Source organism: Curtobacterium sp. YR515 (genome assembly GCF_900113095.1).
In the GTDB taxonomy this organism is placed as follows: domain Bacteria; phylum Actinomycetota; class Actinomycetes; order Actinomycetales; family Microbacteriaceae; genus Curtobacterium.
Window position 1 is genome coordinate 59370 of sequence record NZ_FOOD01000007.1, and the last position, 56104, is coordinate 115473.

The following is a 56104-nucleotide window of genomic DNA, read 5'->3' on the forward strand; positions in this document are numbered from 1 at the left end:
GTGCGATCTCCCTGCCGCGCCGCGCCTGGGTCGCGGACGGACGGCTCCTGACCGAGCCCCACCCGGCCCTCGATGCGCTGCGCGTCGGTTCGACGACGGACGGCCGCGCGGAGACGATCGGCGCCCAGGCCGAGATCGTGCTCCAGGACCCGGTCACCGGCCGCATCCGGGTCCGGTTCTCCGACGCCGAGTTCCTCGACATCGTCGTCGACACCGAGGCGGACACGCTCACCGTCGACCGGTCCTGCGCCAGCACCGACCAGCGCGCGGACCGGCGCCCCGCCGAGATCCGTCATCCGTTCGACGCCGCGGCGGACCGCCCTGCGGTGCGCGTGCTGCTCGACGGCTCCGTGGTCGAGGTCTTCACCAGCGCCGGACGCTCCGTCACGACGCGGGTCTACCCGGTGCAGGCACCGCCGTGGACCGTCGAGGCCCCGGAGGGTGCGTCGTGGTGGCCGCTCGAGTGCTCGGTCACCTCGGTGGCGTCCGCTCCGCGGGCGGTCGTCGCTGGCGCCGGGACTGCCTGATGTCGCTGCGGTACGGCCCCGTCGCCGGTCCGGGAAGGACACGGACGTGTCGATGATCACCGTCGCCGGCGAAGCGCTGGTCGACGTCGTCGGTCAGGGCCGCGAGGTCCCCGGCGGCGGGCCCGCGAACGTTGCGCTCGGCCTGGGGCGGCTCGGCGCCGAGGTCGAGTTCGCGACCTGGCTCGGTGCGGACGAGCGAGGACGGCACATCACGCGGCACCTCGAGGCCTCGGGCGTGCAGCTCGTCGCCGGCGGCTTCGGCGCTGCACGGACGTCGTCCGCGACGGTGCTGCTCGGTGCGGACGGGCAGCCCAGCTACGCGTTCGACATCGAGTGGGACCTCCCGCGCCTCCAGCGGACACCGGAGTGGTTGCACGTCGGATCCATCGCCGCGTTCCTCCAGCCGGGGGCAGAGAAGGTGCTCGCTGCGGCCGAACGGACCACGGCCGCCGGTGGGATCGTCTCGTTCGACCCGAACGTCCGCCCCGCCCTGCTCGGCACCCGGTCCGCAGCACGCGCCCGGTTCGAGGAGCTGGCGGCCCTGGCGACCGTGGTGAAGCTCTCCGACGAGGACGCGGCATGGCTCTGGCCCGGGCGTGACGCCGACGCGGTGCTCGACGCGGTCATCGGGCTCGGGGCGGAGCTCGCCGTCGTCACCGCCGGGGCATCGGGATCCGTCCTGTCCACGGCCTCGGAGCGGGTGACGGTGCCGGGGGAGCGCGCGGCCGTCATCGACACGGTGGGCGCGGGGGACACCTACACCGCGGCGCTCCTCTGGCAGTTGACCCGCTCGCGGCCGTGGCCGGCGGACTCGTCGTCGACGGGCAGCGGCTCGTCGATGGGACACCTCGACGGCACCACGTTGCGGGAGCTGGGTCGGACGTGCTCCATCGCCGCGGCGATCACGGTCGGACGGCGCGGGGCCGACCTGCCGACCATCGACGACGTCCGGCTGGCCTCCGGCCCGAAGGCCGTCCGGTGACCGCGTCGACCGTGCGGACCCACCGACCCCCGTCCACGACCCGAACCCTCGAAGGAGAACACCGTGCTCGGCAACCTCACCGGCATCCACCTGCTCGTCATCCTCGGCATCGTCATCCTGCTCTTCGGCGCCACCAAGCTCCCGGCCCTGGCGAAGGGTCTCGGGCAGTCGCTCACGATCTTCCGCCGCGAGGTCCGCGACACTGAGCCGCACGGCACCCCGACCGGCGACCCCGCTCCCGCCGCGACCGGCGACTCCGCTCCCGCCGCGACGTCGACCCCGACGACGCCCGGCGAGTGACGACACCGCCTCGAGCGGAGCGGAGCGCACCGTGGACGCCGAGAAGCTGATCGTCATCGGGATCGTCGCCGCGGTCTTCGTCGGACCGCACCGCCTCGTCGATCTCGCGCAGCAGCTGGCCGGGTTCGTCCGACAGCTCCGTCACTGGGCGGAATCCACGAAGGCCCAGGTCGAGGAGGAGATCGGCGTCGAGATCGACTGGTCCGAGCTCGACCCGCGTCGGTACGACCCGCGCCGGATCATCCGTGACGCGCTGACGCACCCGTCGTCAGCGAGCGAGTCGGGGGAGCGGGCGTCAGCGGCGACGGCTGTCTCCCATGAGACTCAGCAGTGATGCCCCGCGCCGCTCCGCGGAGCGCGTGAGTTCCCCGACCACGCGATCCGCGGTCGAAGCGTCTGATGCACGAACGCCTCAACGGACATCAGCGCTCGACCAGAGCCCGCGCGCGAGTCCCCACGCCCGGCGGAGGACCGGGTGCAGTTCCGTGGCTGCCGCGACGAGCAGCGTGCAGGCCTGCGCGATCAGGAACACGACGAGCGCAACCGACGCGAACGCGGTGACGATCCACGCGGTGGCCAGCACCAGGAGCAGCATCCCGAGCACGCGGACGGCACGGGGTTCCACGGGCTGCCGCGCGGAGAGGAGCCCGGCTGCGACGAAGGCGAGCGGGACCAGTGCTTGCAGGAGGAGCGCGACGGGGAACCACAGCTGACTGCTGGTCGCCGGGGACAGCGTCGCCACGAAGCCGACGACGCCGGCGGCGACGAGGATGCGCTCGGCATCGCGGGTGAACGCTCCACCAGCGGCAGCCATCGACCCTGCTGCCACGGACGTCGCGGCCAGGACGGGTACGGCGATCGCGCCGAGGACGTGGTGCCCGGTGAAGCCCAGCAGGTTGTCGATCGCGAGCAACGCCGCGCAGGAGGCGCCGACGGCGAGGACGACGGCTGTGCCTCGGGCGATGGATGGTCTCGTTCGCGACCCCCTCATCGCTCGCTGCCGTCGATCGGTTGCACGGCGTCGCCGACCGCACGGTACGCGGCGGCGCACCGCTTCTTCAGCCGGGGGCCGATCGGTGACAGTGCAGCGACCCAGCGTTCCTCGTCCGCGACCTCCAGGACGCGGCCCCGACCGAGCTCCTCGATGGCCGCATGCACCTCGTCCGTCACTCCGGGGAAGATCGCGCCGTACTGCTCCGCGGAAGTGCTCCTCTCCTCCGACCGCCGCACGTACCGCTGGCCTTCGCTCGAGACGAACAGCATGCAGGTCGTGGTGTAGTCCTGCTCGGGTGTGAGGGACACGGGCTCGCCGACGTCGTCCGCCACACGGGGCGCACCCGTCGGTGCTTCCACGGCTGACACGGTGGTGGGAGGGCCGATGACGTACCAGTTCGCTCCCCGGACGACCGCTCGATCGGAATCGAAGGTGCCGTCCCACTCGGCGAGGGTCTGCGGCACCGACGCAGCATGTGCGTAGACCCGGATGAACGTCGGAGCGTCCGGTTCGAGGCAGTCGAAGCCTCGCATGCTGTCCCAGAACGCGAGGTCGTCGTGCAGCGTGTCTGCCCGGCCGCACGGCACGGTCAGCCGGAGGTGGTCGGCGATCGTCTGCATCGACGCGGCGTCGAGAGCGGGTTCCGGGGCGGGCGCTGGCTGTCGCGTCGACGACTGCAGAGCGACCCGGTCGCTGTCGGAGCCGGATGCGCACCCGGGCAAGACGGCCGCGGCGACGCAGCTCAGGGCGAGCGCCCCGACGCTGCGCCGCCGCGTCCGCCGAGCGGTCACTGCCACTGCACGCCGGCCCAACCGGTGCCGGTGAGACCCTTCATCTTCTTGGTGCCGGCCACGTTGCCCCACGGCACGAACTTCGAGCGACCCGTCCCACAGTCCAGCGCGGTCCAGGTTGGAGCGTGCTTGGAGTTGAAGGACTTCCCCCAGATGCACGGGTTCGAGTTCCCCTGGTGCTTGTACCACTTGTACTGAACCTGGGTCGAGGCTGTCGAACCGATGACGCTGCAGCCGTTCAGTGACTGTGTCAGCTTCGCGACGACGGCGAACGCGCGGTCCTTGCAGTCACCCGATCGCGCGGAGCGACCATCGTCGGCGACGACCACCTCGCCAGCAGGATCGAAGCTCTCGTCGATCACGACGTTCGACGGAACCTCGGCGTGCGACTGCGCCTGCGCGGGCGCTGCCAGCAGGAGCCCCGAGCCAACTGCAACGGTTGCAACTGCCGATGCGATCGACATCTTCTTCTTCATGTTCATCCTCCCCGAATCATCGCCACGGGCGCGGCGACGAAGCCCAGAATGCTGCATATCAGCGAACGGTACAACCTCACGGGTGCGAGCAATACGAGGAAGACGACTCCGGCCAACGGCGGATCGTGAAGCTCGTGCTCGCCACCCTGGCTGCGCACGGGGACGACTGACGGACGGGAGGCGCGGTGCCAGGTGGCACCGCGCCTCCACTCCGTCAGTGCGGAGCCGTCAGTGTGCGACGGAACCGTCGACGACGGCGGCGCAGATGTTGCCGCGGGCTTGTTGCCGAATCACGCGGTGTCTCGTGCCCATCTCTGCTACGGTCCTTCCGTACGTGATGTTGTACACAATGGAGTGTGAAATGAAGTTTCGACGTCGAGGCCTCGCGGTCGCTGCAATCGTGAGCGCCGTCCTGGCCGGAATGACTCTCGCCGCCCCAGCCTCTGCGGAGACTGCACCTGCAGAGGACGGTTCGGCAGTCTCGATCACGTACTTCGACGCCGGTGGCCGAGAGCTGCCCGTCCCGCGATCTGGAGCGTTGCCCCGGGCTGCTTCGACCGTTCGGGTGTGCGCACCGAAGCGCTGCGTGACGGTCAACACGTCGCGCTACTGCCCCAACAGTCAGTCGAAGTGCGGGTCGAAGTACACCCGCTTCAGCGGTGCGTACTGCTCGCCGTCGGTGGGGTGCTTCACGCTCCGCGGCGTGAACTACTTCGCTGCTCGAGGGCCGCTGCCCACGCCCCGGCAGCAGCAGGCGATCGCGCAGTGCACGCTGAGCATCGGAGGATCGATCCTCTCGGCAAGTGCGGGCGGACCGATCGGCTTGACGATGTTCGGTGTCGGTATGACCGTGTGGGGGTGTGCATCCGTATGAGCAAGGCAGATACTTCAAGCCCGATCGCCTTCGTCATCCTCGGACTGGCGATGGCTTCGGTCGGGCTCTGGGCCATCGTGATCGAGCGGGTCGGCTTCGGGGTCGGCATGCTCGTCTTCGCCGTCGGGCTGGTGTTGACCGGCCTCATGCGTCTCCGGGTGCATCGTCGACGCAACTGATCGCTTGGGAGTCGGATGGGCCGGCGGCAATGCAGTCCACGGCCCGGATGCGGGACGGGAGGTGCGATGTGCTCTGCTGCCGCGCCTCCTGTCCTGAATGCTGTTCCCGCACCTGGCCCCGATCAACGGGGCGTTCCCCGCGCTGCGAACGGGACGAGGTGATCTCCTTGCCCCGCAACGATTCGCGGAAGCCAGTGCATGACGTCGTCGTGGCACCGTTCTCCGTCCGGATGCTCGGCGGTGCAGTGGGGCTCCTCGGAGTGGTCATCGTCGTGGGGAACATCGTCGTGGGCTTCGATGCGCTCGTGGTCGTCGTCGGTGCCGTGGGGATCGCAGCTGGCCTGTCGGTGCTCGCCGCGCGCGTGTCCACCCGTGTCGAGCGCGGCATCGTCACGGTGTGGTTCGTTCCGTGGCTCCGCGTGCGTGTGCCGGTGTCCGAAGTACGAGCGGTGTCGATCGAACGGGTCGACCCGCGGCGCTACGGCGGCGTCGGGATCGCTCGGCACGGCGGCGGACGGGTGCTCTGCGTGTCAGCGGGACGGGGTGTCCGGTTCTCCTGCCGGCTCGGGACGATCCTCGTCCAGTGCCAGACACCCGAGGAAGTCGCGGGTGCCTTGATGCACGATGAACCCTTGACTACGTAGACAACCCCGTGATTACCTGTCTCCCACACCCGATCCCCCTCGGGCCCGAGGCAGCAGCGAAGGAGCTGGCACATGAGCGACACCGCCCCCGTCCGCCGCCTGCGCCCCGCCTCGATGACCGACGTCGCCGCCCTCGCGGGTGTCTCCCAGAAGACCGTCTCCCGCGTGGTGAACGACGAGCCCCACGTCACCGAGGCCGTGCGCGCCAAGGTCGAGGCCGCGATCGCCGAGCTCGGGTTCCGCCCGAACGCCGCCGCCCGCTCCCTCAAGTCCCAGCGCTCCCGCCGCGTCGGCCTCATCACCATCGGCACGAACCTGTACGGCCCGACGGCGATGCTCACCGGCGTCGAGCAGGCCTGCCGCACGAACGGCTACAGCCTCGCCGTGGTCCGAACGGTGACCGCGACCGCCGAGGAGCTCCAGCCCGCGGTGGACTCCCTCATCGGCCAGGACGTCGAAGCGATCGTCTTCTCCGAGCCGGTCGACAACCAGATGGACCAGCTCCGTATGCCCTCGGGCGTGACCGTCCTGACGCTCGGGCCGCCCGACGTCGCCGACCGTGAGAACACCCTCGCGGTCGGCCTCGACGAGACCGGTGCCGCCTTCGCTGCGACCGACCACCTGCTGGCCCTCGGTCATGAGACCGTGTGGCACATCGCCGGCCCCGGGAACTGGACCTCGAGCCAGCGCCGGGAGACCGGTTGGCGCGCGGCCCTGCAGGATGCGGGCGTCGCCGAGCACGAACCGGTCGAGGGGGACTGGTCGCCGCAGAGCGGCCACGACGCGATGCGCGCGCTCCTCACCCGACCCGACGTGACCGCGGTGTTCGTGGCGAACGACCAGATGGCGATCGGCGCGATGTCCGCGATCCAGCAGGCGGGTCTGTCCGTCCCGGGCGACATCAGCATCGTCGGCTTCGACGACATGCCGATCGCGGCGTTCCTGCCGGTGCCCCTCACCACCATCCGCCAGGACTTCGACGAGGCCACCCGTCTCGCGATGCACCGCCTGTTCCGGACGCTCGACGGCCACCCGCCGGCCGAGCGGCACCGGATGCTCCCCGGCCAGCTCATCACGCGCGCCACCAGCGCGCCGCCGTCACCGGGACGGCGTCACCTCCGCCCCGCCGACTGAACACCGGACGGGAGGCGCGGCTTGCCGCCGTCCCGTGAGTGAGCGCTCACGCGCGCTCGCCTCCACACCCGCACCCACCTCGACGACGACGTCAGGAGACGACACGTGACCCCAGTACCACCGCGACCCGGCACGACCGCCGCAGCCGCGCCTCCCGACCGGAACGCGAGCCCGGGACCCAGCCGACGCGACCTGCTCCGATGGGGCGCCGCTGCTGGCGGAGCCTTCGCGCTCAGCGGCCTGCTGGCCGCCTGCTCACCGCAGTCGACCGCAGCCGTCCGCTCCGGACGCGCCGACCTGGCGTTCTGGACGCACGACCCCGGCTACGAGAAGTTCTTCACCCAGGCGCTGCCGGTCGCCGACCGGAAGTCCGACTTCCGGTTCGCGCTCGACATCACCACGATCGCGGCGGCCGACATCCCGACGAAGCTCATCGCCCAGGCGGTCGCGGGCACGGGCACACCGGACGTCGCGGGACTCGAGATCGGAGCGTTCTGCCGGATGCTCCGCGGCGACATCGCGAAGGAGTTGCTGAGCGACCTGTCGCCGTCGGTGGCCGCGCAGCAGGACGACCTGATCGCCGCACGACTGACGCCGTTCTCGAAGGACGGACACCTCTACGCGCTCGACTCGGACACCCCGCTCTGCGTGTACTACCACCGTGCCGACCGGTTCGAGGCCCTCGGCATCCCCGACGACCTGACGACGTGGGAGGAGTACATGGACCTCGGGGCGAAGCTCAGCAAGAGCAAGGGCGTCTCGCTGCACGCGGTCGCGGTCACCGACCCGGGCGGCACGCTGCAGAGCTACCAGATCCTGCTGCTCCAGCGCGGCGGCGACCTGTACGACGAGGACGGCGGCATCGCCATCCAGACCCCGGAGGCCGAGCGCACCCTGCAGTTCCTCGTCGACGGCGTGCAGTCCGGAGCGATCGCCACGGTCGCGGACATGTACGGGCCGAGCCTGCAGTCCGGGCTGAAGGGCGGCACGATCCTGGCGGTCGACATGCCCTCCTGGTACGCCAGCTACGGCATCAAACCGAACGTCCCCGAGCAGAAGGGGAAGTGGCGCGTCCGGAACCTGCCCCGGTTCGCCGGTGGCGGCAGCACGACGAGCGTCGGCGGCGGGACCGGGTTCGCGGTGCTCCGCGACAAGCCCCTCACGAAGGCGGGGATCGACCTCGTGCTCGCGGCGTACCTCGACCCGGACCAGCAGGTGAAGCGGTACCAGGACCTCGGGTACCTGCCGACGCTGCGCTCGGTCTACGACGACCCGCGCCTCGCCGCGATGAGCGACCCGTACTTCGGCGGGCAGCAGCTGTTCGGCGTCTACAAGTCCGTCGTCGACGACGTCCCGTCGCAGCACCAGAGCGCCGACGCAGCGATCCTGCAGACCGTCCTGAGCGGCTACATCATCAAGGCCTACAAGGGCCAGATCTCCCCGAAGCAGGCGCTCGACGCCGCTGCGGCCGACTTCCGCGGCCAGACCCGCGCCTGAGGAGGACGACGTTGTCCACATCCACCGCCACCGGCATCCCGGTGTCCGCCACCACGGCCGATCCGCCAGCCCGACGACGACGGCTCAACACGAACGGCGGCAGCGCGCCGTACCTGTTCATCGCGCCGTTCTACGTGCTGTACGGCCTCTTCATGATCGTGCCGGTGCTCGCCGCCGTGTACCTGTCGCTCACGGAGTGGGTCGGTCTCGGCACCCCGAACTGGATCGGGCTGTCGAACTACGCGAACCTGTTCCGCGACACCAGCTTCGGCACCGCCCTGGTGAACTCGCTGATCTACACGCTCATCGCCGTGTTCGTCATCGTGCCGGTCTCCCTGCTCGTCGCACAGGCGCTCAACGCCAAGGGGCTGCGCGCCCGTGACCTGTTCCGCGTGACGTTCTTCATCCCGATGGTGCTGTCGCCGATCGTCATCGCGCTCATCTACAGCCTGGTGTTCGACACGAACTACGGGCTGCTCAACGCCTCGCTCAAGGCGCTGTTCGGGCTGCCGAACACCGACTGGCTCGGGGACCCGACGCTCGCGAAGGTCGCGATCGGGTTCGTGCTCCTCTGGCGCACGGTCGGGTACCTGACGATCTTCTTCCTCGCGGCGCTCCAGAACGTGTCGCCGGAGCAGTACGAGGCCGCGTCGCTCGACGGTGCCGGCACGTTCCGGAAGTTCACGAACGTGACCCTGCCGGAGATCCGACCGGTCACGAGCTTCGTCGTCGTCACGTCGTTCATCAGCGCCGCGCAGCTCTTCGACGAGCCGTACCTGCTGACGAAGGGCGGCCCGGGCGAAGCGACCCTGTCCGTCGCCATGTTCATCTACCGCGCCGCGTTCGAGCGACAGCAGTTCGGGTACGCGGCCGCGGCCGGGGTCGTGCTGTTCGTCATCGTCTTCGGCGTCAGCCAGATCCTCAACCGCGCACTCGCCATCGGGAGGGACGCATGACCGCCACCACCGACCGCCCGACCACCCGGGCCGTCACCACCGCCGGAGGTCGGGCTCCCCGCTCCGGCCCACCCCGCACGCGCGGGTGGGTCGCCCGCCGTGGGCTGCTCTACGCGACCCTCATCGCCCTGCTGCTCGTGTTCGTCTTCCCGCTGCTCTGGGCCCTGTCCGGCTCGTTCAAGCGACGCGGCGACATCTTCGCGACACCGCCGTCGCTGATCCCGAACCCGGCGACCGGCGAGAACTACTCCAACCTGCTGTCGACCCAGCCGTTCTGGGCGTGGTTCGGCATCAGTGTCGGGACCGCGCTCATCGCCACCGTCGTGTCCGTCTTCGTCTGCGCGATGGCGGGCTACGGGTTCGCGAAGTTCCGGTTCCGGGGCAAGCGGGTGCTGTTCGCGGTGATGTTCTCGTCGCTGTCCGTGCCGTTCGCGGTGATCCTCGTGCCGCTCTTCATCCTGGTGGTGAAGTCGGGGCTCACGAACCCGTGGTTCTCGCTCGTCGTGCCGTGGGTGGCGCCGGCGTTCGGCATCTTCATGATGCAGCAGTTCATCGTCCAGGCGATCCCGGACGAGATCATCGAGGCCGCCCGCATCGACGGCAACTCGGAGTTCGGCACGTTCCGTCGTGTCGTGCTCCCGTTGCTCCGGCCGTCCCTCGGCGCTCTCGCCGTGTGGAGCTTCCTGCAGAGCTACAACTCGTTCCAGTGGCCGTTGGTCCTGTTGTCCGACTCGAACCAGTACACCCTGCCGCTCGGCCTCAACGCGATCTTCGCCTCGGAGAACCGCTCGTACGACCTCGTGCTCGCCGGCGCCGTGCTCGCGAGCGTGCCGACCATCCTCGTGTTCCTGCTCCTCCGCAAGCAGTTGCTCGACGGCCTGACGGCCGGCGCCGTGAAGGGCTGAGACATGACCCGCGACCAAGCACCCTCGAACGGAGTACCCCGCACCATGCAGCACGACCGCGTCCTCTTCGGCGCCGCTTACTACCACGAGTACCAGCCCACACCCCGGCTCGACGAGGACATGCGCCTCATGCAGGAGGCCGGCTTCTCGGTCATCCGCGTCGGCGAGTCCGTCTGGAGCACCTGGGAGCCGGAGAACGGCCGGTTCGACCTCGAATGGCTCGCCCCGGTGCTGGACGCCGCGCACGAGCACGGCATCCGGGTGGTCCTCGGCACGCCGACCTACGCGGTGCCGATGTGGCTCGCCCGCATCGTGCCGGAGATCAACGTCCGGCGACGGACCGGCGGCGAGGCGATGGGCTGGGGGGCTCGCCAGGAGATCGACTACGCCCACCCGGCGTTCCTGTTCCACGCCGAGCGGGTCATCCGGAAGATCGTCGCCCGGTACGCCGACCACCCGGCCGTGATCGGGTACCAGGTCGACAACGAGCCGGGCAACGAGCTCATCGCGAACCCCGAGGTGTTCCAGCGGTTCGTCGACCACCTGCGCCACACCTACGGGAGCGTCGAGCGGCTCAACGAGGAGTGGGGGCTGACCTACTGGTCGCACCGGCTGTCGACCTGGGCGGACCTGTGGACCCCGGACGGCAACGCGCAGCCGCAGTACGACCTCGCGTGGCGTCGGTTCCAGGCCTCGATCACGACCGACTTCATCGCCTGGCAGGCGTCGGTCGTGCGGGAGTACTCCCGTGCGGACCAGTTCGTCACGACGTGCATCGCCTACGAGCGGCCCACCGTCGAGGACGAGGTGCTCACCCGTTCCCTCGACGTCACGGCCGGCAACCCCTACTACCGGATGCAGGACGCGCTCGAGCTCCCGAGCACCGACGAGCCGGCCCAGTTCTGGACGTCGTCCGGCGCCTGGTCGATCGTCGCGTCGGGCGACCGGATGTACGGGTCGAAGCAGGCGCCGTTCCTCGTCACCGAGACGAACGCGCAGGCCATCGGCTTCTCGTGGATGAACGAGCCGGCGTACGAGGGGCAGTGGCGCCAGGCCGCGTGGGCGCTCGTGTCCCGTGGCGCCTCGATGATCGAGTACTGGCACTGGCACACGCTCCACTACGGGGTGGAGACGTACTGGGGCGGGGTGCTCCCGCACTCCCAGCAGCCCGGGCGGACGTACGAGGAGATCGCCCGGATCGGTGCCGAGTTCGCGCGCGCCGGGGACCGGGTCGCCGGACTCCGGCCGCGCGCCGACGTCGCGCTGCTCTTCTCGAACGAGTCGAAGTGGGCGTTGAACGAACACCCGGCGCTCGGCGACGGCATGGAGCCCGACCGCCGATCGTGGCAGACGGTCTACGACGCGTTCGCCCGCGGCGTGTTCGACGCCGGGCTCCAGGCGAACACGGTGCACCCGTCGCAGGTGTTCGACCGCGACCCGGAGTCCTTCGCCGCCGAGCGCCCGGTCCTCGTCGCCGCGGCGTTCACCATCGCCACCGACGCGCAGCTGCAGTGGCTCGCCGCCTACGCCGAGGCCGGCGGCCACCTCGTGGTCGGCATCCGCACCGGCTACGAGGACGAGGAGGCGCGTGCCCGGCTCGAGCGCAAGCCCGCCTTCCTCGACGTCGCGGCGGGCGTCCACTACGACGAGTTCAGCAACCTCGGTCGCCGCATCCCGGTGTCCGCCGGGGCCGCCGCGACGGACCACGGGTTCTCCGTGCCGGTCGGGGCCACGGCGACCCGGTGGGCGGACGGCCTGCTCGTCGACGACGCCGACGTGCTCGTCGGGTACGAGCACCCGCACCACGGCCGGTTCGCCGCGGTCACCACCCGTGCGCACGGTGCCGGGCGGGTGACCTACGTCGGGACCGTCCCGGACCCGGCGCTCGCCGCGGCGCTCGTCGACTGGGCGGCTCCAGGGGCGGACGGAGCACCCGGCTGGCGTCCCCAGACCGACACGCAGTCGGTGCAGAGTTCGGTCAACGGACGCGGGGAGACCGTGCACGTGGTCCATAACTGGTCGTGGACGCCGAGCGCCTTCCAGGTGCCGGTCGCGGCGGAGGACGTCCTCGACGGCACGGCGCTCGCCGCCGGGTCCGAGCTGTCGCTCGGGGCGTGGGACGTGCGGGTGCTGGCCGTCCGGTAGGCGACCACTGCGGGACGGGAGGCGCGGTGCCAGCTGGCACCGCGCCTCCCGTCCACCGTCAGGTCACCGCCACGCCGCCAGCTCACGCGAGAGCGTCGCCCGCGCCCGGACGAGCATCCCGCGCACCGTCGAGACCGGCAGGCCGAGCGCATCGGCGACCTCCCGGTAGGACAGCTGCTCGACGTGCCGCAGCTCCCAGCACCGGCGCTGCGTCGCGGGCATGGTCGTGAGCACCGCCGTCGCAGCCTGCGCGAGGGACGCACGCTCGGTGACACCGGTCGGGGCGTGGTCGTCCGCTGCGGGCGTGGACTCGTCGAGCCGTCCGGTGACCCGCGCGGCGGCCCCGCTGAACCGGTCGTAGCTCCGCCGCCGAGCGGTGGTCACGAGCCAGCCGCCGATCGCCGCCGCATCGACGATCGTCCCCAGGTGCGTCCACGCTGCGAGGAACGTCTCCTGCACGACGTCGTCGGCGTCCGCGTGGGAGTGCAGGACGCGCATGGCGGTGGCGTGCACGAGCGGCGTGTGCCGTCGCACGATCGATGCGAAGTCGGCGGTTTGCGGTGGTGCAGCGGTGGGGGCGCGCATGAGCACGGTGGGCTCCGATCCTCGGGTGGATGCGTCCAGGGGATCCGGAATCGGGTCACGTCGAGAGGGTCGGGGTGCTCACCCCAGATCGCGGGGGAGCGGGCCTGGTGCCGGGCCGCCCGACCAGCGCCGGATGGCGTCCTCGTCGAGCGCGGTGATCCCGTGGTGCACCGGGAGGGTGACGTGGAGTGCGATCTTCGCGTCGTCGGGTGCCAGCCGGTCCGCGAAGGGGAAGAGGTCGGTCTCGTGACCGTCGGACGCGGATCAGCAGGGACCGACAGCACGAGGCACGACCGCGTCGTGGGTCCCATCGTGTTTCCCGATGGACCTCGGCTGCCATTCGGGCTACCTCCCCGCCCCACCCGTGGCCAGGGTGGACCCATGCAGCTCTCCTCCCGCTTCACCACCCGCAACGCCGACCGCTTCCGCTTCGTCAAGGCGCCCGGCCTCGACACCCCGCCCGCGCAGCGCGACCCCGCGGTCATCGAGACGGTGAGCCGCATGCTCTCGGAGATCGAACGCGGTGGCATGGACGCGATCGCCCGGTACGCCCGGGAACTCGACCGGCAGGACGCACCCCTCGAACTGTCCGCTGCCGAGATCGCGGCGAGCGGTGACCGCCTCGCGCCGGACCTGCGTGAGGCGATCGAGCTCGGCTCGGCGCGGACCAAGCAGTTCGCAGCGATGCAGCGGGAGCACCTCACGGACTTCGAGGCGGAGCTCGCCGACGGCCTCGTCGTCGGCCAGCGCTACGTCCCGGTCGGCAGCGTCGGCGCGTACCTGCCCGCCGGGCGCTTCCCGCTGACCGCGAGCGCGTTCATGACTGTCGGGGTGGCCAAGGTCGCTGGTGTCCCGTCCGTCGTCGCGTGCACGCCGCCGCAGCCTGACGGCGGCGCGAACGACGCGGTCACGTACGCGGCGCACCTGTCCGGAGTCGACCGGCTGTTCGTCCTCGGTGGGGTACAGGCGCTCGCGGCGATGGCGTTCGGTCTGCTCGACACGGACCTCGACCCGGTCGACATGCTCGTCGGCGCAGGCAACGCGTACGTGGCCGAGGCGAAGCGCCAGCTCTTCGGGACGGTCGCGATCGACCTGCTCGCCGGTCCCAGCGAGGTGGCGGTCATCGCGGACGACTCGGCGGACGCGGAGATCGTCGCCGCGGACCTGCTCGGGCAGGCCGAACACGGGCCGAACTCCCCGGCGGCCCTCGTCACGACGTCCGAGCGGCTCGCGCACGAGGTCATGGCCGCCGTCGAGCGGCAGCTCCCTGCACTGTCCACGAACGCGATCTGCGGGCCCGCCTGGCGCGACCACGGTTCCGTCGTGCTCGTCCCGACGCGCGAGGACGCCGTGCTCGTGATGGACGAGCTGGCTCCGGAACACCTCGAGGTCCAGACCACCGACGACGAGTGGTACCACGACCACCTCACCAACTACGGCTCGCTGTTCCTCGGGCACTGGAGCACCGTCGCCTACTCGGACAAGGGCATGGCCGGCACGAACCACACCCTGCCGACCGCCGGGGGAGCGAAGCACAGCGCCGGACTCTCGGTGTCGCGCTACCTCAAGCCGCTCACCTACCAGCGCATCGCCCGCGAGGCCACCCCGTCGGTCGCGCACGCCGTCGACGTCATCTCGGCGAGCGAGGGCATGAGCGCGCACCGCGCCACCGCCACCATGCGCCTCGACACGTACGCACCCGTCGCAGCGAGCAACGACTGACCCCGGCACCACCCCCTCACCTCCACCCCACCCGACCCGAACACCGACCGCATCGGAGCCAGCGATGACCACCGAGCACCACTCCAGCCCAGTCCCCTCGAGCCCCGGCGCCGCCGGCCCCGGCCTGAAACGGGAGCTCAAGGTCGCCGACGCCGCGGCGTTCTCCGTCGGCCTCATCGGACCCGTCGGGGTCATGGCGCTCCTCGGGGCGGGTGCCGCGGGCATCCTCGGCCGCGGCGCCACCTGGGCCTTCGTGTTCGCGCTCGTCGCGGTGTCCCTCGTCGCGTACGGGTTCGTGAAGCTGTCGCGGCACATCGCACACACGGGCTCCGTCTACGCCACGGTGGGCCTCACGCTCGGCGCGCGAGCAGGGTTCGTCGCCGGCTGGGCGCTGTTCTTCGGCTACGTGACGATCGGCGCCGGGTCCGGCATCGAGATCAGCCTGTTCGTCACGCAGCTGCTGAACGACGTCGGGCTGGACGTCGCGCCGGACTGGATCTGGGTGACGATCGTGGCGCTCGGCGTCGTCGTGCTGCTCGGACGCCGCCCGGTCCACGTCATCACGCGGTCGTTGCTCTACGCCGAGCTGATCGGTGCCGTGCTCGTCACCGTCCTCAACGTCGTCGTGCTCGTCCGGCTCGGGGTCGGCGCGGCGCCCGCCGGTCGGCACCTCAGCTGGGACTTCCTCGCCCTGCCGAGCGGCACCGACGTCGGTCTGATCGCGGGCGCCGCGGTGTTCGGGTTCCTCGCGTTCGCCGGCTTCGAGGGCGCGGCGACCCTGGGCGAGGAGACGAGCAACCCGAAGCGGGACATCCCGAAGGCCCTGAAGATCGCGATCGTCGTCGTCGGAGCGTTCTACCTGCTGTCGATCGTCGCGCAGTCGCTCGGCTACGGCACCTCGGCAGCCGGGGTGAAGCAGTTCGCCGGCTCGGCGGCCCCCTACGGCGACCTGGCCCGCACGTACGTCGGCAGCTGGCTCGCGGACCTGCTCACCCTCGCCGCCGTGGTCAGCCTGTTCGCCATCTTCCTCGGCACCCTGTCCGGAGCGTCGCGGGTCCTCTTCGCCCTGTCCCGCGACACCGGCATCGCCCGGCCGGTCGCGAAGCTGTCGCCGCAGGGATCGCCGGTCAACGCCCTGAGCGTCGTCGCGGTCGTCGTCCTGCTCGTCGTGGTCGGGGAACGGCTCTCGGGCGCAGCGGTGCTCGACGCGACGTACTGGGCGCTCACCGTCGGGACCATCGCACTGCTCGTCGCCTACGTCCTCGCCACCGTCGGGGCCGTCCGGTTCCTCTTCTTCTCGCGCCGGACCGACACCCCGAGGTGGCAGATCGTCGTGCCGGTCCTGGCGCTCGCCCTGGTGCTCTACACGATCTACAAGAACGCCGTCGGGCTCGAGGCGCCGTACAGCTGGTTCCCGTACATCGTCGCGGCGTGGCTCCTCGTCGGGCTCGCGATCACGTTCCGGACGGGGCTGGTCGAACGGGTTCGGGTCGCCCTGGCAGCGTCGACCGGGGACGGCCGGGAGGCACCTCCCGCAGTCGACGACGGCACCGCACCGCCGCAGCGACCCGCGTCCCGTGACGACGAGGACGTGGTCGCGTGACCCGCGTCGCCGCGGTGCAGCTCGCGCCCGTCGTCGGTGACCTCGCGGCGAACGCCGCGACGGTCGGGGCGGCGCTCGCCGCCGTCCCGGACGACGTGGACGTCGTGGTCCTGCCGGAACTCGCGACGAGCGGCTACGTGTTCCGCGATGCCGCGGAGGCCCGCTCTGCAGCCGTCCCCGCGTCGGACGCGACCGTGACGGACTGGGCGACCACTGCCTCCCGGCTCTCCGGCGGCGCCGGTGGCGTCGTCGTGGGCGGCTTCGCCGAACTCGGCGACGACGGTGTCGTGTACAACTCCGCCGCGGTCGTCGACCCGTCCGGGGTGATCGGCGTCTACCGGAAGGTCCACCTGTGGGACGGCGAGAAGGAGTGCTTCACGCCGGGGTCCCGGCCACCGCTCGTCGTGGACACCCGGCACGGGCGCATCGGCGTGGCCATCTGCTTCGACATGGAGTTCCCGGAGTGGACCAGGCTCGCGGCGCTCGACGGTGCGGACGTGCTCGCGGTGCCGACGAACTGGCCGTACGTCGAGCGCCCCGCGGGGGAGCGTGCCCCCGAGGTGCAGATCGCCATGGCCGCCGCGCGGGTGAACCGGATGGCGATCGTGTGCGCCGACCGGTGCGGCACCGAGCGCGGGGTCGACTGGAACGAGGGGACCTCGATCGTCGATGCCGACGGATGGGTGCGCGCCGCGACCGGACCGGGCCCCGGCACGGTGGTCGTCGACCTCGACCTCGTCGCCACCCGGGACAAGACCCTCACACCGCGCGCGGACCTGTTCGGTGACCGACGGCCGGACCTCTACGGACCGCTCACCGGCCGGTGACGACGCCGGTCACCCCTCGGTGAGGAGCTCGCGGGCCAGCCGAGCGAGCTCCGCGGTGGCCGCCGACAGGATCGACCCGTCCCGTTCGACGAGCGCGACGGTGTCGTGGACCGGCTCGGCGAACGGCGTCCAGTGCAGCCCGAGGCCCGCGGCGGACACCTCGGCGACCGCCCGGGCGATGAACGTGTCGCCCACTCCCGACGCGACGAGGGCGAGCGCGGTCTCGACCTGCTCGACCTCGACGTGCGGCTCGAGGGACACCCCGGCGAGTCGGGCACGTTCGGCGAACTGCCGTCTGGTGGGGTCGCGCCAGCCGTAGTGCGCGTCGTACAGGACGAGGCGACGAGCGGCCATGGCCTCGATCGTCATCGGCTGCTCGGCGACCGACGGGTCCCGGCTGACGAAGACGACCTCGTCACGGCGGAGCGGCGTCACCCGGAGCCCGTCGGTGTCGATCGGCAGGACGACGAGCCCTGCTTCGAGACCGCCCGAGGCCACCTCGTTCGCGACCTCGACCGAGTTCAGCCCGATGACCCGGAGCCGCACGGCCGGGTGCGCGGCGTGGAACCGGGTGAGGAGCTCGTCGAGCGCGTAGTACTTCGCGTTGCGGAGCAGTCCGAACGACGCCGTCCCGCCGACCAGTGACGTCACCGCGCGGAGGGCCCGGTCCGCCGAGTCGGCCTCGGCGATGATCCGCTCCGCCATCGGCAGCAGCACCGCGCCGGCGTCCGTCAGGGTCAGGCGCCGCCGGCCTCGGACGAACAGTGCGGTGTCGTACGCGCCTTCGAGCCGGCGGACGAACTCGGAGACCGACGACTGCGAGCGGAGCAGGGCCGCCGCGGCCGCCGTGAACGAGCCGAGGTGGGCGACGGCGACGAAGACGCGCAGCTGCACCAGGGTCACGGCGGAAGCCTACTGGTGTCGTCGGCGGGCGGCGGTGGTCAGACGATCGTGCTGCCGCCGTCGACGAGGAGTTCGCTGCCCGTCATGCCGGCGCTCTGGTCGGACGCGAGGAAGAGGACGGTGGCGGCGACCTCCTCAGGGCGCAGGAGCCGTCCGAAGGGGAGTCCGCTGGCGACCTGGTCCAGCCACGCGTCCGAGTCGCCGGGGGCGAGTCCCACGAACCCCGGTGTCTCGGTCGGACCGGGGACGACGGTGTTGATCCGGACGCCGCGGGGAGCGAGTTCCCTGGCCCACGTACGGGTCAGCGCCGCGACCGCTGCCTTCGAGGCCCCGTACAGCCCGAGCATCGGTTCGGTGCCCGCGGCCGACGTCGATCCCGTGACGACGATCGTCGATCCGTCGTGCAGGAACGGCAGCGCACCCTGCACGGTGAGGAGCGTTCCCCGGACGTTCGTGCCGAAGGTCGTCTCGAAGTCGTCGGCGGTCACGGACTCGAGGGCCCCGAACTCGCCGACTCCGGCGTTCGCGTGCACGACGTCGAGTCCGGTCCCCCGCTCGGCGACCGCGCGGAAGACCGCCGCGATGCCGTCCGGACGCGTGGCGTCGGCGCGGACCGTGGTGACGGCGTCGCCGAGTTCCGCCTGGATCGCGTCGAGTGCTTCCTGGCGCCTGCCCGTGACGACGACGTGGGCGCCCTCGGCGACGAAACGGCGCACGACCGCGAGTCCGATCCCCGACGTCCCGCCCGAGACGAGTGCTGTCTTGTCCTGCAGTGTTCCGGTCATTGCATGCTCCGATGTGAGTTGTTGACTGATTGATCCAGAACGGTACGTCATAATGGACGGATCAGTCAACAACGAGACCCGGAGGTGGCCCGGTGCCACGACCACGCAAGTTCGACGAGGCGGACGTGATCGAGCGGGCGCGGCGCACGTTCGCCGAGACCGGGTTCGAGGGCACGTCGCTCGACGACCTGCTCGAGGCCACGGGGCTCGGGCGGCAGAGCCTCTACAACGCGTTCGGCGGCAAGAAGGAACTCTTCATGCGGGCCTTCCTCAGCGACACCGACGGTGCTGTCGACGCAGTGAAGACCGTGCTGCAGGGCGCCGAGCACCCCATCGCCCGCATCCGCACGCAACTCGTCTCGGCGGCGGTCGAACACGGCGCCGCGCAGGCAGCACCGTCGCTGCTCGTGCGCGCGTCGGTGGAGCTCGCCGCTCGCGATCCGGAGGTCGCCGCGACCGTCACGAAGGCCTTCGACGCGATCCGTGCCGACTACGCGACCTGCATCGTCGACGCCCAGGTGGCCGGTGAGATCGAGGCGGATGCGGACGCCGAGGCGCTCGCCACCTACTTCTGTGCGGTCATCGAGGGGATGGGTGCCATCGGGCGGGTGGGAGTGTCGCGTGCGGAGCTCCTGCGCGTCGGTCTCACCAGTCTCGCCGTGGTCCCGATCACGCCGCTCGGTGAACAGCACCTCAGTGCGGAGGGCGGCGCCTGGAGCTGACTGCTCGGTTGCTCAGTCGTCCTCGGTGCCGCCGAGCAGTGCCGCGAGCCAGGGTTCGACGACGTCCGCGACCTGATCGGGCGTGCGGGAGCCGGCCGCTCCAGGGTCGAGGCCCGGCAGCCCGATGAAGTGCCGGGCGATCGTCAGCCCGAGGATGCTCGACACGACGACGGTCGCCCGGAGTTCGGCGTCCTCGGTACCGCTGGCGTGCGCGAGTGCCTCGACCCGTTCCTGCAGGTAGCTGCGCATGAGCTGCGCTGCTTGCTCGGACGTGAACATCGAGCGGATCAGCGCGCGGGTGGCCGGGGGGAGTTCGAGAAGCCGGGCGTCGAGAACCGTCCGCAGGTGGTCGTCGACGTCGTCCGCGCTCACGGAGGCGACGGGCTGGACGGCGAGCGTGAACAGGTTGTCCTTCGACCCGTAGTGCTGCAGCACGAGCGAGGGGTCGACTCCGGCGCGCTGCGCGATGCCGCGGATCGTCGCACGGGTGCCGTGCACACCGAACTCGGTCTGCGCGGCCTCGAGGATCCGGGCAGCGGTGGCGGCTCGGCGGTCCTTGCGGGAGAGTGACTCGGGCACGAGTTCACTCTACAGACGGTGAGCGGAGGTGCTACGGTTCACTCAACAGTTGATGAGCGAAAGGGTGACGTCGTGGCGGGTCTGCTGATCGGGATCGAGGAGCACTGGGTGCACGAGGGGATCGACCGTGCGCAGCGCGCGCTGCCGGCTGACCGGCGCGACGACAGCCTCGTCCTCAACGACCACGGCGATGCCGCGCGGCGCCTCGGTGACATCGGGAGCGAGCGCCTCGCCGCGATGGACGCACAGGGCGTCGACATGCAGGTCCTGTCCCTCGCCCCGCCGGGCACGCAGGGGCTCGACGCCGCCGAGGCGGTCGCGCTGAGCCGCGACGCGAACGACGAGGTCGCTGCCGCGGTCGCCGCACACCCGGATCGCTTCCGGGCCTTCGCGACCCTGCCGCTCGCCGACCCGCACGCCGCCGCCGTCGAACTGGAGCGCGCCGCGGCACTCGGCCTCGTCGGCGTCATGCTGCACGGCCGGACCGGGGACGTCCTGATCGACGACCCGCGCTTCGAGGAGCTCTGGACCGTCGCGGAGCAGCTCCGGCAGCCGGTGTTCATCCACCCGCAGATCCCCCCGCGGGCCGTCCGGGACGCCTCCTACACCGGGCTCGGCGGCCTGCCCGACCTCGCGCTGGCGACCTTCTCGTGGGGTTGGCACCTCGAAGCGGGAACGGCCGCGCTCCGGCTGATGGCGCGCGGCGTGCTGGATCGCCACCCGTCGCTGCAGCTCGTGATCGGGCACTGGGGCGAGCTCCTGCTGTTCTGGCACGACCGCGCCGACGGACTCGCACGTGCGGCCGGTCTCGAACGGTCGATCACGGAGTACCTGCGCGAGAACGTCTGGATCACGGCCTCCGGCATGCTCGACCCGGCGATGCTGCGGCACGCCCTGAGCATCACGACGCCGGACCGGCTCCTGTTCTCGACCGACCACCCGTTCCAGCAGCCCACCCGTGAGGAGATCGCCGCCTTCCTCACGGCACTGCCCGATCAGCAGGCCCGCGATGCCTTCGCGTCGGGGAACGCCCGCCGGCTGTTCGGTCTCGCGGGCTGAGCACCCGCCGCCGGTACGCTGCGGACATGCCGGGGGACTTCACGATCCGAACCACGACCGAGCGCGACTGGGAGCAGGTGCGCGCCCTCCGCATCGAGAACGCCACGGACGACCCGATCTCCTACGGCGCGACGCTCGAGTACACGCTCGCGATGAGCGAGGACGACTGGCGGCTCCGCGCGAGGCGTGGCGAGGGGACCGAGACGATGAGCGTGGTGGCGGTCGACCCGACGGGCCGCTGGATCGGGATGATGAGCGGCCAGGTCGGTGACGCGTACGGCAACGATCCCGTGCTCACCGGCGTGTACGTCACGCCGTCGTCACGCGGCCGGGCGAACGGCGTCGCGGATGCGCTGCTCGACCACGTGGTCGGGTGGGCAGCGGGGCACGGGGAGCGGCTCCGTCTCGAGGTGTACGAGCAGGCGGTGCCGGCCGGTCGCTTCTACGAACGTCGCGGGTTCCGGGCGAGCGGTCGCTCCCGCGACTTCCGACTGCTGGGGCAGGGGCGGGACGCCCCGTCGCTGCGCCTGGCCGAGTTGGTGCGGACCGTCACGTGACCGGCTGACGGACGGGAGGCGCGGTGCGGCCCCGCCCCGCGCCTCCCGTCCGCTGTGCGGTCGTCAGACGGCGGCGAGCTCCCGCGTCAGCGCCGCCACGAACGCGTCGATGTCCTGCTCCGAGGTGTCGAACGAGCACATCCACCGCACCTCGTTCCGGCTGGCGTCCCAGTCGTAGAACCGGAAGTGCTCGCGCAGCCGATCGGCCACGCCGGCCGGCAGCGTCGCGAAGACCCCGTTCGCCTGGGTCTCCTGGCTGAACCCGACGCCGCGGATGCTGCCGTCGGCGATCCCCGCCTCGAGGGCGCCGCGGAGTCGCTGCGCCATGGCGTTGGCGTGCCCGGCCGACCGGAGGTAGAGGTCGTCGCTGAGCAGGGCGATGAGCTGTGCCGAGACGAAGCGCATCTTCGACGAGAGCTGCATGTTGAGCTTGCGGAGGTAGTGCAGGCCCTCCGATGCATCGGGGTTCAGGACGACGATCGCCTCGCCGTAGAGCATCCCGTTCTTCGTCCCGCCGAAGCTCAGCACGTCGACGCCGGCGTCGGTGGTGAAGTCGCGCAGGGGGACACCGAGGCTCGCGGCCGCGTTCGAGATGCGGGCGCCGTCCATGTGCAGCGTCATGCCGAGCGGGTGGATGTGGTCGGCGATCGCGCGGACCTCGTCCACCGAGTAGGCGGTGCCGAGCTCGGTGGTCTGGGTGATCGAGACGACGAGCGGCTGGGCGCGGTGCTCGTCGCCCCAGCCCCAGGCCTCCTTGTCGATGAGCTCGGGGGTGAGCTTGCCGTCCGGCGTCTCGACGGGCAGGAGCTTGATCCCGCCGACGCGCTCGGGGGCGCCGGCCTCGTCGGTGTGGATGTGCGCGGTCGAGGTGCACACGACGGCGCCCCAGCGGGGGAGCATCGACTGCAGTCCGACGACGTTCGCGCCGGTGCCGTTGAACACCGGGAACGCCTGCGCCTGCGACCCGAAGTGCTCCCCGACGACCTCGTTGAGCCGTGCGGTGTACACGTCTTCGCCGTAGGCGATCTGGTGGCCGTCGTTGGCCGCGGTGATCGCCGCGAGGATCTCGGGGTGGATGCCGGCGTAGTTGTCCGAGGCGAAGCCCCGCAGGTCCAGGTCGTGGAGTCGAAGGGTCACGCGTTCATCCTAGGTTCGGGGCGTCGCCCGCCGAGAGCGGGATGCGGGTGCCGTTCACAGCTGCGGGGTCGGCCGACCACAGCCGCACGACCTCGTCGCCGAGTCGCGCCTCGAGGCCGGCGAGTGCACGCACGACGAACACGACCGCGGCGACGGTGTCGGGCGCGTCCGTGCCGAACCCCTGGGCGACGGCGCGGACCCAGGCGTCCGAGGCGGCCTTCGCGGCGGCGTAGTTCGCGGCGCCGGCGGTGGGCGAGTCGACGGTGGTGGAGGAGACGAAGGCCAGTCGTCCGGCGGGCGAGGCGACGAGGTCGGCGAAGAACTCCCGCGTCGTGTTCCGGAGCGTCCGGAAGGCCCGGTCGAAGAAGTCCCAGTCGTCGTCCGACTGGCCGGCGATGCTGCCACCGCCACGCCAGCCACCGACCAGGTGGACGAGCCCGTCGATCGGCCCGAGGTCCGCGTGGATCCGTGACGCCAGCGTGGCGACGTCCGCGCGCGACGAGAGGTCGCACGTGTGGGTGGTGACGCCCGGGACGGCGGTGCTGAGCGCCTCCAGGCCTGCCGCCCTCGTGCCGACCGCGACCACCGTCGCACCGGCGGTGACCAGCGACCGCGCGACGGCCTCGCCGCTGGTGCTGGTCGCGCCCGCGACCAGCACCACGCGACCGGTGAGCGACCCATCGCTCACGCGGCGACCGACGTCGTCCCGGTGATCCCGGCGGTCGACGCGATGACCGGCGCCATCTTCTTGTTGAGCGCCTCGTAGAACATCGACAGCGGGAACTCGTCGTCCATGACCGCGTCGGTGTAGCCCTTCGGCGGTCCGGCGAGCGTCTCGGTGGGGAGTCCGCGCGCCCAGGCCGAGGCCGGGTGCGGCGTGAGCGTCCGGGTGAGCATCTCGTACGCGGCGAGCCAGTGCGCCGCCTTCGGCCGGTCGATCGAGCGCCGGTACAGCTCGTTGATCTCGTCGCTGAGGGCGATGATGACGTCCGGGACGGCCTCCCAGTCGATGGTGAGCTGCGTGTCCGTCCAGTGCAGGACGTCGTGCTGGTGCATCCACGCGAAGAGCAGCTGGCCGCCGAGGCCGTCGTAGTTGCGGACACGGCTGCCGGTGATCGCGAAGCGGAAGATGCGGTCGAACACGACGGCGTACTGCACGAGGCGCGCGTGGTCACGGATGGCGCGCTGCGCGTCCTGGAGGCTCGCATCCGGCAGCGCCGAGAGGGTGCGTTCCAGACGCACGGACTCGCGGAACGCGGTGAGGTCGCAGCGCAGCTCCTCGAGCGAGTAGAGGAAGAACGGCATCCGCTGCTTGATCATGAACGGGTCGAACGGCAGGTCCCCGCGCATGTGCGACCGGTCGTGGATGATGTCCCACATCACGAAGACCTGCTCGGTGAGCTCCTGGTCGTCGAGCATCGCGCGTGCGTCGTCAGGAAGGTCCAGCTTGGTGATCTCGGCGGCTGCCCGGACGACCCGGCGGTAGCGGGCGGCCTCGCGGTCCTGGAAGATCGCGCCCCACGTGAACGTCGGCAGCTCGCGCATCGCGACGGTCTCGGGGAAGAGCACGGCCGAGTTCGTGTCGTACCCGGGCGTGAAGTCGACGAACCGAAGCGCGACGAAGAGCGCGTTGCCGTAGTCCCCGGCCTCGAGCTCGGCGATGAACTCGGGCCAGATGACCTCGACCAGGACGGCTTCGACGAACCGCGAGGAGCTGCCGTTCTGCGTCACCATCGGGAACACGACGAGGTGGCCGAGCCCGTCGACGCGGTGCTGCTGCGGCTGGAACGCGCTCAGGGAGTCGAGGAAGTCGGGGACGCCGAACCCCTCGTCGCGCCACCGGGCGAAGTCGTGCTGCACGGCCTCGAGGAAGGCCGCGTCGTGCGGGAAGTGCGGTGCCAGCTCGGCGATGGCCGGGACGATCGTCGCGACGTGCTCGGTCGCGGCAGCGTGGTCGGCAGGCTCGGGCACGGAGCCGTCCTGCACCTGGAGGGTCTGCAGCGCGGTGACGGCGTCCTGCAGCCGGAGCCAGGCCGGGTGGGCGGCGACCTCGCGCACGGACAGGCGGTCCTCGACGACCTCGGGTTCTCCGACGATGGCGTCCTTCGAGAACTCCTGGACGAACTGCGACATGTCGTACCTCCCGTCGTTGGGCTGGCTGCGGGTGCGCTGGTGCATCGAGCCTAGGGAAGATCGGGGGGCGCAAAGTTGCCCATCTGCGGTGGAAACGTGCGCGTCCGGCGGCCCCGCGCTCCGAACTGATCGCACCGCGCAAGGTTCCTCCGTTGCAGGGCTGGACTGGGCTCGACACCGCTTCACCGGTACGGTCGCAGTGAGCTTCAGGGAGGACCGTGGACGAACGGATCAGCGACGGGTCGAGCGTCGACGTCGAGGTCGTCCGCCCCGGTGACCCGTTGGCCGACGGGATCGTGCGGACGTACCTCGCCGAGGTCGCGTCGCGCTGGTACGGACGCCCGGCGACCGCGGAGGAGGTCGACCGGGCGCTGCGCGACGAGCCGTACGACGACCTGCACGGCGCGTCCGGGGTGTTCCTCGTCGCCGTCGAGCGGGGACGACCGATCGCGTGCGCCGGAGCGCGGTTCGGTGTCGGTCTCGGTGTCGCCGAACTCACGAAGGTCTTCACCCTGCCCGAGGCGCGTGGACGGGGCACGGCGGCCCGGCTCGTGCGCGAGCTCGAGGCGGCGTGCCGTCGCCGCGGGATCGGCGTGCTCCGGCTGGACACCCGTGCCGAACTCGCCGAGGCCTGTGCGCTCTACGAGCGGCTCGGGTTCGAGCGCGTGCCCGCCTTCACCGACGACCCCTACTCGGACCGGTGGTACGCGAAGCGGCTCTGAACCGCAGCGACCGTCGGTCGGGAGGCGCGGGTCGGCGCCGCACCGCGCCTCCTGGCCGAGCCGTGGTCGCGTCCACGGCTGCCGGGCCGACGACCGGACCCGGCTGGGTCAGTGCCGCCGCCCCGCGCGGCGCATCGGGACGTGGCCCCACCAGCCGAGGCCGTCGGCGTCCACGTCGAGGTGGTCGAGCCACCGGCCGAGCGGCTCGCCGATGTTGAAATCGGCGACTTCCCAGCCGAACTCCTCGGGTGTGGCTTCGTCGCCGGTCGTGTAGGCGTCCAGCCAGTCGATCGTCGTCGAGCGCTCGCGGACGATGCCGACGCGCGGGCCGCCCCACGGAGCGTCGTAGACCACGCGGAAGCCGTCCTCGGTCGCCCAGGCATCGTGGACGACCACGGACTCCGCTTCGGTCGGGCCGCCGTCGCGGAGCTTCCGCAGGCAGGCGAGGAGCGCCCGCGGTCCCCACTCGTCCGACCCCGCCGCTTCGAGTTCGGCGATCAGTTCGGCATGTCGCTCGCTCAGCACCCGGACACACCGCCGGGTCCCGTCGTCTCGGCCACGCTGCGCGTCAGGCGCTCGGACCGCTCGTCCGGTTCAACCGGTCGGACGCACGCCCGAGGAGCCAGTTCACGGCCCACCCGACCACGCCGATGACCGGCACCGCGACGATCACGACGGTCCAGACGATCTTCACGAGGTCGCTCCGACGTCGGTCCCGCCACACCTGCACCAGCGCCAGTACGTCCAGCGCCAGCACGACCAGCAGGACCAGCACGTGTGCGCCGCCCAGGTTCTCGAGCACGTCGTTCTCCCCTCGTCCGCCGCGGCGCAGGGATGCGCTGCGCGGCGGTCCAACGATAGGAGGGCGCGGCGGGCGGTTCGTCAGTCCAGCGGTTGACATCGCTGCTCGCCGGGCGGGCCGAGCACGAACGCGCACGCTGGGCTGTCCGGGGCACGTCCTGGTCCTCCGATCGTCGGACTGCTCCCGGGCACGGTCGGGTCTACCGTCTGTTGCGTGCGGCAACGACGCCGCACGATGACGAATCGAGCATCATGCAACGACGGATGAAGCACCTCGTCGCGATCGCGCTGAGCGCCGGTGTCGTGGGGGCACTGCTGCCCGCGGTCGCCGCCCAGGCGGTCACGACGAGCGACACCCCGGACTTCGGGAGCAACGTCAAGATCTACAGCCCCTCGACGCCGACCTCGACGATCCAGGCCGACGTCGACGCCGCGTTCACCGCACAGCTCCGGAGCACGACCGCGCAGTTCGGGACGCAGCGCTCCGCCTTCCTGTTCAAGCCCGGGAGCTACGGCCGCGTGTGGGCCAACCTCGGCTTCTACACGACGGTCGCCGGCCTGGGGAAGAACCCCGACGACGTGACCATCAACGGCGCCGTGAACGTCGACTCCGGGTGGAACGCCGGTGACGAGAAGAACGCGACGCAGAACTTCTGGCGGTCGGTCGAGAACGTGGCGATCGTCCCCGAGGGCGGGACCGACCGCTGGGCGGTGTCCCAGGCCGCCCCGATGCGGCGGGTCCACATCAAGGGGAACCTCACGATGGGACCCTCGAACCAGGACGGCGGCCAGGGGTACTCCTCCGGCGGGTACATCGCCGACACGAAGGTCGACGGGACGGTGACCTCCGGCTCGCAGCAGCAGTGGTACACCCGCAACTCGTCGATCGGGTCCTGGCAGGGCGGCAACTGGAACATGACGTTCTCGGGCGTGCAGGGCGCTCCCGCGAACGACTTCTCGAAGAGCTACACGACCCTGTCCACCACGCCGACGACCCGCGAGAAGCCGTACCTGTACGTCGACTCGTCGGACAGGTACCACGTGTTCGTCCCCTCGCTCCGGCAGAACTCGTCGGGCGTGACCTGGCCGAACACCGCCGGCACGGACATCCCGATGCGCAACTTCTACGTCGCCCACCCGGGTGACTCGGCGGCGACGATCAACAGTGCGCTGTCGCAGGGCCTCAACCTGTTCTTCACACCGGGCACCTACCAGCTGAACGCTCCCATCGCGGTCACCCGTCCCGACACGGTCGTCACCGGGATCGGCTTCCCGACGCTCGTGCCGACGCAGGGCAACGCGGTGCTCACCTCGACCGACGTCGCCGGCGTGAACGTGTCGAACCTCGTCGTCGACGCCGGTTCGCAGAACAGCGCCCAGCTGGTCCGACTCGGCACGAGCGGCTCGCACGTCGACCACGCCGCCGACCCGCAGAGCATCCAGGACGTCTTCTTCCGCGTGGGTTCGAGCATCCAGGGCAAGGCGACGACGACCCTCCAGGTCAACGCCGACGACGCCCTGGTCGACCACATCTGGGCCTGGCGCGCCGACCACGGCGGAGCCGCCACCGGGTGGACGGTCAACACCGGCGCGACCGGCGTCGAGGTGAACGGCAACGACGTCCTCGCGACCGGTCTGTTCGTCGAGCACTACCAGAAGTACGAAGTGCAGTGGAACGGCAACAACGGACGGACGATCTTCTTCCAGAACGAGATGCCGTACGACGTGCCGGACAACGCGTCGTGGCAGAGCCCGACCGGTGCCGGCTACGCCGCCTACAAGGTCGCCGCGAACGTCACGAGCCACGAGATATGGGGCGGCGGTGTCTACTGCTTCTTCAACACGAACCCCGCGGTGCACGCCGACCGGGCGTTCGAGGTCCCGCAGACCGCCGGCGTCCGTGCGCACGGGCTCGTCACGGTGTCCCTCGGTGACACGGGCACGATCTCGAGTGTGATCAACGGGGTCGGGGGAGCGGTGCCGACGCCGGCGGGGAACACCGCCCCCAACCGGCTGGCGTCCTACAACTGATCCCGAGCGGGTCCCCGGCCGAGGGTCGCTAGAACAGGTTGCCCCCGCTGGCGACCTGGATCGCGACGACGGCTCCGGCGAAGACCACCAGCACGCCGACCAGTGTCGCGAGTGCGACCGGCCACCCCGTCCGGCGTCGGGCACGGCGCGCGATCGAACCGACGACCCCCGCGACGAGGACGACGAGCGTGAGGACGAGGTGCCAGTTGCGCACGGCCGCACCGGGGTCGTCAGCGCTGCTGCACCCCGGCGACGGTTGCGCGCACCCGGCGAACGCGAGCTGGCCGATGAGGACGCCGAACCACGCCGCCGGGCTCACCAGGACGGCCGCGCCGAGGAGCAGGACGGTGGCGACGAGGTCGACCGAGCCGGGGTCGCGGGGTGGCGGCGCCTGCTCGGCTCGCGGCGGGTGCAGCACCAGGTCGTCGCCGGGATCGTCCCACCAGTCCTCGCGTGCCCCCATGCACCCAGCGTAGGCCGCGGGCGGTGGACGCAAGTTGGTGGCGGACGGGAGGCGCGGGTCGGGCCCGCACCGCGCCTCCCGTCAGAAGTGTGTCGAGCCGCGCGACCGGCGCGGTCGGCCGTCGGGGTCCACGGCGAGGCGCGCGGCGGGGCGCGCCCACAGACGCTGCAGCGCGGAGACCGGCTCCGGCTCGTGCTGGCGGATGCGTCCAGGGGGCCGCGGGCCGGGCTGCCCGTCCTCGTGCCAGTGGTCGAGCGCACGTGCCGTGGAGCGCCAGAGGGCGAGCAGGTCCGCGCCGGACCCGGTGAACCGCTCGTCGTCGGGCGTCGTCGCGAGGTGCTCCGCCCAGAGCTCGTGGCGGAGGTCCCGGGCGAGGGACCGGTCGTCGTCCGAGGTGTCCACGACGGCGCACGTGAGTTCGCTGTCGGACGTCCACGAGCGGCGGTTGAAGTTGTCCGAGCCGATCGTGAACCACTCGTCGTCGACGATGCAGACCTTGGCGTGGATGTAGATCGGGCGGCCGTCCTCGTGCTCGAGGTCGAAGGCGCCGACACGGTCGGGTGCGGTGCGGCGGAGCGTCCGGAGCGCCTCGATCTGGCCGAACCGGCTCGGGGGACCGCCGAGCGGCCCGTCCGAGTTCGGGTACCGCGGCACGAGGACGACGACACGGAGCTCCCGGTTGCGTTCGAGGGCCTCGGCGATGCCGGTCGCGACCTCGCGGGACCAGAGGTACTGGTCCTCGATGTAGAGCAGCGATCGCGCTCGGGCGAAGGCCTTGCCGTACGCGCGGGCGATGCTCCGCTCACCCAGGGGCGCGAACGGGAACGGCGGGCGCTTCACCCCGTACGTGCGGAGGAGCTGCACGGCGTGGTGCCCGGCCGGTGGTGGTGGCGCCGTGCGTTCGGGCAGCGGCTCGGGGCGGCGCGGCATGTGGACGAGGCGTTGGAGCAGCATCCGGTACGGCAGGCTGCGGTCGAGGGGGAGCGGGTCGTCCCAGCGCTCGGCGAAGACCGCGAGCACGTCCGCGACGACCGGCCCGCGGAGCTCCATCGACGCGTCGTGCCAGGCCGGGCGTTCCCCGTAGCGGGCGTCGATCGAGACGGGCTGCGGATCGCCCTCGTGCGCGGCGTCGTCGCGACGGCTGTGGCAGAGGTCGATGCCGCCGACGAACGCGACGTCGCGCGAGGGGTCGTCGCGGTGCTGGATGACGAAGAACTTCTGGTGGTGCGAGCCGAACACCCGGACGCGCTGGTCGAGCAGCACCTGGCCGCCGGCGTCGTTGATCTTCCGGCCGAGCAGCTCGTTCGACCGGGCGCTGATCGACGCCGAGACGCGCTCGCCGTGGGACCGCCAGATGAGCCCGCGCACCTCGATGCCCGCTCGTGCGCGGTCCGCCAGCAGGTCCCCGATCGTCGGGCCGTCCGGCAGCAACCGCTCGTCGGCGTCGCCGCGCCAGTCGGTGAACCACACGCGGTCACCGGGGCGGAGGGCGGTCAGTTCCGCGTGGATGCGGTCGAAGTAGGCGGCGCCGTGCACGAGCGGCCGGACGTGGTTGCCCTCAGACCACGGTGCCGCATCGGCGCCGGTGTCCCCCTCGGCGTCGGGCCGGTTCCGGTCCGTGTCGTCGTCGGGGTGTCCCGCGTGCACGCCGGTGGCGAGGTTGCCTCGCTCGTCGCGGGAGAGGAACCAATCAGCTGGACCGGTACGCACAGTCGAACAGTACGGGACGGCGCCGTTCAGGGGCGCGAGCCCGGCAGGGGGATCTCGTGGCGGTCGTCCCACGGCTCGGCCCAGCCGAGGCGGTCGAACAGGGCGTCCAGGAGCATCGCGGTGAAGCCCCAGACGACGTGCTGCTCGGGGCCGGAGTCGATCGTGAACGCCGGGCCGCGCCACTCCTGGCCGCCGCGGCGGATCACCGTCACGCCGCGGTGGGCGGGGTCGAGCAGGTCGGCCACCGGCGCCCGGAACACCGCGGCGGACTCGGCCTCGTCGACGACCCGGACGGGCGAGGACTCGCGCCACCACCCGAGCACCGGCGTGACGAGGTGCCGCGAGAACGCGAGCGGCACCGGGGCGATCGTGCCGAGGACGTCCACGCCCGCGGTGTCGATGCCGGTCTCCTCGCGGGCTTCCCGGAGTGCCGCTGCGGTCGCGTCCGTGTCACCGGGGTCGACCCGGCCGCCGGGGAACGCGATCTCGCCGGGGTGGGCGCGGAGCGTGGTGGCCCGTGCGAGGAGCAGGACGTCGAGGTCCCGCGAGACGTCGGTGCCGGCGGCCGGGCGGTCGCTCGGGACGTCGTCGAGTTCGCCGAACAGGATGAGGACGGCCGCGTTGCGGGAGGCACTGGCCACCGGCATGCCCGTGACGAGCGGGGCGGCACCGGGACCGACGAGCGCGGAGAGCTGCTGACGCGCCGGGTTCACGTCGTCAGCCTAGGTGCTGCGCTCCGAGGCAGAACATCCGGAAGGTGCGCCCCCGGGGGATCTCCGAGGCACGACCCGTACGTTCCGAGTCAGCACCACCGGGACCACGGCGGTCCCGAACCGACACTGCACGGGAGCAGACCATGAGCGACACCGACGGCACCGCACCGAAGAACGACCCCGAGGGCACCCCGAAGCCGGACGGCCTCGGCGAGGACGGCACGATCCCCAACGAGCCCGACGGCCTCGCTGCCGGACACGTGGGCGACGATTCGCACTTCAACCCCGAGGAGGACGACGGCACGGAGTAGTCAGACGACGTTGAGGCGCTTCCGCCGCAGCCCCGTCTCACTCAGCGCCATCACGAACGGCGGCTGCACCTGCGCGAGGCGGTGGATCGCCCGCTCGTGGCGCATGCACAGATCGCCCATCTCGAGCGCGGTGAGCTCTCCGCGGGCGAACGTCACCACTCGTGCATCGTGGACGTAGATCGCGCGTGCTTCCAACGGCCGTGTCGCCACGCGGTGGTCCTTGGCCAGGAGCACGTACCCGGACCGGGTCCCCTCGGCGATCCACTCCTCGTCGGGCATGCGCTGCGCACGATCGTCCCCGTACTCCTCGGCGAGCGTGCGTGCATTCCACCCGCCTTCCCTGAGGCGCGCGATGAGGAGTCGCCCGCCCACGGAGCGATCGAGGAGGAACCGGGCCTGGCTCACGGTCACGCGGCCTGCAGCAGGAGCGAGCGGAGTTCGACGGCGTCGAGCGTGAAGTCGTCGGCGACGTCCCTCATCGACTCCCCGGCGCGCACCCTGCTCACGACGTCCTCGACACGGACCCCGATCCGGGCGACCGTCGGCTGACCGGCGTTGCGGCGTGGATCGACGACCACCTCGATGCGTTCGAACGTCGGCAGACGGAGGAAGTCCACGAACCCCTCGCGGTAGACGATGCTCTGCAGGTACTGGTCGACGACGTCCCGGAAGACACCCTGGTGGTTCCGGACGACGACGAGGTCGCGGTCCCCGTTCTCGATGAGGATCTCCGCGCCGTCGGTCCGGAGCTTCTCGCTCAACAGTGCGTTCTCGAGGCCGATCTCCTGCCGCAGGACCTCGACCGCCGGCCGGATGCGTGCCATCGGGAGGCCGGCGCGTCGGAAGGACTCGACGATGTAGCCCTCGGCGAGGGCGTTGAACGGCACGGTGTAGCTGCGACCCGCCTGCACACCGGTGAGGATGGGCGCGCTCCAGCCCCAATCGCCTTCGCTTCGCTGCTTGAACCGGTGCCCGTGCGCCCACCGCGCGAACGACGTCGACGGTGCGCGCACGATCTGCGCTGCCTCGGTCAGCGAGTAGAGCGGCGTGGTGTGCGCGGCATCCGAGATCGGCGTTTGCATGCAAACATCCTACCGAAACGCGGGCCGCACCGGACTGTGAGCTCGGAGGCTAGAGCACCCGCTCCAACAACCGCAGCGTCCCCGCGATGTCCACGTCGCGGTCGAGCAACCACTGCACCTGCAACCCGTCGAACGCCGCGATGATGAGCGACGCGACCTGGTCGAGGTCCGCATCGCTGTGCCGACCGGTGGCGACGAGCTCGTCGCGCAGCTGCTGCGCCAGATCAGCGCGCGCCGTGGCGAACCGCGCCGCGAAGTACGACCGCGCGGTCTCGTTCCCCGCCTCCACCGAGGCGCCGAGCAGCGTCGTGTAGAGCGTCACCAGGGCCGGCTCGCTGACGTTCCGGTGGGCGACGAACTCGAGCCGGGGGAACACGCCGCCGGTGTCGCCCAACGCCCGGTTCGACGCGTCGTCACGCTCCCGCAGCACCTCGACGAGCAGGGCCTCGCGCGACGAGAAGTAGTGCCGGAGTGCGGCGTGCGAGATGCCGATCGCCTCGCCGATGGCCCGGAGCGAGGTCCCGTCGATGCCACGGGAGGCGACGACCTCGAGCGTCTGGTCGAGGATCTCCTGCCGGCGCTGCACGCCCTTGGCGTACGGCCCGCGGCTGCCGGTTCCATCGTTGGAGGTCACTCGGACCAACCTACCGGCAGCCATGAGTCGCCGAAGTGCCCCCGCAAAGTACCGAAACAAAAACTTCCGGTCGGAGGTTTTGGGTGCTACTGTCCCGATCACCTAGTAGCACTAGGGATTCAGTGGGCCCCGAAGCCCCCTATGACTCGAGGAGGAGTCATGTCGACACCGACGTCGAAGGAAGAACCCACTCGCGGCATCGCCGGAACCGCATCCCCCGCGGTCACCGCAGCCGCCGGCGCCACCGCCACGGACGCCGCAGCGTCCCGAGCGTTCTCGGTCGAGGGCATCACGCAGTCCGTCAGCACGATGCGGGTCGGCCGCGGCTACCTCTGGGGCCTCAGCTTCGCCCAGTTCGGCCTCTTCGTCGCCCTGCTCACGCCGGTCTTCGTGAGCATGTCGATCAAGGCGACCGAGCTCAACCCGTCGAACCCCGAGACGATCGTCGGTTCGGTCCTGCCGTTCGGCGCGATCGGTGCCCTGCTCGCGAACCCGCTCTTCGGCGCGATCTCGGACCGCACCCGCACCCGCTGGGGTCGTCGTCGGCCGTGGATGGTCGGCGGCGTCATCGTCTTCGTCGGTGCGCTCGCCTGGCTCGCGTTCTCGCCGAACGTCCTGCAGCTCACCCTGGCGTGGGTCCTCGCGCAGGTCACCGCCAACGCGGTCCTCGCCACCCTGACCGCGAGCTTCGCCGACAACGTGCCGGAGTTCCAGCGCGGCAAGGCCTCGAGCGTCATCGCGCTCGCGCAGAACACCGCGATCCTCGCCGGTCTGTACCTGGCCGTCTACCTGGTCGGCAACCTGCCGATGCTCTTCATCGTCCCGGGCATCATCGCGATCATCGCGATCCTCGTCTACTCGTTCGTGGCCCGCGACGAGCTGCCGACGACGCCGATCAAGCCGTTCAGCTGGGTCAACCTCATCTCGTCGTTCTGGACCAACCCGATCAAGCACCGCGACTTCGGGCTCGCCTGGTGGGGGCGCTTCCTCATCACCTTCGGCACGTTCATGTTCACGACCTACCGCCTGCTGTACATGGAGGACCGCATCGGCCTCCCGCAGAAGGAGGCCGTCGGCATCGTCGCGTTCGGTGTGCTCCTCTACACCGTCGCCCTGCTGGTCAGCGCCGCGCTCTCCGGGTGGGTGTCCGACCGCGTCGGCCGCCGCAAGGTCTTCGTGTGGAGCTCCACGGCCCTCACCGCCGTCGGCCTGGTGATCCTGGCGCACGTCGACACGGTCGGCGGGTTCTACTTCGCCGAGATCGTGATGGGCTTCGCCTTCGGCATCTACTCCGCCATCGACACCGCCCTCATCGTCGACGTGCTGCCCGACCCGGAGCGCCCCGGCAAGGACCTCGGCGTGATCAACATCGCGAACGCGCTGCCGCAGTCGCTCGCCCCGGCCGTCGGCCTGTTCCTCCTCGGCGTCGGGGGCGGTCAGAACTACACGCTCATGCTCTGGGGCGCGGGTGTCGCGGTGATCCTCGGCGCACTCGTGATCTTCCCCATCAAGTCGGTCCGGTAGACGGCGCACCAGCGCACGGTCCTGGAGGCGCGACCCGGCTCACGAAGGCGAGTCGCGCCTCCAGGCGGTCACCGCACACACCGCAAGCCTCCCTGAAAGGACCAGCCATGGCACCCGCCATCTCCCTGCAGCTCTACACGGTGAACGCCGCGCTGGAGCCCGACCTCGACGGCGGCGTCCGCCGCCTCGCCGACATCGGCTTCGACACCGTCGAGGCGTTCGCGTTCGTCGACCGAGCAGCGCAGCTCAAGGAAGCGTTCGACGCCCACGGCATCACCGCGAAGACCGGCCACGCCTTCCTCGTCGAGGAGACCATCCCGCTGCCCGACGGCACCGTGATGACCGCTCCGTCGCACGCCGACACCTTCGCCGCGGCGAAGGAGCTCGGCCTCGAGATCGTCATCGACCCGTTCGTCGGCCCCGACCACTGGACCACCCGCGAGGGCGTCGAGCGCGTCGCGGCCCGACTCAACGCCGCCGCTGCCGAGGCGGCCGAGCACGGCCTCCGTGTCGGCTACCACAACCACGACCACGAGCTCCGACCGCAGATCGACGGCCAGCCCGCACTGCAGGTGCTCGCCTCGCTGCTCGACCCGGGCGTGGTGCTCGAGCTCGACCTGTACTGGGCCTCCGCCGCGGGCATCGACCTCGTGCCGTTCATCGAGGAGCTTGGTGACCGCATCGTCGCCGTGCACGTCAAGGACGGCCCCATGCGCGACGACATCTCCACCGCGACGATCCCCACCGACCAGACCCCGGCCGGCCAGGGCGACGTCCGGCTCGCCGAGGCGCTGCGTGCCGCGACGGCTCTCGAGTACGCCGTGATCGAGTTCGACGGCTTCGCGGGGGACGTCTTCGACGGGGTCGCCCAGTCGTACGAGTGGCTCGCCGCGCAGCTCGCACCGAGCGGATCGGCGGTGTCCGCATGACCCGCACGGGCAAGGTCGGCATCGGCTTCATCGGCGCCGGCATGATCAGCGAGCAGTACCTGGCGAACCTCACGACCTTCCCCGACGTCGAGGTCGTCCGGATCGGCGACATCGACACGGACCGGGCGGCGGCGTCGGCGGCGAAGTGGGGCGTCGCGGCCTCCGGCGACGGTGCGTCGGTCCTCGCCGACCCCGACGTCGAGATCGTCATCAACCTGACGCTGCCGGCCACGCACGTGGCGGTGTCCACGGACGCCCTCCGCGCGGGCAAGCACGTGTGGAGCGAGAAGCCGATCGGGGTCGACCGCGAGTCCGCTGCGGGCCTGGTCGCCCTCGCCGACGAGCTCGGGCTCAAGCTCGGCATCGCGCCCGACACCGTGCTCGGCCCGGGGTGGCAGACCGCCAAGCGGGCGATCGAGGCCGGCGCGATCGGCACGCCGCTCACCGCGGTCACGAGCATGCAGTGGCAGGGGCCGGACGTCTTCCACCCGAACGCGTCGTTCCTCTACGCCAAGGGCGCCGGCCCGCTGTTCGACATCGGCCCGTACTACTTCACGGCGCTCGTGCACCTGCTCGGGCCGATCGACTCCGTCGTCGCGACCGGGTCGCGGTCCCGCGAGACCCGGGAGCTGGTCGTCGGGCCGAACGCGGGCCAGTCGTTCCCCGTCGAGGTGCCCACCCACGTGTCCGTCCTGTCGTCGTTCGAGCAGGGTGGCAACGCGCAGTCACTGCTGTCGTTCGACACCCCGCTGTTCCGGCACGGCGTCTTCGAGGTCAACGGCACCGAGGGCACGATCGTCCTGCCCGACCCGAACACCTTCGGCGGCGGGCACCCGATCCGGATCGCCCGACCGATCCCCGTCGGCGCCTCGTGGCCGTTCGAACAGGAGCGGGAGACGCTCCTCGACGAGGAGCCGACGGTCGGCCGGGGCCTCGGTGTGCTCGACATGGCGCGGGCCATCCGCGGCGGCGGTTCGCACATCGCGACCGGTGCCGTCGGGTACCACGTGCTCGACGCGATGGTCGCGGTGGAGGAGTCCATCGAGCGGCGGTCGTTCGTCGAGGTCGAGTCCACCGTCGGGGCGATCGCGTCCCTGCCGGAGGACTTCGACCCGTTCGCTGCCACGCTGGAGACGGCGCCGGCCGCGGTCTGACGACCGGGGCACCAGACAGGAGGCCCTGCTCACGTCCGCCTCGTGCGGAACGTGCGCAGGGCCTCCCGTCGTGTCCGTGGTCACCAGGGAACGACGTCCGCGTCCTCGAAGAAGCCACCGCGCGGGCCGTCGTCCGGCAGCGTCGCGAGCCGCACCGCGGTCGCCGCGCCCTGCGCGGCCGAGCGGTCGCCGCTGAAGCCGTTGAAGTCCGTCGCGACGAGCCCCGGGCATGCAGCGTTGACGATGATCGGGGTGTCCGCGAACGCCCTCGCGTACTGGGTCGTGATGCCGTTGAGGAACGTCTTCGACGGGGCGTACGCGGCCATCACCGGACCCGGCTCGCGGCCGAGGGACCCCATGCTGCTCGACGCGTTCACGATGCGGGGCGCGGGGGAGCGGCGCAGCAGCGGCAGCATCGCGTTCGTCACGCGGACGACGCCGTAGACGTTGACGTCGACGACCTGCCGGACGACGTCGAGGTCGAGCGTCGTCGGGTCCTGCGTCCACGTCACCGGGTCGAACGGTCCAGAGATCCCGGCGTTGTTCACGAGGACGTCGAGTCGGCCGAAGCGCTCCTCGACCTCTGCTGCGGCGTCCGCCACGCTCTCGTCACTCGTCACGTCGAGCCGGACCCCGTGGGCGTCGACCCCGCTCGCCCGCAGTCGTTCCACTGCTTCCTCGCGGCCGGTGTCGCTCCGTGCCCCGACGAGCACGCGCATCCCCGTCGCACCCAGCTGCTCGGCGATCGCGTACCCGATGCCCTTGTTCGCGCCGGTCACCAGCGCGGTCGTCTTGTCGTCCATGTGCTCGATCGTCGGTCCGGGGCGGTTCCCGCGTCCAACACCGATCGGGTGGGTGGTGATACTCGCCGGGTATCGGTCGGCGTAGGCTGCCGGTCGTGGACGATGTCGAGACGCGCGAGCTCCGGTACTTCGTCGCCGTCGCCGAGGAACTCCACTTCGGCCGCGCGGCGCTCCGGCTCGGGATGGCGCAGCCGCCGTTGTCGCGGGCGATCCGGCAGCTCGAGGAGCGGATCGGCGTCCGGCTCTTCGACCGTGACCGTCGCGGCGTGACCCTGACCGACGCGGGGTCGGCGCTCCTCCGCGAGGCCCCGGCCGCCCTCGACGCCGTGCGCGCGGCCGTCCGGCGGACCCGACGCGCGGGGGCACCGGAGCAGCGGCTCGTCCTCGCGACGAAGGCCGGGTCGTCGCACGAGTTCCTGCAGGCGCTGCTCGACGCCGCCCCCGAGGACGTGCCGGTCGACGTGGTGCTCTGCGAGATCGGCGAGCAGGCGGGACTCCTCCTCGACGGCACGGCGGACGTGGCGGTCATGCACCGGCCGTTCGACGACTTCGCCGGCATCGAGTCGGTCGACCTGTACTCCGAGCCGCAGGTCGCGATCGTCCCCGCCTCCCACTCGCTCGCCGACCGCCGGTCCCTCACGATGGCCGAGGTGTCGTCGGTCCCCGACCTGCCGATGGCGCGGTGGCCCCTCTCCGACTGGACCTACCCGCCGGGGCCGGGGCCGGAGGTGCACTCGCAGTCGCAGCTGGCGCAGCTCGTGGCGCTCGGTCGGACGCTGCTCGTGATCCCGCGCTCGAGCCGGGCCTGGCAGTGGCCCGAGCACGTCGCGGTGCCGGTGCTCGACGCGCCCCTCGCGACGACGGTGCTCGGGTGGCCGGTCGGACGGGAGACGCCGGCGGTCGCGCGGCTCGTGGCGACCGGGCTGCGGATCGGGGAGGCCGCGGGCGCGGTCAGCGCCTGACCGGGCCGGTCAGCGTCTGACGGGGGCCGGTCAGCGGCGGGTGGTGTGCTGCCGCAGCGCGACCACCACGCGGTCGAGGAAGTCGTCGACCTCGTCCTGGCGGTAGCCCTCGCGGAACTTGGTCGGCTGGAAGCGCGCCAGGGTGACGTCCTCGGGCGTCAGCGGGTCGACCGGACGTCCGGCCTCGTACCCGGCCAGGGTCGCCCGGACCCGGTCGAGGAAGTCGTCGACCTCGCGCTGGTCGTACCCTTCGCGCCACTTCGTCGGTGCGAACTTCGCGTTCGCCACATCGCTCGCGAGCATGCTCTCCCCCTCGTGCCGGACCCCTCGTGCCGGCGTGTTCGACGATCCTCGCACAGGTCACCCGGCGGGTGTGCCCGTCCAGACCCGGTCGATCGGCACCTCGTGGCCGAGCACCGCGACCGCCGCACGGTGCCCCGAGTACAACGCGCCGGCCACGGTCGCGGGGTCGTCGGTCCACGTCGCCTCGCCCGCCAGGTGCACGCGCCCCGCGATCGGCACCGCGAGGTCGTCGTGGTCGCTCGTCGTCGACCCCGGCAGCATGTGCGCGTACGAGCCCCGGGCGAACGGGTCGTCCTGCCACGCCGTCACGAGCACCGACGTCGGCGTCCCCACGGCGTCGCCGTACAGTCGCCGGAGCTGCTCGAGCACCGAGCCCGCGACCCGCTCCTCGCTCCAGCCCCGGATCGCCCGCGCTGCCGGACCGGCCGCGAAGGTGAGCAGCGTCGGCACCCCGTCGAGCCGCGTCAGGTCGTACCAGGAGTGCCACCACCGTCCGGCCGGACCGAGCTGCCGGACCGCGTAGACGTCGGCGTCCCAGAACCGCTCCGGGAACCGCAGGACGACCTTCTCGAAGGCGTTCATCCGCAGCCGTCCGAGTGCCTGCCGGTGCCGTGCGGGCAGCGGTGGCTCGATCACGAGGTCACCGGCCTGCAGCACCCCGACGGGCACCGTGACGACGACGGCCTCGGCGTGGAACGGGCCGCGGCTGCTCGTGACCACCACCCCGCCGTCCCCGTGGTCGATGCGCTCGACGGCATGCCCGAGCCGGACGTCGAGCCCCACGGCGAGGTGTGCGGGCAGGGCGTCGTAGCCGTCCGGGAACACCACCTCGTCGCCCGCGATCGTGTCGTCGTCGAGCCCGTGCGCGGCGAGCTCGTCGCTCGCGACCCCGTACTGCTCCTCGCTCCGGTGCTCGAGGTGCTCGCTGACCCGTTCCGCCCGCTCGGCGTCCCAGCCCTGCGCCGCGACGGCCCGGGCGACCACGTCGCGGTAGCTGTCGAGCGGCGCCGATCGCTCGACCTCGTCGGCCAGGGCGCGGTCGACCGTGCGCACGTCGTCGGCGAACCGGGCGGCTGCACCGGCCTCGAGCCGACGACCGTCGGGCCCGTGGTACGCGATCGGCCGGCTGTCGACCTGGTACCCGCCGACGGTGAACTCGACCGTGCGGAGGCCGAACGCGGCGACGGCGTCGGCCACGGCGTTGTCCTCGACGCCGTGGATCCACGACGCGCCGAGGTCCGTCACGTGCCCGTCGGTCCGGTCGGTGTGGACCCGACCGCCGATCCGGTCCCGGGCCTCGAGCACGACGACCCGGCGCCCGGCCCCGGCGAGCAACCGTGCGGCCGCGAGCCCCGCCACGCCCGCACCGATCACGACGACGTCGGCGTCCTCCATGCTGGTGCTCCTCTCGGGACTGGATCAAGATTGACACAGCCAGGTGCGGAAATCGTTGCTGAGGTCTAGTTTCAGTGCTCGTATCCACAGAGTCGTGGAGCGACGGCGACGGTTTCCGTCGCTCGCCATCGAGAGAGCGTGGTGGTCATGCGAGACGAACGGGTCGTGACGGTGTCGACCGAGACCGTCGGCACGGAGAAGGGACTGCGACCGGGGGCCATCGGCCTGGTCGGCAGCGTCGTCATGGGCATCTCGTCCACCGCGCCCGCCTACAGCCTGGCCGCGAGCCTCGGGTTGGTCGTGGCCAGTGGGGGAGCGCTCCTCGCCGGGGTGAAGGCCCCGGCGATCATGCTGCTCGCGTTCATCCCGATGTGGATGATCGCGGTGGCCTACCAGGAGCTCAACCGCGAGGACCCCGACTGCGGCACGACGTTCACCTGGGCGACCCGGGCGTTCGGTTCCGTGACGGGGTGGCTCGGCGGGTGGGGGATCATCGCCGCGGACGTCATCGTGATGGCGAACCTCGCCCAGATCGCCGGCTCGTACGGGTACTCCTTCGTCGGCGTCCTGACGAACGACCCGGCGATCAGCGCCCTCGGGAACAGCACGCTCTGGTCGACCGTCGCCGGGGTGGCCTGGATCGCCGTGATGACCTTCATCTGCTACGTCGGCGTCGAGGTGTCGGCCCGGCTGCAGTACGTCCTGCTCGGCATCGAGGTGCTCGTGCTCGTGATGTTCGCTGCCGTCGCGCTCGTGCGGGTCGGCACCGGCAACGGCGTCGAGGGCTCGATCACGCCGTCGCTGTCGTGGCTGTGGCCGAGCGGCATGGACTTCGGGTCGGTCATCGCCCCCGCCATGCTCACGGCGATCTTCATCTACTGGGGCTGGGACACCGCCGTCTCGCTCAACGAGGAGACGAAGGACCCCGAGAAGACCCCCGGTCGCGCAGCCGTCATCAGCACGGTCCTGCTCCTCGTCATCTACGCCCTCGTGTCGATCGCGGCGATCGCGTTCGCCGGCGTCGGGACGAAGGGCATCGGCCTCGGGGCGCAGGGCAACGCGGACGACGTGTTCTCGGCGATCGGCCCGGCGCTCTTCGGCAACTCGTTCCTCGGGCACGCGGCGATGGCCCTGCTGTCGTTCTCGATCCTCACCTCGGCGTCCGCCTCGACGCAGACCACGATCATGCCGACCGCCCGGACCTCGCTCTCGATGGCGGTCTACAAGGCCCTGCCGTCGCACTTCGCCCGGATCCACCGGCGCTTCCTCACGCCGACCTGGTCGACCATCGGGATGGGCATCGCGTCGATCGGCTTCTACGTGCTGTTCACCGTCATCTCGACGAACCTGCTCACCGCCCTGATCGGTTCCGTCGGCCTGATGATCGCGTTCTACTACGGGCTGACCGGCTTCGCGTGCGTCTGGGTCTACCGACGGACGCTCTTCAACACCGTGCGGAACTTCGTCATGCGGGGGCTCGTCCCGCTGCTCGGCGGCCTGACGCTCGCGGTGACGTTCGTCTACGGACTCGTGCAGTTCGCCCAGCCCGACTGGCTGCAGGGCGACGACGGCAAGGACGTCACGATCCTCGGCATCGGAGCGGTCGCCGTGGTGGGCGTCGGTGCGATCCTCATCGGTGTCGTGCTGATGGTCGTCTGGTGGCTGCGGTCCCCGGACTTCTTCCGGGGGCGGACGCTCACGAGCACGAGCAACATCCTCGTCCTCGACGGCCCGGGTGGTGTCCCGGAGCCGACCGTCATCGCGCCCGACTTCTCGAACCTGCCGACGGGCAGCATCGCGGTCGACGAGGAGACCGGCAAGCGGTTCCGGCGGACGCGGTCGCGTCGCCGCGACGACGACTGATCTCGCGCACCGGCGGCGGACGGGAGGCGCGGGGCGGGCCCGCACCGTGCCTCCCGTCCGTCGGCGCGGTCAGTGCCGGTGGGACCGCCGCCGGCCGAGGATCGCGTCGAGCACCCGCGAGAACCGCGGGCGCCGCGCCACCGGCTTCGTCTCGATGGACCGGGTCGGAGCGCGGAGCGCGAGATCGTGCAGCATGTTCCGCTTCGAGCCGTCCCAGTTCGCGAACAGGTACGCGCCGCCGAGGAACGTCAGGCTCCGCACCGGCGTGCGCTTCCACGAGTCGGCCGCGACGTAGTACCCGGCGTGCCCGGCGTGGATGTGCTTGATCACGGTGTCGACGTCGATGACGCTGGTGGTCGTCACGACGGCGGTGATGCCCGTTCGGTCACGGGCGACGTACTCGATGAGGTGTTCGGACACGAGGGCTCTTGGTCGGGTCGGGGCCCGTCGAGGTCGGGGAACGCGACACGACGAGGCATGGCCGGAATCGTCGTTGCTTCCGAAACCAAGAATACGCCGAGAACTCTGTGCAGGGCGAGGAGGAACCTGTCCGGATGCGCACCGTGAACACCACCGGGGGGATCCTGTTCGCCGCCGTCCTGGCCGTTGCCCTGACCGGGTGCAGCGGCGGGACGACCGCCGACCCCACCGCCACCGCCACCCGCACCGTGACCGCCACGCCGACAGCGGTCGCCGAGAGCCGACCCCGACGTCGACTCCGACCCCCACGCCGACGTGCGGCCCGTCGAGCGGTGCCGAGGCCGCCGCCCAGCCGATCGCCGACCTGCCGCTGCCGGCCGGGCTCGAGGACGCGAAGTGGGACGCCGCACGGGCCGACACGTCCGGGTACGAGGCGTGCGCCCCGCTGTCCTGGGTCACGGTGAGCCTGGACCTCGCGACCGGCAGCTCGCCCGTCGCGATCCTGCTCTTCCACGACGGCCGGTACCTCGGCACGGCCACGAAGGAGCAGTACGGCTTCGTCCCGGACATCAGCCGGACCGACCCGTCGACGATCGCGGTGGCCTACCGCTACGCGAAGCCGGACGAGTCGACTGCGGACGCGAGCGGTCGGGCGGACGCGACGTTCCGGTGGGACGACGCTGCCGGGCGCGTGGTCATGACGGGGCAGGTGCCGCCGGCCGGCTGAGCCGCGACGCCGCGACGCCGCACGCCGGCTGCCGGCTGCCGTCCGCCGTCCGCCGTGGGCCTGTCATGCTGGACGCCATGCCGTTCCTCCGCACCGCCTGGCCGGGCGTCGCGCTCGCCCTCGCGATCGGGCTCGCCGCCACCGTCGTCGGCCGCGAGGTCCCGGTCGTCGGCGGCCCGGTCCCCGCGGTCGTGCTCGGCGCCCTGGTCGGGTGGCTCGTCCGTCGACGACGGCACCACGACGGCACCGGTGCGGGCTCGGGCGGCGATCTCGGCCTGCTGCAGCCCGGCGTGAAATTCGCCTCGAGCCGGGTCCTGCAGTTCGCCGTCGTCCTGCTCGGCGCCCAGCTCTCGATCGCCGAGGTGCTCCGCATCGGCGGCGAGACGCTGCCCGTGATGCTGACGACCCTCGTCGTGTGCCTCGTCGCAGCGTGGGGATCGGTCGGCTGCTCCGGGTCTCGAGTGCCCTCCGCACGCTCATCGGCGTCGGGACGGGGATCTGCGGCGCCTCGGCGATCGCGGCCGTCACGCCCGTGATCGGCGCGGTCAGCGCGGACGTCGCCTACGCGATGTCGACGATCTTCCTGTGCAACATCGCCGCCGTGTTCGTCTTCCCCCTCGTCGGCCACGCACTCGGGCTCTCGCAGCACGCGTTCGGCGTCTTCGCCGGCACCGCGGTGAACGACACCTCGTCGGTGGTCGCCACGGCGACCGTCTACGGTCGGCAGGCGACCGACACGGCGGTGGTCGTGAAGCTGGTCCGGACGCTCATGATCATCCCGATCGTCGTGGGGCTGGCCGGCCTGGAGGCACGGCGCACCTCCCGCGAGCAGGTCGCGTCCGGCGTGGTCACGGGCCGCGCCGGGGGCGTCCGCGGGTTCCGCGTGTTCCGGTTGGTCCCGTGGTTCCTGATCGGGTTCCTCGTGGTCGTGCTCCTCCGCACCCTCGGGGTCCTGCCGGCCGCAGCGGCCCCGGGGTTCTCCACCGCCGCGACGTTCCTCATCACGGTGGCGCTCGCCGCGATCGGGGTCTCGACGGACTTCGGTGCGCTCCGGCGGGCGGGGTTCCGACCGATGCTGCTCGGGATCGCGCTGTGGGTGCTCGTGGCGGGGACGAGCCTCGGCGCGCAGGCGGTGTTCGGGCTCCTCTGACGGCGTCGAGGCTCACACGATGCGGGAGTCGATCACCGCCCGGTCGCCCCGGTACCGCGAGAACCCGTACTCCACCGGGGTCCCGTCGGCCAGGCACATCAGCCGCTCGATGTGGAAGATCGCCTGCCCCGGGTCGATGTCGAGCAGGTCCGCGCTCCACTGGTCGGCGTTCACCGTGCTGAGCAGCAGTCGACGAGCGACCGGCCGCTGCCCGACCCGCCGCACGAGCACGTCCGGCACGTACTCGGTGAGCGGCTCCGACACGAGGTCCGGGAACCGCTCCTGCGGCACCCAGCTCGTCCGCACCCGGCTCGGCTCCCCGTCGAACGAGATGAGGCTCTCGACGAAGTACGCGGCGCTGCCGTCCATCTCGAGGTTCCGGCGGACGGTCTCGGGCGCGGGCACGAGCTGGACGCACAGGTGCACGATGCTCAGCCGCGGGGAGTCGAACACGCTGCCGCCGGTGTTCTCGCCGTAGATCGTGACCTCCTCGGTGGTCCGGGCCAGGCTCACCGAGGCCACCGGACGCACGCCGAACGTGCCCGACCGCGGTGCCCGGGTGAGCAGGCGCTGTTCCTTGAGGAGCGTCAGCGCCGCGCGCAGGACGTTCCGCGTCGTGCCGTACAGGTCGAGGAGCTCCCACTCGTACGGCAGCGGTCCGGTGAACCGACCGGCGACGATGTCCGCGCGGATGAGGTCGGACACCTGCCGGGCGGCGTCCGACCGGCGGTTGAAGCCGATCCAGTGCCCGGGCGTGACGTCGCCGATGGCCATGTCCGTCCACGGCGGGACCGGACGACGTCCCGCGGTGCCGTCCAGTCGGTCGTCCGGTGCGACGTCGGTCACGAGACCACCCCCACGGTCGTGGTGTCGCCGGTCCACCCGGCCCACCGGAGGAACTCCCGGGCGAGGCGCACCGGGTAGTCGGGTGCCTGGATGTCGATGGACACGAACACCCGGCGGTAGAAGGTCGGACCGCCGAGCAGGTCGACGGCGATCCCGAGGTCGACGTCGGGCCGCAGGTCGCCGGCGTCCATCGCCCGCTGGAGCATCGCGTTCACCCGGACCCGTCGGTCGAGGTGCCACGCGGCGACCGCCTCGGCCACCCGGGGCTCGTGCGAGGCGAGCTCCACGATGAGCGGCAGCGCCCGGCCGACCGGGGTCGCGACGAGCGCGTGCACCCAGCCGCGGGTGAGCCCGAGGACACCCTCGTCGATCGGGGCGTCGAGGATCGTCGGGATCGACTCCTCCATCAGGCGGATGACGGTCTCGGTGAGGAGCACGTCGCGGCTGGACCAGCGCCGGTAGATCGTCGCCGCCCCCACCCCGGCGGCGTCGGCGACCGCCCTGATCGTGAACGCACGGGGGTCGCCCTCGGCGAGGATCGCGATGCACGCCGTGTACACGGCCTCGTCGACCGCGGCGTTCCGGGGCCGTCCGCGGACCGGGGCCTCGGTGCTCACGCGGCGCTCCAGAGCGCGAGCACCCGGTCGATGCCCCACACCTCGCCGATCTTCGCCTGGATGTCGAACAGGTTCGCCTCGTGCACGCTCGGCAGCCGGTCGCCGACGGCCTCGCGCACGACGATCGGCACGAAGCCGTGCTGCATGGCGTCCGTCGCGGTGGCCCGGATGCACCCGCTCGTCGAGAGTCCGGCGATGAAGAGCGTGTCGACCCCTCGTGCGACGAGGTCGGCGGCCAGCGAGGTCCCGAAGAACGCGCTCGGGTACTGCTTCGGCACGAGGGTGTCCCCGTCGACCGGCGCGAGCCCCTCGATGAACGCGCCGGTGGACGTGCCGGGGAGGTACGCCGCGAGGGCCGGCACCTTCCGGAAGAACACCCCCGCGTTGGAGCCGTCGGCCGACAGCGCCATGGTCGTGACGGCGACGTGCACGCCGGCCGCCCGGGCCGCGGCCGTGAGCTCGCGCATCCGTTCGACGGGTTCCTCGACGCCGGCGTACAGCCCGCACGCCGGGTCGACGTAGGCGTTCACCGGGTCGACGACGACGAGCGCCGCCCGTCGGCCCGGCTCGAGCGCACCGGTGTAGCCGGCCGAGACGTAGTCGTCGTGGTCGTCGGTCATGCGGTCCTGCTTCCGTCGTGGGGCTGGCTGGTGGGGGCCTGGAGGCGCGGCGCGACCCCGGCACGTCGGCCGGCGGTCGGCCCCTGCGTGCGGTCGGTGCCCGTCGTGGCGGTCATGCGCTCGTCCCCGGCTCGGGCACCGGGCCGGACGTGTCCGGTCGGAGCGGTGCCTGGCGGTCCGGGGGACCGAACGGGCCGAACGCGACGATGAGCGCGCCGACGACCGCGCACCCGGCGAACGTGAGCGCGGCGGTGCGCACGCCGTCGACGAAGGCCTGGACGTCGGTCGCCGGCAGGCCGAGCAGGCTGCCGTCGTACGCCGCGGCCTGCTGCGCGGCAGAGAGCCCGCTCGTGGCGATCGCCAGACCGAGCGCCGTGGAGAACAGGAAGCCCGCGTTCTGCAGCGCCGACCGGATGGCGTTCGCGATGCCCCGGCGGTGCTCCGGGACGCGGGTCATCAGGGCCGAGGTGCTCGGCGTCATGAACACCCCGGTGCCGACCCCGACGGCACCGAGTCCGACGGCCGTCACGGCGTAGGCACCGTCGTCGGCGAGCGACCCCGCGAGCACCGCCGCCCCGACCGCGATGAGCAGCATGCCGATGGTGGAGAGCGTGCGCGCGGGCACCCGGCGGGCGAGGACCCCGGCGCTCGCCGCGGCCACGGTCGTGCCGATCGGGGTGGGGAGCACCCAGAGCGCGGCCTCGACGGCGTCCTTGCCCGAGACGGCCTGGAACGACAGGGACGCCAGGAGCACGAGGGCGTAGCTCGACAGTGCGCAGAGGCCGGCGGCCGAGAAGAGCGTGATGGTCGCCCGGTCGCGGAAGATCGCCGGGTCGACGAGCGGGTGCGGGACCCGGCGCTGGGTCCACACGAACACCGCTCCGAGCAGCACCGCGCCGGAGGCCATCGCGACCACCGGGACGGCGGCCCAGCCCGCGGAACCGCCGACCGACACGGCACCGACCAGCAGCCCGACCGCGGCCACGGAGAGCACCGAGCCCGGGACGTCGAGGCGTTCGCCGGAGCGTGGTCGGGCGGTGCGGGGGATGAGTCGCAGCGACCAGACGAGCCCCGCGAGCGAGATCGGGACCCCGGCGAGGAAGATCCACCGCCAGCCGAACGACTCCGCGACGAGGCCGCCGACGACCGGGCCGATGACCTGTCCGACGGCGGCGACGGTGGCGTTCAGCCCGAGGCCGAGCGACAGGATCGACTCCGGGAACACGTCGGTGAGGAGCGCCGTGGTGTTCGTGACGATGGCCGCCGCACCCACGCCCTGCACGAGTCGGGCGGCGAGCAGGACGGCGGCGTCCGGTGCTGCACCACACGCCAGCGACGCGAGGAGGAAGACGAGGATGCCGGCGATGTACAGACGGCGACGCCCGACGAGGTCTGCGATCCGGCCGAAGACGAGGATGAGCGTCGTCGTGGTGAGCATGTAGCTGAGCAGGACCCAGCTGGACTGCAGGGCGGAGGCGTCGAGGTCACGGCTGACGTCGGGGAGCGCGACGAGCAGGGCGCTCGAGGAGATGAAGACGAGGACGACGCTCAGGCTCGACGCGCAGAGCACCTGCCACGCGCGTCGGCGGGCGCCGTCCTCGTCCGTGGTGCGGTTACTGATCGGTCGACCCTCTCGTGGCGGATGCCGGCGGCACCCGGTGGTGGTGGTCGGTGACCTCCTGGAACGCGGCGGCGGCGGACAGGACGAGTCGGTCGTCCCAGGGGCGTGCGACGAGCTGCACGCCGACCGGCAGACCGTCCGGCGCGGTCCCGGCGGGCATCATGAGCGCCGGGAAGCCGACGTAGTCGAAGACCCGGGTGTTCCGGGGGATCACGTCGTGCAGGTTGTACGGCACGCCGTCGACCGTCATGGTGAGGTCGTCGAGTCGGGGCGCCGTGGCACCGATCCCCGGCGTGAGGACGACGTCGACCCCGGCCTCGTCCATCCGTGCGACCATCGCGGCCTGCACGAGCGGACGACGTCGGAGGGACCGGAGGTAGTCCGCGGCCGTCGGTGTGAACGCGACGTCGAACCGCGCACGGGTGCCGGCGTCGAACAGGTCGGCGGTGGCGGCGTTGGCCTCCTGGTTGGCCGCGAGTTCGCCGTAGAAGACGGTCCAGCACTCGGCGTCGATCGCCTCGAGGTCGTCGAACTCGATCGGCACGATCTCGGCCCCGAGTGCCGCGAACCGGTCGACCGCGGCCGCGTGCGCGTCGAGCACCGCACGGTCCACCCGCTCGGTGAACCAGACCCGGGGCACGCCGATGCGCATCCCCGCGATCCGTCCCGGCGCCGCCTCGACGAGCGGGACCGCGGTGTGCGTCGTGGGGTCGTGCCCGTCGCCACCGGCGATCACGGCGAGCACGAGCGCGAGGTCCTCGGCGGTGCGGGCCATCGGTCCGACGTGGTCGAGCGTCCACGACAGGCTCGCGACGCCCGTGCGCGGGACGAGGCCGTACGTCGGCTTGATGCCGGTCGTCCCGCACAGCGCCGACGGCACCCGGATCGATCCGCCGGTGTCCGACCCGAGCGCGAGCGGGACGATGCGTGCGGCGAGGGCGGAACCGGAGCCGGTCGACGACCCGCCCGTCCAGCGCTCGGGGTCCCACGGGTTCCGCACGGCGCCGTACCGGGCATTGTGCGGGCCGCCGCAGGCGAACTCGGTCGTCGCGGCCGTGAACACCGGGATCCCCCCGGCAGCACGGAGCCGTGCGACCACGGTGGCGTCGGCGGGGGCCACGCGGTCCCCGGTCTGCAGCGAGCCGCTCGTGACGACGGTCCCCGCGACGTCGATGATGTCCTTCACCGCGAACGGCACGCCCTCGAGCGCACGGGCCTCGCCCGCGGCCCAGCGCCGGGTCGACTCGGCCGCTGCCTGCTCGGCGCCGTCGACCAGGCGGAGGACGGCGTCGGACCACACGTCGTCGCTCGTCCAGTGCGGGGCGAGGGCTTCGACGACGGCGGTGGGGGTGGTGGAGCCGTCGCGGTAGGCCGCGAGGAGCTCGGTGACGCTCGCCGCTGCGGGGTCGGACGCCGTCGCGGCCGTGGAGTCCGCCCCCGGAGTGAGGGCGACCGCCGGTGCCGCGGGGGCCGGTGCCGCGTCGACCGTCGCCGCGAGGAGCCGGGCGAACAGCGCGTGGCTGTGGCTCGGCTCCGCCGGCAGGGACGACGGGGCGGCCGGGAGCGGGTTCGCGCGGCTGTCGTGCAGCGCCTGCTCGAGCTGGGGCGCGATCGTCCCGCGCACGACGGCGAACACGTCCGTCACGCCGGCACCGCCGCGGCGTGGGCGTCCGCGAGGTAGCGGAACACCCCGGGCTGCCGGTCCCGGCCGAGCGGGAAGTCGTCGCGTGCCGCGGCCACCTCGGCGACGTCGAGCGTCGCCCGGACGATCGGGCCGGCCTCGTGCGCCGGGGCGGAGACCACGAGCTCGCCGCGGGGCGACACGACCGACGAGCGGCCGAAGTAGCTCACGGTCTTGCCGTCCACGGTCTCCTCGCCGCCGCGGTTCGGGGCGACGACCCAGGTCTGCGTCTCGAGGGCGCGCACCTGCAGCTCCTGCGTGAAGAGCGTCTCGCGGAACCCCATCGAGGAGACGAGTACGAGCATCACCTCGGCACCCGCGGCCCGTGACGCGAGCCAGTACTCGGGGAAGCTCCGGTCGTAGCAGATGAGCATGCCGAAGCGGGTGCCGAGCGCGTCGAACACGACCGGCCCCGAGCCCGGCGCGAAGTAGTGCTTCTCGTCGACGTCGGAGATCGCGTTCGTCGGGATCGACGTCTTCCGGTACGCCGGCACGCGGTCGCCGTGCACGTCGGTGCCGTGGACGAGGGTGCCGTCGGCGTCGATGAGCACCGCGCTGTTGTACTGCGCGTCGCCGGCGTCCTCGTAGAGGCCGAAGACGACCGCCGTGCCGAGTCGTCGCGCGGCCTCGGCGAACCGCGCCGTCGCCGGACCGGGCACGGGCTGCGCCCAGGCCTTGCGGCTGTCGTTCCGGACGCCGCAGAAGTAGGGCGTGGTGGTGAGCTCGGGGAAGACGACGAGGTCGGCGCCCTCGGCGGCCTGCTCGAACAGCGCGATGAGGCCGTCGAGCGCGGCGTCGCCGTCGGCGGAGATCTGCCCGGCCTGGACGACCGCGACCTCGAGGGTCGGCGCCGTGCTGCCGGCCGTCATGCGGTGACCGCGCTCGGGGTGACGGCGGGCGCCGACGACACGACGCCCTCGCGGGTGCGCATGAGCGGCTGGATGCGGGTGCCGAAGTCGTCCATGCCCTGCAGGAAGTCGTCGAACACGAGCATGATGCCCTTGGTGCCCGCGACGTCGGCGGCCTCGTCGAGCATCGCCGCGACGTGCTCGTAGGAGCCGACGAGCGTGCCCATGTTCATGTTCACGGCACCCTCCGGCAGCGAGATCCGCTTCGCGGTGTTGCCGTCCTCGCCGTTCGTGTCGGTGAGCGCCTGCCCGGTCATCCAGGCGATGGCCTCGACGTCCACGCCGTCGCTGTACCGCTGCCACTTCTCCTGCGCGGCCTCGTCGGTCTCGTCGGCGATGACCATGAACAGCACGTAGGAGCCGACGTCCCGCCCGGTCTTCTCCCGCGCGGCGAGGAGCGCCTCGTTCTGCTCGGCGTACGCGGTCGGGGTGTTCACGCCGACGCCCATCGAGAAGTTGTAGTCCGAGTACTCCGCGGCGAACGCCATGCCCTGCGAGGACTGCCCGGCCGAGACGATCGGGATGTGCGACGTCGGCTTCGGCAGCATCCGGCAGTCGTCCATCTGGAAGTACTCGCCCTGGAAGTTGCTGACGCCGTCCTCCCACAGCTCCTTCATGACCTGCATGTACTCGGTCTGGTACGCGTACCGACGCTTGAAGTGCACCTCGTCGCCCGGCCAGAGCCCCATCTGGTCGTACTCCGCCTTCTGCCACCCGGCGACGAGGTTCAGCCCGAAGCGGCCGTGCGAGATCGAGTCGACCGTGGCGGCCATGCGTGCGGCGATCGCCGGCGGGATCGTGAGGACGGCCGTGGTGGCGAACAGGCGGATGCGCTCCGTCCGGGCAGCGAGGCCGGCCATCAGGGTGAAGGACTCGAGGTTCTCGTCCCAGAACCCGCTCGGGCCGCCGAAGCCGCGCAGCTTGATCATCGACAGGGCGAAGTCGAAGCCGTACGACTCGGCCTTCTGCACGATCTCGAGGTTGAGGTCGAACGAGGGCTTGTACTGCGGCGAGGTGGTGGAGATGAGCCAGCCGTTGCTGCCGATCGGGATGAAGACTCCGATGTCCATGGGGGACTCGCTTTCTGTGTGTGGAGGAGGGTCAGGACTGCTTCGCGGCGGCCTTGGCGGCGCTCGCGACGGAGTGCCGTCGGATCGTCTGGGAGACCGCGACGGCGACGATGAGCGCACCGCCGTAGAAGAGCTGCTGGACGAAGTTGTCGGCGCCGAGCATCTGGAGCCCGACGACGCCGGAGAACAGGAAGTAGACGGCGATGAAGGTGCCGATGGCGTTGAAGCGCCCGGGGATGATCGCGGTGGCCCCGAGGTAGCAGGCGGCGAACGCGGGGAGCAGGAACGACTGTCCGCTCGAGGGGTCCGCCCCGCCGAGCGTGCCGGCGTAGACGACCCCGGCCACCGCGGCGGTGAGGCCCGCGCCGACGAACGCGCCGACGCGGAGCCGGCGGACGTTCAGGCCGGAGAGCTCGGCGACCGTACGACCGGTGCCCACGAACAGCAGCCGTCGACCGACCGGCGTGGCACTGAGGACGATGAGGACGACCACGCTGGCGATCAGGCCGTAGACGAACGCCAGGGGCAGCCCGGCGAGCCCGCGCCACCCGACGGTCGCCTGGACGAGCGCCGGGTCGATGCCGGTCACCGACGAGGACGCGCTCATCCACTGGATGATCCCGATCATGAAGGTCGACGTGCCGAGCGTCACGATGAACGAGTCGATCCGGAACGCGACCGTGAGCAGGCCGTTCACCAGGCCGACGACCACGCCGATCGCCAGGCCGACCAGGATCGCCGGCAGCAGCGGGATGTCCATCTTGGCGTTGAGGACGGCGATCGTCATGGCGGAGAGCGACATCGTCGAGGCGCCGGACAGGTCGAACTCACCCGCGGTCAGGGGGAACAGGAAGCCGAGCGCCAGGATGAGCAGCACCGACTGGGACCCGAGGATGTTCTGCAGGTTCCCCAGGGTCGGGTAGGTGTCGGGGAGCGCGATGCTGAACGCGATCACGATGACGAGCCAGGCGCCGAGCAGGGCGTAGCGCTCGGTGTGCCCCCACGAGAAGCGCGGGCGGGTGGGGCGGACGATCGACGTCTCGAGGGCGGGTTCGGCGGTGGTGGACATCAGGCGGTCTCCTTGACGGGGGAGGAGTCGGGGGAGGAGGGAGCGGGATCGACGAGGCTGGCGACGACGGCCGCCGCGATGACGTCGCGGTCGATCCGGTCGCCGGTGAGCACGTCGTGGACGCGGCCGTGGGCAAGGACCACGACCCGGTCGCACATCTGGGCGAGCTGGTCGTAGTCGGTCGAGGCGCAGACGATCGAGACGCCCTGGTCGGCGGTCCGGCGGAGCATCGAGAAGATCGCCGCACGAGCGCCGACGTCGATGCCCTGCGTCGGCTCCTGGAGCAGCACGAGCCGCGGGTCGTCCTGCATCCACTTCGCGAGGACGGCCTTCTGCTGGTTGCCGCCGGAGAGCGTGCCGAAGAGCGCGGAGGGGTCGGTGGGACGGACGTCCCAGTCGCGGACGAGGCCCTCGACGTGCGACCGCTCCCGTGCAGGCGACAGCCCGAGCAGTCCGCGGAGCTTCCCGAGGACGGGCAGGGTCACGTTCTGCTCGACGGACAGGGTCAGGGCACCGCCCTCGCGCTTGCGGTCGGCGGGGACGTAGACGACCCCGCCGGCGATCGAGGTCGCCGGGCTGGTGGCGCCGAGGTCGACCGTGGCGTCCCGGACCGTGAGGGTCCCGGTCGCCGCGCGGGCGCCGTACAGGCCTGGAAGCACGTCCTCGACGCCCGAGCCGGCGAGCCCGGTGATGCCGACGACCTCGCCGTCCGCGACGTCGAACGAGAGCCCGTCGACGACACCGGCCCGGAGGTCCCGGACCGTCACGACCGCGTCGCCCGTGGTGGCGGGGCGGGCACTGCGTGCGGCCGCGCCGTCGAGCCCGCGTCCGACGATGAGCGAGACGAGCTCGTCCGCGGTCGTGGTCGCGGTGTCCCGGTGCGCCTGGACCCGACCGGCCCGGAGGACCGTGACGCGGTCGGCGTGCTCGAGGACCTCGGACATGTCGTGCGACACGAGGAGGGCCGACGTGCGGCCGTCGGACACGAGGTCCTTGACGACGCGGAAGAGCAGGTCCGCGTCCTCCTTCGGCAGGAACACGGTCGGTTCGTCGAGGACGATGAGCGCCCGGTCGTCGCCCAGCTCGGCGACGGCCCGCAGGATCGCGACGAGCGCCTTCTGCGTGTCGGTCAGTTCCTCGATCCGGGCCCGCGGGTCGATGTCCACGCCGTAGCGGGCGAAGAGCTCCGCGGCCGCCCGGTGCTCGGCGCCCCAGCGGACGAACGGACCGCGGCCGGCGACGACGGTGGCGAGCCGGAGGTTCTCGGTCACCCCGAGCGACGGCACGAGGGCCAGGTCCTGGTGCACGAAGCTGATGCCGACGCGGCGGAAGTACCCGGGAGGCACCGGCAGCGGGAGCCGGGAGCCGCGGACCTCGATCGTCGCTCCCGGGTCCGGCGCGTAGGTGCCGGACAGGATCTTGATGAGGGTCGACTTGCCGGAACCGTTCTCGCCGAGCAGCGCGTGCACCTGGCCCGGACGGACCTCGAGTTCGACGTCGTCGAGCGCGGTCAGTCCGCCGAACCGCTTGGTGAGCCCGCTGATCCGCAGGACCGGCGCGGTGGTCGCACCGGCCTCGACGACCGCAGTGGACGCTGCGGGGCTGCGCCGTGCCTCCCGGGTGACGCTCACTTCGCCGGACCCCAGATCTCCTCGTACCCGGTCTTGTACGCGTCGCCGTAGCCCTTGCTCGGCGCGGGCGGGGTACCGGCCTCGTCGACGTTGTCCTTCGTGAACACCTTGAGCGGGGTCTGCTCGTCGCCGTCCTCGATGATCGGGGTGTCGGTCAGGACGCGACCGGCCTGGTCGAGCGTGGCGTAGGCGAGCCACTCCATGTTCTCGCCGATGTCCATCGTCATGACGTTGCCCTCCTGCAGGATCTTCATCACCGCGGGCGTCCCGTTGTACGAGGACGTGAAGACCTGGCCGGTCTTGCCGGCCGCCGTCACCCCGGCCTCGACGAAGAGCGCCATGGAGTCGTACACGGGCAGGACGTAGTCGAGGTTCGGGTCGGACTGGATCGCGGACTGGACGGTCGACGAGATCTTCGTCGCCCAGTCGGCGACCGGCACGTTCGTCACCTTCACCTTGCAGCCCGAGCAGTACTCGTCGAACTCCTCCTGCATCGCCTTGACGATGCCGTCCGACGGCGGGACCTCCGACGAGGTGATGATGAGCACGTCACCCGCGCCCTTCGTCTCCTTGATGGCCCAGTCGGCGTTGAGCTTCGCGGCCTCGTGGAAGGGCGCGGTCACCTGGGCGGCGACGAGGTCCTGCAGCTGGTCGGGGAGCGCCTCACCCGTCTGGTACGTGTGGCTGATGAGCACCGGGATGCCGGCGGCCTTCGCACGCTTGAGCGCCGGGACGATGAGCTCGCCGTTGACGCCCTGCGCGAGGACGATGATGTCGGCCTTCCGGCTGATCGCCTGGTCGATGCCGGCGGACTGCTCGGTCGGCGTGCCCTGGTTCGTGTACTCGATCCACTTCGCGCCGTACTCCTCGGCGAGCTGCTGCCCGGCCTCGTCGACGGACACGATGAACGGCACGGCGGACGAGTTCGGGATGTTGAAGATCGTCTTGCCCGCGATCTTCGACATGTCGAACGGCTTGCCCTCGAAGGTGAACTCCGGGTCGACGCTCGCCGCCGTGATCTGGCTGGTGGCGTGCTCGACCCCGGCGGAGTCGTCGGACGAGTCGGTCGAGGCCGTCGAGGTGGCGGAGCAGGCGGACAGGAACAGCACACCGCTGAGTGCGGCGGCCAGGAGCGCGGGACGTGCGAGCCGCGTTCGGGTGGGTGCGGGGGACGACATCGGTCGAGGACCTCCAGGACGTGGTGCGGGGACGGGTGACGGGTGCGGGTGCTGCCGGTGCTGCGGGTACGCCGAACACCCCGCGGCGCGGGGTGGGCGTGACGACGAGGGGCGTCGGTCACTTCGGGGTGTGGGAGAGCGCTCCGCCGG

59 protein-coding genes and 2 pseudogenes (1 of these 61 running past the window's edge) are annotated in these 56104 nt (G+C 71.6%); 28 read left to right on the top strand and 33 right to left on the bottom strand.

Going from position 1 to position 56104, the window contains the following annotated elements:
• The 4 genes from BM028_RS17560 to BM028_RS17575 form a co-directional block, all read left to right on the top strand.
• On the top strand, window positions 1–527 hold the end of the coding sequence (locus BM028_RS17560) for a glycoside hydrolase family 32 protein (RefSeq protein ID WP_092388400.1). Its footprint begins 949 nt before the window's first position; 527 of the gene's 1476 nt are visible here — the last part of the coding sequence; its start codon lies beyond the left edge, outside the window; the stop codon is at window positions 525–527.
• Between the two features lie 52 nt (window positions 528–579).
• Window positions 580–1509, top strand: coding sequence for a carbohydrate kinase family protein (locus tag BM028_RS17565; RefSeq protein ID WP_092388553.1), 930 nt, complete (start codon window positions 580–582; stop codon window positions 1507–1509).
• 63 nt (window positions 1510–1572) lie between these two features.
• Window positions 1573–1809 (top strand): twin-arginine translocase TatA/TatE family subunit, encoded by a 237-nt coding sequence (locus BM028_RS18885; protein WP_092388403.1) that lies wholly within the window; start codon window positions 1573–1575, stop codon window positions 1807–1809.
• A gap of 31 nt (window positions 1810–1840) precedes the next feature.
• Window positions 1841–2143, top strand: coding sequence for a twin-arginine translocase TatA/TatE family subunit (locus tag BM028_RS17575; protein ID WP_092388406.1), 303 nt, complete (start codon window positions 1841–1843; stop codon window positions 2141–2143).
• A 78-nt stretch (window positions 2144–2221) separates the two neighbouring features.
• Here BM028_RS17575 and BM028_RS17580 read toward each other — a convergent pair whose 3' ends face one another.
• From BM028_RS17580 to BM028_RS17590, 3 genes are all read right to left on the bottom strand, one after another.
• A complete protein-coding gene (locus tag BM028_RS17580) occupies window positions 2222–2722 on the bottom strand; it encodes a hypothetical protein (RefSeq protein WP_092388409.1) in 501 nt (166 codons plus the stop codon).
• A 74-nt stretch (window positions 2723–2796) separates the two neighbouring features.
• The gene (locus BM028_RS17585; protein WP_139219866.1) at window positions 2797–3423 is read right to left on the bottom strand and encodes a hypothetical protein; all 627 of its coding nucleotides are present in this window, start codon (window positions 3421–3423) and stop codon (window positions 2797–2799) included.
• Window positions 3424–3590: 167 nt separating this feature from the next.
• Window positions 3591–4070, bottom strand: coding sequence for a hypothetical protein (locus BM028_RS17590; protein ID WP_092388415.1), 480 nt, complete (start codon window positions 4068–4070; stop codon window positions 3591–3593).
• Between the two features lie 870 nt (window positions 4071–4940).
• Here BM028_RS17590 and BM028_RS18360 point away from each other — a divergent pair.
• The 7 genes from BM028_RS18360 (at window position 4941) to BM028_RS17625 (ending at window position 12404) form a co-directional block, all read left to right on the top strand.
• Window positions 4941–5123, top strand: coding sequence for a hypothetical protein (locus tag BM028_RS18360; protein ID WP_139219868.1), 183 nt, complete (start codon window positions 4941–4943; stop codon window positions 5121–5123).
• 260 nt (window positions 5124–5383) lie between these two features.
• Entirely contained in the window at window positions 5384–5767 is a 384-nt protein-coding gene (locus BM028_RS17600) for a hypothetical protein (RefSeq protein WP_139219869.1), read from the top strand.
• A gap of 72 nt (window positions 5768–5839) precedes the next feature.
• A complete protein-coding gene (locus BM028_RS17605) occupies window positions 5840–6901 on the top strand; it encodes a LacI family DNA-binding transcriptional regulator (protein WP_217647272.1) in 1062 nt (353 codons plus the stop codon).
• A gap of 105 nt (window positions 6902–7006) precedes the next feature.
• Window positions 7007–8398 carry an ABC transporter substrate-binding protein gene (locus BM028_RS17610; RefSeq protein WP_217647273.1) on the top strand — a complete coding sequence of 464 codons (1392 nt, stop codon included), beginning with the start codon at window positions 7007–7009 and terminating at the stop codon, window positions 8396–8398.
• A gap of 11 nt (window positions 8399–8409) precedes the next feature.
• The gene (locus BM028_RS17615) at window positions 8410–9354 is read left to right on the top strand and encodes a carbohydrate ABC transporter permease (protein WP_254790855.1); all 945 of its coding nucleotides are present in this window, start codon (window positions 8410–8412) and stop codon (window positions 9352–9354) included.
• Window positions 9351–10259: a carbohydrate ABC transporter permease gene (locus BM028_RS17620; protein ID WP_070417984.1), complete on the top strand. Its 909-nt coding sequence runs from the start codon at window positions 9351–9353 to the stop codon at window positions 10257–10259. The genes BM028_RS17615 and BM028_RS17620 overlap by 4 nt, the downstream gene beginning before the upstream one ends.
• Before the next feature lie 3 nt (window positions 10260–10262).
• Window positions 10263–12404: a beta-galactosidase gene (locus BM028_RS17625; RefSeq protein WP_254803985.1), complete on the top strand. Its 2142-nt coding sequence runs from the start codon at window positions 10263–10265 to the stop codon at window positions 12402–12404.
• Window positions 12405–12467: 63 nt separating this feature from the next.
• On the opposite strand, the gene BM028_RS17630 is transcribed toward BM028_RS17625, so the two are convergent.
• A complete protein-coding gene (locus BM028_RS17630) occupies window positions 12468–12938 on the bottom strand; it encodes an RNA polymerase sigma factor (RefSeq protein WP_175496125.1) in 471 nt (156 codons plus the stop codon).
• Between the two features lie 432 nt (window positions 12939–13370).
• Between BM028_RS17630 and hisD the strand changes: the two genes are divergently transcribed.
• From hisD to BM028_RS17645, 3 genes are all read left to right on the top strand, one after another.
• Entirely contained in the window at window positions 13371–14711 is a 1341-nt protein-coding gene (hisD, locus tag BM028_RS17635) for a histidinol dehydrogenase (RefSeq protein ID WP_092388429.1), read from the top strand.
• A 64-nt stretch (window positions 14712–14775) separates the two neighbouring features.
• Entirely contained in the window at window positions 14776–16314 is a 1539-nt protein-coding gene (locus BM028_RS17640) for an APC family permease (RefSeq protein WP_092388432.1), read from the top strand.
• Entirely contained in the window at window positions 16311–17141 is an 831-nt protein-coding gene (locus BM028_RS17645; RefSeq protein ID WP_092388435.1) for a nitrilase-related carbon-nitrogen hydrolase, read from the top strand. Before BM028_RS17640 ends, BM028_RS17645 begins: the two co-directional genes overlap by 4 nt.
• 9 nt (window positions 17142–17150) lie before the next feature.
• On the opposite strand, the gene BM028_RS17650 is transcribed toward BM028_RS17645, so the two are convergent.
• Together BM028_RS17650 and BM028_RS17655 are read right to left on the bottom strand one after the other, a co-directional pair.
• Window positions 17151–18044, bottom strand: coding sequence for a LysR family transcriptional regulator (locus BM028_RS17650; RefSeq protein WP_070417990.1), 894 nt, complete (start codon window positions 18042–18044; stop codon window positions 17151–17153).
• Window positions 18045–18082: 38 nt separating this feature from the next.
• Window positions 18083–18829, bottom strand: a complete 747-nt coding sequence (locus BM028_RS17655) for an SDR family NAD(P)-dependent oxidoreductase (RefSeq protein WP_092388438.1) — start codon at window positions 18827–18829, stop codon at window positions 18083–18085.
• Window positions 18830–18921: 92 nt separating this feature from the next.
• Here BM028_RS17655 and BM028_RS17660 point away from each other — a divergent pair, with 92 nt between their 5' ends.
• Window positions 18922–19551, top strand: a complete 630-nt coding sequence (locus BM028_RS17660; RefSeq protein WP_092388441.1) for a TetR/AcrR family transcriptional regulator — start codon at window positions 18922–18924, stop codon at window positions 19549–19551.
• 12 nt (window positions 19552–19563) lie between these two features.
• Here BM028_RS17660 and BM028_RS17665 read toward each other — a convergent pair whose 3' ends face one another.
• Window positions 19564–20130: a TetR/AcrR family transcriptional regulator gene (locus tag BM028_RS17665; RefSeq protein ID WP_071295700.1), complete on the bottom strand. Its 567-nt coding sequence runs from the start codon at window positions 20128–20130 to the stop codon at window positions 19564–19566.
• A gap of 72 nt (window positions 20131–20202) precedes the next feature.
• On the opposite strand from BM028_RS17665, the gene BM028_RS17670 reads away from it, so the two are divergent.
• Window positions 20203–21189: an amidohydrolase family protein gene (locus tag BM028_RS17670; RefSeq protein ID WP_092388444.1), complete on the top strand. Its 987-nt coding sequence runs from the start codon at window positions 20203–20205 to the stop codon at window positions 21187–21189.
• A gap of 26 nt (window positions 21190–21215) precedes the next feature.
• Window positions 21216–21746 (top strand): GNAT family N-acetyltransferase, encoded by a 531-nt coding sequence (locus BM028_RS17675; protein WP_092388447.1) that lies wholly within the window; start codon window positions 21216–21218, stop codon window positions 21744–21746.
• 63 nt (window positions 21747–21809) lie between these two features.
• Here BM028_RS17675 and BM028_RS17680 read toward each other — a convergent pair whose 3' ends face one another.
• The 3 genes from BM028_RS17680 to BM028_RS17690 are packed head-to-tail and all read right to left on the bottom strand — an operon-like array spanning window position 21810 to window position 25016.
• The gene (locus BM028_RS17680; RefSeq protein WP_092388450.1) at window positions 21810–22883 is read right to left on the bottom strand and encodes a threonine aldolase family protein; all 1074 of its coding nucleotides are present in this window, start codon (window positions 22881–22883) and stop codon (window positions 21810–21812) included.
• A 4-nt stretch (window positions 22884–22887) separates the two neighbouring features.
• Window positions 22888–23571: an SDR family oxidoreductase gene (locus BM028_RS17685; RefSeq protein ID WP_254803986.1), complete on the bottom strand. Its 684-nt coding sequence runs from the start codon at window positions 23569–23571 to the stop codon at window positions 22888–22890.
• On the bottom strand, window positions 23568–25016 hold the full coding sequence (locus BM028_RS17690) for a DUF6421 family protein (RefSeq protein ID WP_092388453.1): 1449 nt from the start codon (window positions 25014–25016) through the stop codon (window positions 23568–23570). The genes BM028_RS17685 and BM028_RS17690 overlap by 4 nt, the downstream gene beginning before the upstream one ends.
• A gap of 218 nt (window positions 25017–25234) precedes the next feature.
• Between BM028_RS17690 and BM028_RS17695 the strand changes: the two genes are divergently transcribed.
• Window positions 25235–25738: a GNAT family N-acetyltransferase gene (locus BM028_RS17695; RefSeq protein WP_092388456.1), complete on the top strand. Its 504-nt coding sequence runs from the start codon at window positions 25235–25237 to the stop codon at window positions 25736–25738.
• A 108-nt stretch (window positions 25739–25846) separates the two neighbouring features.
• Here the strand turns inward: BM028_RS17695 and BM028_RS17700 are convergent, their stop codons facing one another.
• Together BM028_RS17700 and BM028_RS17705 are read right to left on the bottom strand one after the other, a co-directional pair.
• Window positions 25847–26263, bottom strand: coding sequence for a hypothetical protein (locus BM028_RS17700; RefSeq protein WP_092388458.1), 417 nt, complete (start codon window positions 26261–26263; stop codon window positions 25847–25849).
• Between the two features lie 43 nt (window positions 26264–26306).
• Window positions 26307–26540 carry a PLDc N-terminal domain-containing protein gene (locus BM028_RS17705; RefSeq protein WP_217647274.1) on the bottom strand — a complete coding sequence of 78 codons (234 nt, stop codon included), beginning with the start codon at window positions 26538–26540 and terminating at the stop codon, window positions 26307–26309.
• A gap of 263 nt (window positions 26541–26803) precedes the next feature.
• Here BM028_RS17705 and BM028_RS17710 point away from each other — a divergent pair, with 263 nt between their 5' ends.
• The gene (locus BM028_RS17710) at window positions 26804–28570 is read left to right on the top strand and encodes a hypothetical protein (protein WP_092388464.1); all 1767 of its coding nucleotides are present in this window, start codon (window positions 26804–26806) and stop codon (window positions 28568–28570) included.
• A 28-nt stretch (window positions 28571–28598) separates the two neighbouring features.
• On the opposite strand, the gene BM028_RS17715 is transcribed toward BM028_RS17710, so the two are convergent.
• The 3 genes from BM028_RS17715 to BM028_RS17725 all read right to left on the bottom strand — a co-directional run bounded on the left by BM028_RS17715 (window position 28599) and on the right by BM028_RS17725 (window position 31390).
• Window positions 28599–29033 (bottom strand): hypothetical protein, encoded by a 435-nt coding sequence (locus BM028_RS17715; RefSeq protein ID WP_092388467.1) that lies wholly within the window; start codon window positions 29031–29033, stop codon window positions 28599–28601.
• Between the two features lie 81 nt (window positions 29034–29114).
• The gene (locus BM028_RS17720; protein ID WP_092388470.1) at window positions 29115–30743 is read right to left on the bottom strand and encodes a phospholipase D-like domain-containing protein; all 1629 of its coding nucleotides are present in this window, start codon (window positions 30741–30743) and stop codon (window positions 29115–29117) included.
• A gap of 26 nt (window positions 30744–30769) precedes the next feature.
• Window positions 30770–31390, bottom strand: coding sequence for an NUDIX hydrolase (locus BM028_RS17725; protein WP_092388565.1), 621 nt, complete (start codon window positions 31388–31390; stop codon window positions 30770–30772).
• A gap of 209 nt (window positions 31391–31599) precedes the next feature.
• Between BM028_RS17725 and BM028_RS18655 the strand changes: the two genes are divergently transcribed.
• On the top strand, window positions 31600–31767 hold the full coding sequence (locus BM028_RS18655) for a hypothetical protein (RefSeq protein WP_175473708.1): 168 nt from the start codon (window positions 31600–31602) through the stop codon (window positions 31765–31767).
• Here BM028_RS18655 and BM028_RS17730 read toward each other — a convergent pair whose 3' ends face one another.
• The 3 genes from BM028_RS17730 to BM028_RS17740 are packed head-to-tail and all read right to left on the bottom strand — an operon-like array spanning window position 31768 to window position 33483.
• A complete protein-coding gene (locus BM028_RS17730; RefSeq protein WP_092388473.1) occupies window positions 31768–32178 on the bottom strand; it encodes a PIN-like domain-containing protein in 411 nt (136 codons plus the stop codon).
• Entirely contained in the window at window positions 32175–32849 is a 675-nt protein-coding gene (locus tag BM028_RS17735; RefSeq protein ID WP_092388476.1) for a DUF433 domain-containing protein, read from the bottom strand. The genes BM028_RS17730 and BM028_RS17735 overlap by 4 nt, the downstream gene beginning before the upstream one ends.
• 49 nt (window positions 32850–32898) lie before the next feature.
• Complete coding sequence (locus BM028_RS17740) at window positions 32899–33483, bottom strand: TetR/AcrR family transcriptional regulator (protein WP_254790859.1); 585 nt, start codon at window positions 33481–33483, stop codon at window positions 32899–32901.
• A 159-nt stretch (window positions 33484–33642) separates the two neighbouring features.
• On the opposite strand from BM028_RS17740, the gene BM028_RS17745 reads away from it, so the two are divergent.
• From BM028_RS17745 to BM028_RS17755, 3 genes are all read left to right on the top strand, one after another.
• Complete coding sequence (locus BM028_RS17745; protein WP_071295715.1) at window positions 33643–35007, top strand: MFS transporter; 1365 nt, start codon at window positions 33643–33645, stop codon at window positions 35005–35007.
• Between the two features lie 107 nt (window positions 35008–35114).
• On the top strand, window positions 35115–35936 hold the full coding sequence (locus BM028_RS17750) for a sugar phosphate isomerase/epimerase family protein (protein ID WP_071303018.1): 822 nt from the start codon (window positions 35115–35117) through the stop codon (window positions 35934–35936).
• Entirely contained in the window at window positions 35933–37090 is a 1158-nt protein-coding gene (locus BM028_RS17755) for a Gfo/Idh/MocA family protein (RefSeq protein WP_092388568.1), read from the top strand. The genes BM028_RS17750 and BM028_RS17755 overlap by 4 nt, the downstream gene beginning before the upstream one ends.
• Before the next feature lie 80 nt (window positions 37091–37170).
• Here BM028_RS17755 and BM028_RS17760 read toward each other — a convergent pair whose 3' ends face one another.
• Window positions 37171–37893: an SDR family NAD(P)-dependent oxidoreductase gene (locus BM028_RS17760; protein ID WP_092388479.1), complete on the bottom strand. Its 723-nt coding sequence runs from the start codon at window positions 37891–37893 to the stop codon at window positions 37171–37173.
• 95 nt (window positions 37894–37988) lie between these two features.
• Here BM028_RS17760 and BM028_RS17765 point away from each other — a divergent pair, with 95 nt between their 5' ends.
• Window positions 37989–38855: a LysR family transcriptional regulator gene (locus BM028_RS17765; protein ID WP_092388482.1), complete on the top strand. Its 867-nt coding sequence runs from the start codon at window positions 37989–37991 to the stop codon at window positions 38853–38855.
• A gap of 48 nt (window positions 38856–38903) precedes the next feature.
• Here BM028_RS17765 and BM028_RS18820 read toward each other — a convergent pair.
• From BM028_RS18820 to BM028_RS17775, 3 genes and pseudogenes are all read right to left on the bottom strand, one after another.
• Window positions 38904–39017 (bottom strand): annotated as a pseudogene (locus BM028_RS18820) (DivIVA domain-containing protein); the annotation flags it as partial.
• A 45-nt stretch (window positions 39018–39062) separates the two neighbouring features.
• Window positions 39063–39158: pseudogene (locus tag BM028_RS18825) on the bottom strand (DivIVA domain-containing protein); the annotation flags it as partial.
• A gap of 57 nt (window positions 39159–39215) precedes the next feature.
• Window positions 39216–40553: a flavin monoamine oxidase family protein gene (locus tag BM028_RS17775; RefSeq protein ID WP_092388485.1), complete on the bottom strand. Its 1338-nt coding sequence runs from the start codon at window positions 40551–40553 to the stop codon at window positions 39216–39218.
• A 147-nt stretch (window positions 40554–40700) separates the two neighbouring features.
• On the opposite strand from BM028_RS17775, the gene BM028_RS17780 reads away from it, so the two are divergent.
• The gene (locus tag BM028_RS17780; RefSeq protein ID WP_092388571.1) at window positions 40701–42416 is read left to right on the top strand and encodes an APC family permease; all 1716 of its coding nucleotides are present in this window, start codon (window positions 40701–40703) and stop codon (window positions 42414–42416) included.
• Between the two features lie 69 nt (window positions 42417–42485).
• On the opposite strand, the gene BM028_RS18365 is transcribed toward BM028_RS17780, so the two are convergent.
• Window positions 42486–42836 (bottom strand): hypothetical protein, encoded by a 351-nt coding sequence (locus BM028_RS18365; RefSeq protein WP_139219870.1) that lies wholly within the window; start codon window positions 42834–42836, stop codon window positions 42486–42488.
• A gap of 199 nt (window positions 42837–43035) precedes the next feature.
• Between BM028_RS18365 and BM028_RS18370 the strand changes: the two genes are divergently transcribed.
• The 3 genes from BM028_RS18370 (at window position 43036) to BM028_RS17795 (ending at window position 44713) form a co-directional block, all read left to right on the top strand.
• Window positions 43036–43563, top strand: coding sequence for an LppP/LprE family lipoprotein (locus tag BM028_RS18370; RefSeq protein ID WP_139219871.1), 528 nt, complete (start codon window positions 43036–43038; stop codon window positions 43561–43563).
• 77 nt (window positions 43564–43640) lie between these two features.
• Window positions 43641–44099, top strand: a complete 459-nt coding sequence (locus BM028_RS18830; protein WP_254803987.1) for a putative sulfate exporter family transporter — start codon at window positions 43641–43643, stop codon at window positions 44097–44099.
• Window positions 43994–44713 carry a YeiH family protein gene (locus BM028_RS17795; RefSeq protein WP_254803990.1) on the top strand — a complete coding sequence of 240 codons (720 nt, stop codon included), beginning with the start codon at window positions 43994–43996 and terminating at the stop codon, window positions 44711–44713. The genes BM028_RS18830 and BM028_RS17795 overlap by 106 nt, the downstream gene beginning before the upstream one ends.
• Window positions 44714–44725: 12 nt before the next feature.
• On the opposite strand, the gene BM028_RS17800 is transcribed toward BM028_RS17795, so the two are convergent.
• The 10 genes from BM028_RS17800 to BM028_RS17845 form a co-directional block, all read right to left on the bottom strand.
• Entirely contained in the window at window positions 44726–45559 is an 834-nt protein-coding gene (locus tag BM028_RS17800) for a GntR family transcriptional regulator (protein ID WP_070418011.1), read from the bottom strand.
• On the bottom strand, window positions 45556–46176 hold the full coding sequence (locus BM028_RS17805; RefSeq protein WP_070418012.1) for a TetR/AcrR family transcriptional regulator: 621 nt from the start codon (window positions 46174–46176) through the stop codon (window positions 45556–45558). The genes BM028_RS17800 and BM028_RS17805 overlap by 4 nt, the downstream gene beginning before the upstream one ends.
• A complete protein-coding gene (locus BM028_RS17810) occupies window positions 46173–46796 on the bottom strand; it encodes an isochorismatase family protein (protein ID WP_071295724.1) in 624 nt (207 codons plus the stop codon). The genes BM028_RS17805 and BM028_RS17810 overlap by 4 nt, the downstream gene beginning before the upstream one ends.
• A gap of 112 nt (window positions 46797–46908) precedes the next feature.
• Entirely contained in the window at window positions 46909–48366 is a 1458-nt protein-coding gene (locus tag BM028_RS17815) for an MFS transporter (RefSeq protein WP_070418014.1), read from the bottom strand.
• A gap of 43 nt (window positions 48367–48409) precedes the next feature.
• Window positions 48410–50062, bottom strand: coding sequence for an amidase (locus BM028_RS17820; RefSeq protein WP_092388494.1), 1653 nt, complete (start codon window positions 50060–50062; stop codon window positions 48410–48412).
• Window positions 50059–50967 (bottom strand): carbon-nitrogen hydrolase family protein, encoded by a 909-nt coding sequence (locus BM028_RS17825; RefSeq protein WP_092388497.1) that lies wholly within the window; start codon window positions 50965–50967, stop codon window positions 50059–50061. Before BM028_RS17825 ends, BM028_RS17820 begins: the two co-directional genes overlap by 4 nt.
• Window positions 50964–52076, bottom strand: coding sequence for a pyrimidine utilization protein A (gene rutA, locus BM028_RS17830; RefSeq protein ID WP_070418017.1), 1113 nt, complete (start codon window positions 52074–52076; stop codon window positions 50964–50966). The genes BM028_RS17825 and rutA overlap by 4 nt, the downstream gene beginning before the upstream one ends.
• A gap of 31 nt (window positions 52077–52107) precedes the next feature.
• Window positions 52108–53145 carry an ABC transporter permease gene (locus BM028_RS17835; protein ID WP_092388500.1) on the bottom strand — a complete coding sequence of 346 codons (1038 nt, stop codon included), beginning with the start codon at window positions 53143–53145 and terminating at the stop codon, window positions 52108–52110.
• Window positions 53145–54776, bottom strand: a complete 1632-nt coding sequence (locus BM028_RS17840) for a sugar ABC transporter ATP-binding protein (protein WP_092388503.1) — start codon at window positions 54774–54776, stop codon at window positions 53145–53147. Before BM028_RS17840 ends, BM028_RS17835 begins: the two co-directional genes overlap by 1 nt.
• Window positions 54773–55954: a sugar ABC transporter substrate-binding protein gene (locus BM028_RS17845; RefSeq protein ID WP_070418020.1), complete on the bottom strand. Its 1182-nt coding sequence runs from the start codon at window positions 55952–55954 to the stop codon at window positions 54773–54775. Before BM028_RS17845 ends, BM028_RS17840 begins: the two co-directional genes overlap by 4 nt.
• Window positions 55955–56104 lie beyond the last annotated feature (150 nt).

Bases quoted from the DNA above. Each gene is read 5' to 3' on its own strand.
- BM028_RS17565 (WP_092388553.1), top strand. From the start codon at position 580: ATGATCACCGTCGCCGGCGAAGCGCTGGTCGACGTCGTCGGTCAGGGC.
- BM028_RS17585 (WP_139219866.1), bottom strand. From the start codon at position 3,423: ATGCAGACGATCGCCGACCACCTCCGGCTGACCGTGCCGTGCGGCCGG.
- BM028_RS17590 (WP_092388415.1), bottom strand. From the start codon at position 4,070: ATGAAGAAGAAGATGTCGATCGCATCGGCAGTTGCAACCGTTGCAGTT.
- BM028_RS18360 (WP_139219868.1), top strand. From the start codon at position 4,941: ATGAGCAAGGCAGATACTTCAAGCCCGATCGCCTTCGTCATCCTCGGA.
- BM028_RS17605 (WP_217647272.1), top strand. From the start codon at position 5,840: ATGAGCGACACCGCCCCCGTCCGCCGCCTGCGCCCCGCCTCGATGACC.
- BM028_RS17620 (WP_070417984.1), top strand. From the start codon at position 9,351: ATGACCGCCACCACCGACCGCCCGACCACCCGGGCCGTCACCACCGCC.
- BM028_RS17625 (WP_254803985.1), top strand. From the start codon at position 10,263: ATGACCCGCGACCAAGCACCCTCGAACGGAGTACCCCGCACCATGCAG.
- hisD (WP_092388429.1), top strand. From the start codon at position 13,371: ATGCAGCTCTCCTCCCGCTTCACCACCCGCAACGCCGACCGCTTCCGC.
- BM028_RS17640 (WP_092388432.1), top strand. From the start codon at position 14,776: ATGACCACCGAGCACCACTCCAGCCCAGTCCCCTCGAGCCCCGGCGCC.
- BM028_RS17655 (WP_092388438.1), bottom strand. From the start codon at position 18,829: ATGACCGGAACACTGCAGGACAAGACAGCACTCGTCTCGGGCGGGACG.
- BM028_RS17675 (WP_092388447.1), top strand. From the start codon at position 21,216: ATGCCGGGGGACTTCACGATCCGAACCACGACCGAGCGCGACTGGGAG.
- BM028_RS17690 (WP_092388453.1), bottom strand. From the start codon at position 25,016: ATGTCGCAGTTCGTCCAGGAGTTCTCGAAGGACGCCATCGTCGGAGAA.
- BM028_RS17710 (WP_092388464.1), top strand. From the start codon at position 26,804: ATGAAGCACCTCGTCGCGATCGCGCTGAGCGCCGGTGTCGTGGGGGCA.
- BM028_RS17715 (WP_092388467.1), bottom strand. From the start codon at position 29,033: ATGGGGGCACGCGAGGACTGGTGGGACGATCCCGGCGACGACCTGGTG.
- BM028_RS17725 (WP_092388565.1), bottom strand. From the start codon at position 31,390: ATGCCGGTGGCCAGTGCCTCCCGCAACGCGGCCGTCCTCATCCTGTTC.
- BM028_RS18655 (WP_175473708.1), top strand. From the start codon at position 31,600: ATGAGCGACACCGACGGCACCGCACCGAAGAACGACCCCGAGGGCACC.
- BM028_RS17735 (WP_092388476.1), bottom strand. From the start codon at position 32,849: ATGCAAACGCCGATCTCGGATGCCGCGCACACCACGCCGCTCTACTCG.
- BM028_RS17745 (WP_071295715.1), top strand. From the start codon at position 33,643: ATGTCGACACCGACGTCGAAGGAAGAACCCACTCGCGGCATCGCCGGA.
- BM028_RS17750 (WP_071303018.1), top strand. From the start codon at position 35,115: ATGGCACCCGCCATCTCCCTGCAGCTCTACACGGTGAACGCCGCGCTG.
- BM028_RS17755 (WP_092388568.1), top strand. From the start codon at position 35,933: ATGACCCGCACGGGCAAGGTCGGCATCGGCTTCATCGGCGCCGGCATG.
- BM028_RS17760 (WP_092388479.1), bottom strand. From the start codon at position 37,893: ATGGACGACAAGACGACCGCGCTGGTGACCGGCGCGAACAAGGGCATC.
- BM028_RS17775 (WP_092388485.1), bottom strand. From the start codon at position 40,553: ATGGAGGACGCCGACGTCGTCGTGATCGGTGCGGGCGTGGCGGGGCTC.
- BM028_RS17780 (WP_092388571.1), top strand. From the start codon at position 40,701: ATGCGAGACGAACGGGTCGTGACGGTGTCGACCGAGACCGTCGGCACG.
- BM028_RS18830 (WP_254803987.1), top strand. From the start codon at position 43,641: ATGCCGTTCCTCCGCACCGCCTGGCCGGGCGTCGCGCTCGCCCTCGCG.
- BM028_RS17810 (WP_071295724.1), bottom strand. From the start codon at position 46,796: ATGACCGACGACCACGACGACTACGTCTCGGCCGGCTACACCGGTGCG.
- BM028_RS17825 (WP_092388497.1), bottom strand. From the start codon at position 50,967: ATGACGGCCGGCAGCACGGCGCCGACCCTCGAGGTCGCGGTCGTCCAG.
- rutA (WP_070418017.1), bottom strand. From the start codon at position 52,076: ATGGACATCGGAGTCTTCATCCCGATCGGCAGCAACGGCTGGCTCATC.
- BM028_RS17835 (WP_092388500.1), bottom strand. From the start codon at position 53,145: ATGTCCACCACCGCCGAACCCGCCCTCGAGACGTCGATCGTCCGCCCC.
- BM028_RS17845 (WP_070418020.1), bottom strand. From the start codon at position 55,954: ATGTCGTCCCCCGCACCCACCCGAACGCGGCTCGCACGTCCCGCGCTC.